General features: G+C 70.6%; 47 protein-coding genes, 2 tRNA genes and 1 pseudogene (1 of these 50 cut by a window edge). 23 read left to right on the forward strand and 27 right to left on the reverse strand.

Translation table 11 applies throughout. The features are described from left to right. On the forward strand, nucleotides 1-121 hold the 3' portion of the coding sequence (locus tag R9X44_RS33310; RefSeq protein ID WP_319818352.1) for an HAD family hydrolase. It extends 707 nt beyond the left edge of the window; only the last 121 of its 828 coding nucleotides appear in the window; its start codon lies off the left edge, out of view; the stop codon is at nucleotides 119-121. Nucleotides 122-159: 38 nt separating this feature from the next. On the opposite strand, the gene R9X44_RS33315 is transcribed toward R9X44_RS33310, so the two are convergent. Continuing rightward, nucleotides 160-654 (reverse strand): hypothetical protein, encoded by a 495-nt coding sequence (locus tag R9X44_RS33315; RefSeq protein ID WP_319818353.1) that lies wholly within the window; start codon nucleotides 652-654, stop codon nucleotides 160-162. A gap of 637 nt (nucleotides 655-1291) precedes the next feature. Here R9X44_RS33315 and R9X44_RS33320 point away from each other — a divergent pair. Further along, nucleotides 1292-2266 carry an HNH endonuclease gene (locus tag R9X44_RS33320; protein WP_319818354.1) on the forward strand — a complete coding sequence of 325 codons (975 nt, stop codon included), beginning with the start codon at nucleotides 1292-1294 and terminating at the stop codon, nucleotides 2264-2266. A gap of 524 nt (nucleotides 2267-2790) precedes the next feature. Next, a complete protein-coding gene (locus tag R9X44_RS33325; protein ID WP_319818355.1) occupies nucleotides 2791-3222 on the forward strand; it encodes a hypothetical protein in 432 nt (143 codons plus the stop codon). A 455-nt stretch (nucleotides 3223-3677) separates the two neighbouring features. On the opposite strand, the gene R9X44_RS33330 is transcribed toward R9X44_RS33325, so the two are convergent. After that, nucleotides 3678-3875, reverse strand: coding sequence for a hypothetical protein (locus R9X44_RS33330; protein ID WP_319818356.1), 198 nt, complete (start codon nucleotides 3873-3875; stop codon nucleotides 3678-3680). Nucleotides 3876-3997: 122 nt separating this feature from the next. On the opposite strand from R9X44_RS33330, the gene R9X44_RS33335 reads away from it, so the two are divergent. Continuing rightward, nucleotides 3998-4165 carry a hypothetical protein gene (locus R9X44_RS33335; protein WP_319818357.1) on the forward strand — a complete coding sequence of 56 codons (168 nt, stop codon included), beginning with the start codon at nucleotides 3998-4000 and terminating at the stop codon, nucleotides 4163-4165. A gap of 90 nt (nucleotides 4166-4255) precedes the next feature. Here R9X44_RS33335 and R9X44_RS33340 read toward each other — a convergent pair. After that, nucleotides 4256-4328, reverse strand: a tRNA-Asn gene (locus R9X44_RS33340). Nucleotides 4329-4464: 136 nt separating this feature from the next. On the opposite strand from R9X44_RS33340, the gene R9X44_RS33345 reads away from it, so the two are divergent. Genes R9X44_RS33345 through R9X44_RS33355 form a run of 3 tightly spaced genes read left to right on the forward strand, consistent with a single transcriptional unit; the run spans nucleotide 4465 to nucleotide 6945 of the window. Further along, the gene (locus tag R9X44_RS33345) at nucleotides 4465-4767 is read left to right on the forward strand and encodes a hypothetical protein (RefSeq protein ID WP_319818358.1); all 303 of its coding nucleotides are present in this window, start codon (nucleotides 4465-4467) and stop codon (nucleotides 4765-4767) included. 41 nt (nucleotides 4768-4808) lie between these two features. Then, nucleotides 4809-6122 (forward strand): MGH1-like glycoside hydrolase domain-containing protein, encoded by a 1314-nt coding sequence (locus R9X44_RS33350; RefSeq protein WP_319818359.1) that lies wholly within the window; start codon nucleotides 4809-4811, stop codon nucleotides 6120-6122. Nucleotides 6123-6150: 28 nt separating this feature from the next. Further along, a complete protein-coding gene (locus R9X44_RS33355) occupies nucleotides 6151-6945 on the forward strand; it encodes an S-adenosyl-l-methionine hydroxide adenosyltransferase family protein (protein ID WP_319818360.1) in 795 nt (264 codons plus the stop codon). A gap of 19 nt (nucleotides 6946-6964) precedes the next feature. Here R9X44_RS33355 and R9X44_RS33360 read toward each other — a convergent pair whose 3' ends face one another. The 5 genes from R9X44_RS33360 to R9X44_RS33380 all read right to left on the reverse strand — a co-directional run bounded on the left by R9X44_RS33360 (nucleotide 6965) and on the right by R9X44_RS33380 (nucleotide 11912). Beyond that, nucleotides 6965-8329 (reverse strand): wax ester/triacylglycerol synthase family O-acyltransferase, encoded by a 1365-nt coding sequence (locus tag R9X44_RS33360; RefSeq protein WP_319818361.1) that lies wholly within the window; start codon nucleotides 8327-8329, stop codon nucleotides 6965-6967. 71 nt (nucleotides 8330-8400) lie between these two features. Further along, a complete protein-coding gene (locus R9X44_RS33365; RefSeq protein ID WP_319818362.1) occupies nucleotides 8401-9942 on the reverse strand; it encodes an MFS transporter in 1542 nt (513 codons plus the stop codon). 3 nt (nucleotides 9943-9945) lie between these two features. Beyond that, nucleotides 9946-10605, reverse strand: a complete 660-nt coding sequence (locus R9X44_RS33370) for an LppX_LprAFG lipoprotein (RefSeq protein WP_319818363.1) — start codon at nucleotides 10603-10605, stop codon at nucleotides 9946-9948. A gap of 39 nt (nucleotides 10606-10644) precedes the next feature. Continuing rightward, nucleotides 10645-11181, reverse strand: a complete 537-nt coding sequence (locus tag R9X44_RS33375) for a DUF2283 domain-containing protein (RefSeq protein WP_319818364.1) — start codon at nucleotides 11179-11181, stop codon at nucleotides 10645-10647. Nucleotides 11182-11312: 131 nt separating this feature from the next. Next, complete coding sequence (locus tag R9X44_RS33380; protein WP_319818365.1) at nucleotides 11313-11912, reverse strand: helix-turn-helix domain-containing protein; 600 nt, start codon at nucleotides 11910-11912, stop codon at nucleotides 11313-11315. A 185-nt stretch (nucleotides 11913-12097) separates the two neighbouring features. Between R9X44_RS33380 and R9X44_RS33385 the strand changes: the two genes are divergently transcribed. Further along, entirely contained in the window at nucleotides 12098-13066 is a 969-nt protein-coding gene (locus R9X44_RS33385; RefSeq protein ID WP_319818366.1) for a chlorophyllase, read from the forward strand. Nucleotides 13067-13404: 338 nt separating this feature from the next. Beyond that, nucleotides 13405-14142 carry an SDR family oxidoreductase gene (locus R9X44_RS33395; protein ID WP_319818367.1) on the forward strand — a complete coding sequence of 246 codons (738 nt, stop codon included), beginning with the start codon at nucleotides 13405-13407 and terminating at the stop codon, nucleotides 14140-14142. Nucleotides 14143-14177: 35 nt separating this feature from the next. Here the strand turns inward: R9X44_RS33395 and R9X44_RS33400 are convergent. From R9X44_RS33400 to R9X44_RS33415, 4 genes are all read right to left on the reverse strand, one after another. Beyond that, nucleotides 14178-14251, reverse strand: a tRNA-Ile gene (locus R9X44_RS33400). A gap of 90 nt (nucleotides 14252-14341) precedes the next feature. Then, the gene (locus R9X44_RS33405) at nucleotides 14342-15316 is read right to left on the reverse strand and encodes a glycoside hydrolase family 26 protein (protein ID WP_319818368.1); all 975 of its coding nucleotides are present in this window, start codon (nucleotides 15314-15316) and stop codon (nucleotides 14342-14344) included. Then, nucleotides 15313-16836 carry a glycosyltransferase family 39 protein gene (locus R9X44_RS33410; protein ID WP_319818369.1) on the reverse strand — a complete coding sequence of 508 codons (1524 nt, stop codon included), beginning with the start codon at nucleotides 16834-16836 and terminating at the stop codon, nucleotides 15313-15315. Before R9X44_RS33410 ends, R9X44_RS33405 begins: the two co-directional genes overlap by 4 nt. Further along, the gene (locus R9X44_RS33415) at nucleotides 16836-18401 is read right to left on the reverse strand and encodes a glycosyltransferase family 2 protein (RefSeq protein WP_319818370.1); all 1566 of its coding nucleotides are present in this window, start codon (nucleotides 18399-18401) and stop codon (nucleotides 16836-16838) included. Before R9X44_RS33415 ends, R9X44_RS33410 begins: the two co-directional genes overlap by 1 nt. Nucleotides 18402-19413: 1012 nt before the next feature. On the opposite strand from R9X44_RS33415, the gene R9X44_RS33420 reads away from it, so the two are divergent. Next, nucleotides 19414-20751: a dipeptidase gene (locus tag R9X44_RS33420; protein ID WP_319818371.1), complete on the forward strand. Its 1338-nt coding sequence runs from the start codon at nucleotides 19414-19416 to the stop codon at nucleotides 20749-20751. 72 nt (nucleotides 20752-20823) lie between these two features. Here R9X44_RS33420 and R9X44_RS33425 read toward each other — a convergent pair whose 3' ends face one another. Next, nucleotides 20824-21015 (reverse strand): hypothetical protein, encoded by a 192-nt coding sequence (locus tag R9X44_RS33425; protein WP_319818372.1) that lies wholly within the window; start codon nucleotides 21013-21015, stop codon nucleotides 20824-20826. Between the two features lie 190 nt (nucleotides 21016-21205). Here R9X44_RS33425 and R9X44_RS33430 point away from each other — a divergent pair. The 3 genes and pseudogenes from R9X44_RS33430 to R9X44_RS33440 all read left to right on the forward strand — a co-directional run. Further along, nucleotides 21206-22627: pseudogene (locus tag R9X44_RS33430) on the forward strand (circularly permuted type 2 ATP-grasp protein); the annotation flags it as partial. Nucleotides 22628-22740: 113 nt separating this feature from the next. Next, nucleotides 22741-23688 carry an alpha-E domain-containing protein gene (locus R9X44_RS33435; RefSeq protein WP_319818374.1) on the forward strand — a complete coding sequence of 316 codons (948 nt, stop codon included), beginning with the start codon at nucleotides 22741-22743 and terminating at the stop codon, nucleotides 23686-23688. A 1-nt stretch (nucleotide 23689) separates the two neighbouring features. Further along, nucleotides 23690-24532: a transglutaminase family protein gene (locus tag R9X44_RS33440; protein ID WP_319818375.1), complete on the forward strand. Its 843-nt coding sequence runs from the start codon at nucleotides 23690-23692 to the stop codon at nucleotides 24530-24532. A gap of 97 nt (nucleotides 24533-24629) precedes the next feature. On the opposite strand, the gene R9X44_RS33445 is transcribed toward R9X44_RS33440, so the two are convergent. After that, complete coding sequence (locus R9X44_RS33445) at nucleotides 24630-25385, reverse strand: neutral zinc metallopeptidase (protein ID WP_319818376.1); 756 nt, start codon at nucleotides 25383-25385, stop codon at nucleotides 24630-24632. Nucleotides 25386-25537: 152 nt separating this feature from the next. Beyond that, a complete protein-coding gene (locus tag R9X44_RS33450) occupies nucleotides 25538-26701 on the reverse strand; it encodes an ROK family transcriptional regulator (RefSeq protein ID WP_319818377.1) in 1164 nt (387 codons plus the stop codon). A gap of 85 nt (nucleotides 26702-26786) precedes the next feature. Between R9X44_RS33450 and xylA the strand changes: the two genes are divergently transcribed. Both xylA and xylB read left to right on the forward strand, forming a co-directional pair. Next, complete coding sequence (gene xylA / locus R9X44_RS33455; protein WP_319818378.1) at nucleotides 26787-27932, forward strand: xylose isomerase; 1146 nt, start codon at nucleotides 26787-26789, stop codon at nucleotides 27930-27932. Then, nucleotides 27929-29305 (forward strand): xylulokinase, encoded by a 1377-nt coding sequence (gene xylB, locus R9X44_RS33460; RefSeq protein ID WP_319818379.1) that lies wholly within the window; start codon nucleotides 27929-27931, stop codon nucleotides 29303-29305. The genes xylA and xylB overlap by 4 nt, the downstream gene beginning before the upstream one ends. On the opposite strand, the gene R9X44_RS33465 is transcribed toward xylB, so the two are convergent. From R9X44_RS33465 to R9X44_RS33480, 4 genes are read right to left on the reverse strand one after another with little or no spacing between them, the layout of a single operon-like run. Further along, on the reverse strand, nucleotides 29281-30582 hold the full coding sequence (locus tag R9X44_RS33465) for an adenylosuccinate synthetase (RefSeq protein ID WP_319818380.1): 1302 nt from the start codon (nucleotides 30580-30582) through the stop codon (nucleotides 29281-29283). The genes xylB and R9X44_RS33465 overlap by 25 nt on opposite strands. A gap of 6 nt (nucleotides 30583-30588) precedes the next feature. Next, nucleotides 30589-31554 carry a hypothetical protein gene (locus R9X44_RS33470; RefSeq protein ID WP_319818381.1) on the reverse strand — a complete coding sequence of 322 codons (966 nt, stop codon included), beginning with the start codon at nucleotides 31552-31554 and terminating at the stop codon, nucleotides 30589-30591. 37 nt (nucleotides 31555-31591) lie between these two features. After that, nucleotides 31592-32734, reverse strand: coding sequence for a molecular chaperone DnaJ (locus R9X44_RS33475; protein WP_319818382.1), 1143 nt, complete (start codon nucleotides 32732-32734; stop codon nucleotides 31592-31594). Continuing rightward, complete coding sequence (locus R9X44_RS33480; protein ID WP_319818383.1) at nucleotides 32731-33513, reverse strand: NUDIX hydrolase; 783 nt, start codon at nucleotides 33511-33513, stop codon at nucleotides 32731-32733. Before R9X44_RS33480 ends, R9X44_RS33475 begins: the two co-directional genes overlap by 4 nt. A 114-nt stretch (nucleotides 33514-33627) precedes the next feature. Between R9X44_RS33480 and cutA the strand changes: the two genes are divergently transcribed. The 3 genes from cutA (at nucleotide 33628) to R9X44_RS33495 (ending at nucleotide 35347) form a co-directional block, all read left to right on the forward strand. Then, the gene (gene cutA / locus R9X44_RS33485; RefSeq protein WP_319818384.1) at nucleotides 33628-34011 is read left to right on the forward strand and encodes a divalent-cation tolerance protein CutA; all 384 of its coding nucleotides are present in this window, start codon (nucleotides 33628-33630) and stop codon (nucleotides 34009-34011) included. Next, nucleotides 34008-34397: a hypothetical protein gene (locus R9X44_RS33490; RefSeq protein ID WP_319818385.1), complete on the forward strand. Its 390-nt coding sequence runs from the start codon at nucleotides 34008-34010 to the stop codon at nucleotides 34395-34397. Before cutA ends, R9X44_RS33490 begins: the two co-directional genes overlap by 4 nt. Before the next feature lie 101 nt (nucleotides 34398-34498). Then, entirely contained in the window at nucleotides 34499-35347 is an 849-nt protein-coding gene (locus R9X44_RS33495; RefSeq protein ID WP_319818386.1) for an oxygenase MpaB family protein, read from the forward strand. Here the strand turns inward: R9X44_RS33495 and R9X44_RS33500 are convergent. After that, the gene (locus R9X44_RS33500; RefSeq protein ID WP_319818387.1) at nucleotides 35331-35615 is read right to left on the reverse strand and encodes a metal-sensitive transcriptional regulator; all 285 of its coding nucleotides are present in this window, start codon (nucleotides 35613-35615) and stop codon (nucleotides 35331-35333) included. The genes R9X44_RS33495 and R9X44_RS33500 overlap by 17 nt on opposite strands. A 179-nt stretch (nucleotides 35616-35794) precedes the next feature. Here R9X44_RS33500 and R9X44_RS33505 point away from each other — a divergent pair, with 179 nt between their 5' ends. Beyond that, nucleotides 35795-35995, forward strand: a complete 201-nt coding sequence (locus R9X44_RS33505; RefSeq protein ID WP_319818388.1) for a heavy-metal-associated domain-containing protein — start codon at nucleotides 35795-35797, stop codon at nucleotides 35993-35995. Here the strand turns inward: R9X44_RS33505 and R9X44_RS33510 are convergent. The 6 genes from R9X44_RS33510 to R9X44_RS33535 all read right to left on the reverse strand — a co-directional run bounded on the left by R9X44_RS33510 (nucleotide 35980) and on the right by R9X44_RS33535 (nucleotide 41806). After that, nucleotides 35980-36621 carry a histidine phosphatase family protein gene (locus R9X44_RS33510; protein ID WP_319818389.1) on the reverse strand — a complete coding sequence of 214 codons (642 nt, stop codon included), beginning with the start codon at nucleotides 36619-36621 and terminating at the stop codon, nucleotides 35980-35982. The two genes, R9X44_RS33505 and R9X44_RS33510, sit on opposite strands and share 16 nt — an antisense overlap. A 24-nt stretch (nucleotides 36622-36645) precedes the next feature. Continuing rightward, the gene (gene ald / locus R9X44_RS33515; protein WP_319818390.1) at nucleotides 36646-37788 is read right to left on the reverse strand and encodes an alanine dehydrogenase; all 1143 of its coding nucleotides are present in this window, start codon (nucleotides 37786-37788) and stop codon (nucleotides 36646-36648) included. A 131-nt stretch (nucleotides 37789-37919) separates the two neighbouring features. Continuing rightward, nucleotides 37920-38729, reverse strand: coding sequence for an SAM-dependent methyltransferase (locus tag R9X44_RS33520; RefSeq protein ID WP_319818391.1), 810 nt, complete (start codon nucleotides 38727-38729; stop codon nucleotides 37920-37922). Nucleotides 38730-38862: 133 nt separating this feature from the next. After that, nucleotides 38863-39993: a glycerate kinase gene (locus R9X44_RS33525; RefSeq protein WP_319818392.1), complete on the reverse strand. Its 1131-nt coding sequence runs from the start codon at nucleotides 39991-39993 to the stop codon at nucleotides 38863-38865. Nucleotides 39994-40074: 81 nt separating this feature from the next. Continuing rightward, the gene (locus tag R9X44_RS33530; protein ID WP_319818393.1) at nucleotides 40075-41469 is read right to left on the reverse strand and encodes an NCS2 family permease; all 1395 of its coding nucleotides are present in this window, start codon (nucleotides 41467-41469) and stop codon (nucleotides 40075-40077) included. 34 nt (nucleotides 41470-41503) lie between these two features. Then, nucleotides 41504-41806 (reverse strand): hydroxyisourate hydrolase, encoded by a 303-nt coding sequence (locus tag R9X44_RS33535; RefSeq protein WP_319818394.1) that lies wholly within the window; start codon nucleotides 41804-41806, stop codon nucleotides 41504-41506. 32 nt (nucleotides 41807-41838) lie between these two features. Here R9X44_RS33535 and R9X44_RS33540 point away from each other — a divergent pair, with 32 nt between their 5' ends. Together R9X44_RS33540 and R9X44_RS33545 are read left to right on the forward strand one after the other, a co-directional pair. Beyond that, on the forward strand, nucleotides 41839-43356 hold the full coding sequence (locus tag R9X44_RS33540) for a PucR family transcriptional regulator (protein WP_319818395.1): 1518 nt from the start codon (nucleotides 41839-41841) through the stop codon (nucleotides 43354-43356). A 187-nt stretch (nucleotides 43357-43543) separates the two neighbouring features. Next, complete coding sequence (locus R9X44_RS33545) at nucleotides 43544-44839, forward strand: helix-turn-helix domain-containing protein (protein ID WP_319818396.1); 1296 nt, start codon at nucleotides 43544-43546, stop codon at nucleotides 44837-44839. A gap of 209 nt (nucleotides 44840-45048) precedes the next feature. Here R9X44_RS33545 and R9X44_RS33550 read toward each other — a convergent pair whose 3' ends face one another. Further along, nucleotides 45049-45495 (reverse strand): GtrA family protein, encoded by a 447-nt coding sequence (locus R9X44_RS33550; RefSeq protein ID WP_319818397.1) that lies wholly within the window; start codon nucleotides 45493-45495, stop codon nucleotides 45049-45051. A gap of 235 nt (nucleotides 45496-45730) precedes the next feature. On the opposite strand from R9X44_RS33550, the gene R9X44_RS33555 reads away from it, so the two are divergent. Together R9X44_RS33555 and R9X44_RS33560 are read left to right on the forward strand one after the other, a co-directional pair. Next, nucleotides 45731-46900 carry a sensor histidine kinase gene (locus R9X44_RS33555; RefSeq protein WP_319818398.1) on the forward strand — a complete coding sequence of 390 codons (1170 nt, stop codon included), beginning with the start codon at nucleotides 45731-45733 and terminating at the stop codon, nucleotides 46898-46900. Continuing rightward, nucleotides 46897-47538, forward strand: coding sequence for a response regulator transcription factor (locus R9X44_RS33560; protein WP_319818399.1), 642 nt, complete (start codon nucleotides 46897-46899; stop codon nucleotides 47536-47538). The genes R9X44_RS33555 and R9X44_RS33560 overlap by 4 nt, the downstream gene beginning before the upstream one ends. Nucleotides 47539-47600 lie beyond the last annotated feature (62 nt).

The following is a 47600-nucleotide window of genomic DNA, read 5'->3' on the forward strand; positions in this document are numbered from 1 at the left end:
CACCGGCTCCACCGTCACCCGCTCCTCCGGCATCCGGGCCGGCGCCGAAATAACCTCCTGGCTCCTGTCCCGCACCCTCGACCCCACCACAATCCCCCCCACCGGCCCCTGGCGCCTCTGACCCCCACCGCAGGCGCACGGCGAGAGGTCATCTGGCGGTCAGAGCCCGATCTCGCGCCGCACGGCGAGCAGAAGCTGTTCCGCCTTGTTCTTCACGCCGGGATCGGACGCGTCGAGCCCGTCGTCGTAGACCAGCGACCAAAGCAGCCCATCCGGCGCAGGCGAAGGCTTCCCATGCGTCGCCTTCCTCCCCACGACCCGGACCCCACCGTCATCCCCGAACGCGAAGTACCGCGAAACGACCACGGTAGAAGTAACCCTCTCCTGCACGACCTCCGGCACCGACCCCGGCTCGGTCAGCCGCACATGATGCTCACCCTCATCCCCCCACACATGCAGCCACTCCCCATTCCAGGACGCCCGCAGCACCTTCTCCCACGGAACCCTCCGAAACCCCCCCTCCCCATCAGGCACGAACAACGCATACCGCGTCACCACCACCCGAGACCCCCCACGCGTACCCGCGACCGCGAGCACCCGCTCCCCCCGCTCAAGTCCGAGCTTCCCCCGCACCACCCGCTCCAGCCGCACCATCCCCCCAACTTACCCCACCCCACCTCCCCACCCCCGCCTTATCCACACCCCCAACCCCACCCCCCAAAAACAGCTCAGGTCCGCTTCCCAAAGGAAAGCGGACCCGAACAACAAGGAGGGCCAGGTGGCCCGGCTCCCGCGATTGGACTCGAACGGACACCACCGCCGCCTGACCACGTCACGGCGTCGGGACCCACCCGCTTGACGGTGCGAGAGGGCCCACAGGAGTGGGAAGTTGTCCAAGTCGGTTGGCACTTACTTCGGTACTCACCGAAGGACACGACTACTGCAAGCCCTGCATCGCGCCAGCTGGTGTTCTCCGCCCGGAGCGGGGTGGCTCTGAGAGCAAGGCAACGTGCGGCGGGGTCCCGCCGATACTCGGTTCGAACCGGGTGGCCTCTTCGGTGTGAATGATCGAACCGGCACACCAAGCTGAGGTGCCCGCCCACGTGGCGCAGGGAGTGTGTCCGCCGACGTCCGCGCAGAGTCGCGCCGGTCCTGCGCTGTCGTCAGGCAGATTGTCAGTCAGCCCGACCGTTTCTCATGCACGTGTCGCCTGCGAGCGAACGCCCTGCGGAGTGTCGTAGGCACGCCTTACGCTGCCGCCATGGGAGAAGGGATTCTCAGCGTTGAGTCTGTGCTGGAGACCATCGCGGAGTTCGACGAGCTTGGGCAGGCAGGCTTCCTCGCGCTCTACGGATACCCCGCCGCTCGCAGGTACCTGCTGATTCATGACGGCAAGGAACACGATTCCAAGGCCATCGCTGGAGTGGCGCACAATTACGAGTACGGCAATGCGCTCACCTGGCAGGAGTTCAGCGGGGGCAAGGACGGCGTCGCCCGCTGGCTGAGCGACCTCGGCTTCACGGTCAGGGCGGTGCCCAACCCCAACTTGTCGTGGGACGAACTCGTGCTCGTCTGCGACCTGGTCGTCAAGAACTCCTGGAAGGGCTTCGACGCCACCAACCCTCAGGTGGTCGAGCTGTCGAAGCTGCTCAACCTCGCCCCGATCCGCCCCGCGGAAGCCCGCGGCGAGACCTTCCGCAACCCCAACGGAGTCGCCCGCGAAACCTTCGAGCTCGCCACACACCACCCCGCCTACACCGGCAAGCCCACCAGCGGCGGCGCCCTCGACCTCAAAGTCATCGAGGCCCTCCTTGCCCGCCCCAACGAGATGGCCCAGTCCGCCGCCCTCCTGCGCCAGGGCCTCCTGTCCGGCGACCTCACCGGCGACGTGCCGGCCGACGACGATGACGAAGAGTTCAACGCCCCCGAAGGCCGCCTCCTCCTGCGCCGCCACCGGGCACGCGAGCGCAGCCCCAAACTCCGCCAGCGCAAGATAGACAGCGTCCTCAAGGCCGGCGGCACCCTCGCCTGCGAAGCATGCGGCTTCGACTTCGAAAAGACCTACGGCCCCCGCAGCGCCGACTACGTCGAATGCCACCACGTCATCCCCCTCCACCGAGCCGGCGAAGGCGCCACCAAGCTGAGCCACCTCGCCCTCATCTGCGCCAACTGCCACCGCATGATCCACTGCTCAGCGCCATGGTCTACACCCGAAGAGCTTTCTCAACTGATGAAGGATTCACACGTTAACCAGGATCATCGGTAATGCCTAAGCGAAGCACCCCGTTCCAGCACGCCGTCTTCAAGTACGTTGGGCACCTCCCGGAGAATCGCGGGCTACTGATCGAGCAATCCGAGATGGTAGTACCGACTTACTCGAAGACTCAGCGGGAAATCGACATCACTGTACGGTCAGAATCCCTCCTCACCTCAATCGAGGTCATCGAGCACGGCCGCAGGGCAACTGTTGAATGGGTCGAGCGTATGATCGGTAAGCATCGGGCACTTCCCACCGGGCACCTAATCTTGTATTCGGCCTCGGGCTTCGGACGGACTGCTTATGAACGAGCACAGGTTGATCGTGACTGGATAACACTAGTCGGCGCTCAAGATTCAACAGCAGAAGGCATGTCCCTGGGAGCCCTGGGGGCCGGAGTTGAGAGCCTGGTGATTCGCCTTACCCATTTCAGCGTCCAAAATGTGGCAGTATTCGCTAGGGACTCCAAAGGTCACCTCCGGGACTATAAAGCCCCCCGTTACTCTCCAGAAGACAAACGACCTCCGGGGAGCATGGACGTCTACTCGTCTATGCTGACGGTCCTTCGTAGCTCGGAGGCTGTCACAGCATTCGGATTGCGGAACTTGCAACAGGACACTGTGGGACATGTCACCGCTTCCTTGCAGGCGGACCAACTGCTCGCGCGCATGCCTTCTGGTAGCAAGCTGCCTCAGGTCAACTTCGGGCGGGGTCGGACGGCTGACGTCGTGCGCATCGACGCGGAAGGTGAAGCCCACACCAAAGTTTTCCACATTGACCTGACTTACAAGCAGCTCCCTAAAGGAGTCGTGGCATACGGCAGCCTATTGCGCGCCCAAAAACCCGTTGGGGCTGTTGCGATCCTCCTTGGAGAGGAAGAAAGTAGTTTCGATATCTCGGTGGACAGTAGCGTGGATGGTGCATTTGGGGAGCCGAACTTTGCCCTATCTATTGATAGTAGCTAAGGCATTGAGGTGAGTGTATATATCTCCCGAAACAGTTGCATGTTCTAGTTCTCAAATGGGGTGGTCGTGTCTTACCGCGAACGCGACAGGGGTGAGTTCTTGGAAAAGCTTCGAGAGTAAGCGGAAAATAAAGAAGGGGGTGTACATGTCGACCCTCGGCAGCCGATGAGCATATACTCGCTCGGATCGCAGAACTCAATGGGCTGGGTGTACGTCGATCCGCTCGTTGGGGATCAGTCGATGGTGAAGGGTCCGCTTATGCCGTCAATACGCCAGATCGCCTACGAACTTGAAGTAACGATAATTCGAGAACTTGGCTCAGAAATCTAGGAGCGCGGTAGTCTCGATGAGTGGCAACCGCCATCAGCACGACCAGCGGCTTCCTGTACCTTGGTATTGAGCAATGGGAATTGGCTTGACCCCGGGGCCTATGCGGGCTTTGTAAAGCAAGCCGTTTAGATGGTCGATCTCATGAGATTCCGCGCGAAGTCGGCGGCGCGCGCTTTGAGGGCCGCGACCTCCGACTCCAGAGCCTCGAACCGTTCGCTAACCGCCAAAGGCCCGATCAACGCAACGCCGTCATCGCCGAAGGCAACGCGCTGCAAGTGGTCATCGGAGAGTCGGAGTGTTCGGGAGAGCGCTGCCAGCGTCACCGTGTTCCTCTGCTGCGGATCGCCGCGCGATGGAGGTCCCACGTGCCTTCCGCCGCGAGGTCCTGAGCCTCAGCGGTCCTGTGCCCTCGGAGTGGACGGTCAGGGGGCGGCGCCACGGTTTCGTGTCGCTGCTGTCGGACAGCGGGATGCCCATCGAGAATGTCGCGCTGCTGGTCGGCCACAGCGGTACCCGGGTGACCGAAAAGGTCTACCGTCAGCAGATTCGGCCCGTCATCCAAGACGGCGCAACGGCGATGGACCAGATCTTCCCGAGACCGGATGAGAGTTAGTCCCTCAGTTTGTCCCTCGGGGACGGCTCAGGGCCGGTTCTTGGTGGGGAGAACCGGCCCTGAGCTGGGAAGGAGGGCCTGGTGGCCCGGCTCCCGCGATTGGACTCGAACCAATAACCTGCCGGTTAACAGCCGGCTGCTCTGCCGATTGAGCTACGCGGGATTGTGTGGTGGGGAGTGGGGTTCTCCCTGCCAGCGCGTCTAGGTTAGCGCATCTTCGGGGGTGGTCGCGCATCGGTGGGGAGAAGGGGGGTAGGGGGTGGGGGACGGCAGTGTCGAGGAGTGGGTGAGGGAGCAGGATGAAGCGGGTGATCTTCGCGGGCGGGGTTGCCGTGGGGTATGTGCTGGGGGCCCGGGCGGGCCGCGAGAGGTACGAGCAGATCAAGAAGGCGGCGCAGGACGTGTGGGGGCACCCGACGGTGCAGAACGCGGCCGCGTCGGTGAAGGTGCAGGCCGCCGAAGTGGGGGCCAAGGGCGCGCACCGGGCGGGGGAACTCGCCAAGGACGGGTGGGCCAGGACGGGTGAGGCGGCCACCACCGCGCGGCAGAAGGTGAACGAGCGGCTGCACCGGGAGAGCCGCGAGGAGATGATGACCCCCTAGAGGGCCTTTTCAGAACGCGAGCGCAGGTTCACGCTGGGGTGATGAGCCCGCGACTGACCGGTGACGAGACCGTCCTGTGGCAGGCGGCAGCCAGGGTGCTGGACGCCAACTGGACGGGGTCGGCCACCGTGCCGTCCCCGGGCCTGTACCCGCACCAGTGGAGCTGGGACTCCGCGTTCGTGTGCCTCGGCCTCGCCAGGCACCGCTACGAGCGCGCCGAGGCCGAGCTGGCGAGCGTCCTGCGCGGCCAGTGGTCCAACGGGATGGTGCCGCACATCGTGTTCAATGGGAAGGTCGCCAGGCACGCGTACTTCCCCGGCCCCGAGCTGTGGCGCAGCAGGGGCAGTCCCGCGGCCCCCAAGGACGTGGAGACGTCGGGGATCACCCTGCCGCCCATCCAGGCGCTCGCCGCGCTCCGGCTGCACGCGGCGTCCCCTGACGCCGAACGCAGCCGTGCGTTCCTGCGCGTGATCTTCCCCCGCCTCGCCGCCCAGCAGCGCTACCTGGCCACCGCGCGCGACCTCGGCGGGGCGGGGCTGGTGTCGATCTGCCATCCGTGGGAGTCGGGCATGGACAACAGCCCGGCCTGGGACCGTCCGCTGGCGGCCGTACGGCTGCCTCCCTTGCGGTACGCGCCGGGCGCGCGTCCTCTGTCCGCGCCCACGGGGGTCGATTACGACCGCTACGTGTGGCTCGTTACGGCGTTCCGTGACGCCGGATACGTAGACGGCCACCTGCGCGACGAGCATCCGTTCGCGGTGGAGGACCCTCTCGTCAACGGCATGTACCTCGCCTCCCTGCAGGCGCTGTCCGAACTCGCAGAGGTCGTCGGAGAGGACGCCCTTCCCTACCGGGAGGAGGCGGTGCGCGTCAGGGAAGCGCTGCTTGAGCGGCTGTGGGATCCCGACCAGAGGTGCTTCCGCGCCCTCGATGTGCGGACGGGCAAGGCGGTCCCGGCCGTCACCGTCGCCGCGTTCGGGCCGCTGCTCGACCCTGGCCTTCCGGCGCACGCGGTGCGCGGCCTCGCCGACCTGCTGCTTTCGTCAAGGTTCGCCGGTTCCGCCGGGTATCCGGTGCCGACCTGCGACATCCAGGCCGCGGCGTTCGACCGCGCGGCGTTCTGGCGCGGACCGGCATGGATCAGCACGAACTGGATCGTGTGGGCGGGGGTGCGCCAGCACGGGCTCGGCGCGGTCGCCGACCTCATCCACGGCTCGACGCTGCGGCTCGTACGCCAGTCCGGCTTCCGCGAGTTCTTCGACCCTTTCGACGGGACAGGCCGCGGCGGCCACGACTTCAGCTGGTCCGCCGCGCTCGTGCTGGACCTCCTCGCGGCGCGCAGGGAGGGCCGCTGACGCCGTGGAGACGGTAGCGTGGCCGTCCGTGGCTGAGTCGGTCTTCGTGAGTCTCACGACGGATTTCGGGGCCGCCTACACGGGCGTCATGGCCGGGGTCGTCGCCCGGATCGCGCCCGAGGCGCGGGTGCAGGTGCTGAGCGACGAGGTGACGCCCTACGCGGTGGTGGAGGGGGCGACGCTGCTCGCGCAGGCGCTGCCGTACCTGCCGGTGGGCGTGCACGTCGGCGTGGTCGATCCGGGGGTGGGCACCGACCGGCTCCCGGTCGGCGTCCTGACGGGCCGGGGAGACTTCCTCGTCGGCCCCGACAACGGGCTCCTCGCGCACGCGGCAGAGGCGCTGGGCGGCGTCGTCGACGCGCGGGTGCTGGCCGAGCCGAGGCTCCGCCTCAAGGAGACCTCGAGCACCTTCCACGGCCGCGACGTCTTCGCGCCCGCCGCCGCCCACCTTGCGCGCGGCGTGCCTTTGACGGAGTTCGGCCCGCCCGCCTCCCTGCTCCCCCTGCACACCCCGAAGCCCTACACCTCTGACGGCTTCCTCTCCGCGACGGTCCTGTACGCCGATGCGTTCGGCAGCCTTGTCCTCGGCGCGCGTCCGTCGGATCTGGTCGACGCCTTCGGCCTGCTGCCTTACGGAACAGTCCTCGACTTCGAAGGACACCCGACCCCTTGGGTGAAGACCTACGGGGACGTTCCCGTGGGTTCGCCTCTGCTGTTCCAGGACTCCTCAGGGTTCCTCGCCCTGGGCGTCAACCAGGGGTCGGCCGCCCGGGAGTTCGCGGTACAGGCCGGCGCGCACGTCAGCCTGCACGCGCGCGCGTAAGACCGCGCGTAAGACGCGGTCAGGGGAGGAGCTCGGCTACCGCCTCCTCGACGCCGTCGGCGAAGACCGCGGTGTCGGGCTGCCCGTCGAAGTCGGCGCATACGCCGAAGTGAAGGCTGCCCTGATAGCTGAAGATGGCCGTCGCGATCTGGATACCTCCCGTAAGCGGCACGTAGGGATACATCGCGCGTACGCGGCTGCCCAGGATGTACAGGGGGAACTGCGGTCCCGGGATGTTGGTGGTGACGGTCTGCACGATCGGGTTGAACAGCCGGATCGGGGTGCGCGCGCCGAGGACGAGCAGGGCGGGCGCGACCGCCGCGTCGGTCAGCTTGGTGATGCCGACGCCGACCTGCTCCTGCCGGGTGGACTTGAGGTCGTCCATCTGCGCCCGCAGGTACGCCAGCCGCGCGACGGGGTCGGGCTCGCCGACGGGCAGGTTCACGAAGACCGACGACACCCGGTTGGTCGGCACGCCGCGCTCGGCCTCGGTCCGCACCGACACCGGGACTGCCGAGCGCACGACGAGGTCGGGCGCGAGCGCGCCGCGTCCGGCGAGCTGGGCCCGGAAACCGCCGGTGACCGCCGCGAGGACGACGTCGTTGACGGTGCCGCCGTGCGCCTTCCGTACGGCCCTGACGTCGTCCAGGGAGGCGTCGGCCCAGTACCAGCGCCGGTGCGGCCCGATGGGCCCGTTGAGGACGCTGGCGGACGCCCTGGCGAACCGCGACAGCTGCCGCGCGAGCCCCCCGGCGTAGTCGACGAGCTGGGGAGCCCGCCGAAGGGTGCCGAGGAGGTCCCCGGGCAGATCACGGACGGCCCGCAGCGGCTGTAGCGCGTTGTCGATGACGGCGTCGGCCAGCAGGCCGAGGTCCGACGGGGAAGGGCGGGGCCGCCAGGAGTGCTCGGGGGCGGGGACCTCCGCGTCGGGCGTGAGGTCGAACAGTGAGGTGATGAGGTCCATGCCGGCGACGCCGTCGACCATGCAGTGGTGGACCTTGCCGATGAGGGCCCAGCCGCCGCCTTCGAGGCCCTCCACGAGGTACAGCTCCCACAGCGGCTTCTTGGGGTCGAGGCGCTGCGCGACGACCCGGCCCGCGAGGTTGCGCAGCTGGTCGGGCCCGCCGGGCGCGGGGACGGCGGTGTGCCTGACGTGGTAGAGGATCTGGAAGTGCGGGTCGTCGACCCAGACCGGCCTTCCGGCATGGAACGGGACGGGCCGGACGCGCTGCCGGTACCGCTCCACGCCGGGCAGCTTGGCCGCCACGAGCCGCACGAGGTCGCCGTAGGACGGCGGCGGGCCCTCCATGACGATGACGGCGGCGACGTGCAGGGGGGTGTTCTCGTCCTCGATCAGGTAGAAGCTGGCGTCAAGTCCGCTCATCCGCTGCATGGACTCGACGTAACCACCGTCGGGACGTTCCTGACAAAGTGTTGACTTACGGATACCCGGGGTTATGGCCGTCCGGAAGGCGCGGACGCCTGGTCAGAGGGACGGTCGGGCGCGTCAGCGGCCTTCTCGGGGATGACCGAAGCCCCCGGACTGGCCGAAACCGCGAGGGACAGCAGCGCGCCCGCGAAGCACAGGACCGCGGTGATGAGGAAGATCTCGCCGTACTCGGTGTGCAGAGCGCGCTGGACGCCCTCGGTGTACACCTCGAACTCGGCCTTGAAGTTCGGATTGTTGAACGGCATCGGCACCGCGAGGCCGGCGACAAGCTCCTGGAACCTGTGGAACCCGTAAGCCGACACCGCCGCGATGCCGAGCAGCATCCCCATCATGCGCGCGACCACGACGGCCGAGGACGCGACCCCGTGCTGACCCGAAGGCACAAGCCGCAGGACCGCCGACGACACGGGCGCGATGACGAGTCCAAGGCCGAGCCCCGTGACGGCGAGGTCCACGTCCATCCGAGGCAGCGGCCCGTAGGACGCGCCCGAGGGGTCGAACGGCCAACCGGAGATAAGGAGATAGCCGCACCCGGCCACCGCCATGCCGACGGCCAGGGGAATCCGTTCGCCGACCCGTCTTGCGATCGCGCCTCCGGCGACGGCCGCGAGCGCGAGGGCGATGAGGAAGCGCGACAGCAGGAACGCCCCCTCGGTGGTGCTCCGCCCGAGCAGCGTGGTGGCGACGAGCTGGACGTCCACAAGGGTCACCATCAAGGCCGCCCCCGAAAGGAGGCTCACGCCGAGCACCGCGAAGACGGGCGCCTTACGGACCCCCGTCAGGTCGAGGAGCTTGTTCGGCGTACGCGACTCCCATACGGCGAACACAACCAGCGCGACGGCTCCGCCCGCGATCATCGGCAGACCCCATGACGGCAGCGCGCTCGTCTCAGGCTCGGGGTTGTACGTCCCGATGACGAGCAGGCCAAGGCCGAGCGCGAGCAGGAGGCCGCCCACGACGTCGACCTTGCCGGGCCGCTCCGGCCGGGTGGACGGCACGGTGAAGTGCAGCGCGACCATCGCGGCGAGGGCGAGCGGCACGTTGACCCAGAAGAGCCCGCGCCAGCCCACGAGCGCCGCCAGGCCCGCCCCGTACAGCGGCCCGAGGACGCTGCCGAGCTCCTGGAGCGCCCCGACGACCCCGAGGACGACGGGCCTGCGCCGCTCGTCCCACAGGTCGCCCGCGAGCGCCATGGTGATCGGCAGGAGCGCGCCCCCGGCGACGCCCTGGAGCACGCGTCCCGCCACGAGCGGGCCGATCCCGTCGGCGGCGGCGGTGAGGGCCGAGCCCGCCGCGAAGACCAGCAGGCAGGCGTGCAGGACGGTCCTGCGGCCGAACCTGTCCGACAGCTGGCCGAGCAGCGGCATCGCCGCGACGTAGCCGAGCAGGAAGCCGGTGATGACGGGGATGAGACGTTCCGGACGGTTGACCGGAACGCCCAGGTCCTTGCCCATGTCGACGAGGACGGTGACGATCACATAGGCGTCGAGCGACGCGAGCAGGACGACCGCCCCGCCCGTGCCGAGCGCCAGACGACGGCCGGCCACTTCCTACGGGGCCTTGATCTCGGGGTTCGCGTTGTAGTCGCTCAGGGCGAGCGTCGCCGAGCCGCCGGGGAGCTCCATCCAGACCTTGGTGAGCCGGTGGGTGGACTCGTCGATCCAGACCGAGCCCTTGAGGTCGGCGGTCACCTTGACGCCCACCGCGGACACGGCGTCGGCCGGGAGCGTGGCGTTCACCTTGACCGAGCCGTCCTCGACGCCGTCGGTCGTGGCGTCCTTGGCCTGGCCGAGCAGGACGGGGATGCCGCGCTTCGGGTCGAGGATCGCCGACGGGTCGAGATAGCTGGTGATTGCCGACTTGTCCGTCTTCGCGTATCCGCCGGAGATGTTGTAGTACAGCTCCTCGCCGAGCAGGATGAACTTCACCTCGACGGTCACGCCGAGCTGCGTGGCCGTCACCGAGCCCCGCGCGTCGCCGCTGCGCAGCAGGTCGCCGTTCATCGCCTTGATCGGGATGTCCGGCGTGCCGTCGGTGGTGAGCGCGAACGCCACGCTCGACACCTCGGTCATCGCCGCGGCCGACTGCTTGAGCAGCTCCTGGGCGGGCGGCTGGTCCGCGCTGGCCTTGTCGGACTGCTCGTCTGAGCTGCAACCGGCCAGCAGGGCGACGGCGAAGACCGCCGCGAGGAGGGTGCGAAGTCTGGACATGGCGGTGAGCCTAGCCAGTGCCGCCCGATTCGGGGAGGGCTAGGGCTCGGCCGGGTGGGTGCGGTGGCGCATGCCCTCGGGGAGGCGGACCGCGGCGTCGAACAGCTCGATGCCGACGAGCTCGCCGGAGTGGGCGAAGTCGAGGATGGCCGCCAGTTCGCCGTCACGGCCGTCGAGCTCGAGCTGGTCCACCGCGTCGCCGTCGTGGTCGAAAACCCCGGAGAAGCCGATGTAGGCGCTGTTGGAGGCCGGCTCGTGCAGCACCCGCACCCGGTGGAACGGCGACGGGAACCCGAGATCCGGCCTTCCCCACAGCCTGAGCCGGTGGCTCATCTCCGAGCCCGTCAGCACCCCCCAGATGACGCCCTGGACGAGCTGGAGCGCCTGCACGGCGTCCTCCCCGGCGATCTGGTACTGCCCGTCCCAGTCGCCGAGCCCCTCGATGGCGTACGGGCACGCCCACTCGCCCTCGCCCTCGGGGTCGAGAAAGGGCTGCCCGATCGACACGACGACGTCGCCGACCCCCTGGCCGTCGACGTCGTGCAGCTGCAACACCCGCCTGGCGATCACGTTCACACCGACGACCTACCGCAATCCCCGCTCCCGCAACCCCCACATGCCCGCCCGCCGCCCGTCATCCTCCCCGTCAGCCCCGCTCCGCGACGTCGCGGGAGGAATCGCCGCCGTCCTCGTTCCTTCTCGCGCCGTCACGATGCCGCCGAGGGTCGGAGCCCCCGCAGAAGCAGGTCGATCAGCTTGCGCGGGTCGTAGCGGGGGTCGTGGTCGGGGGCGATGCAGAGGTTGCCGATGCCCCGCATCAGCTCATAGGGCTGGATGTCGGCCCGGATCTCGCCCGCGTCGGCGGCGGCGTTGAGCAGCTGCTCGGCGACGGGCAGGAGCCGGTCGAGAAAGTACGTGTGCAGGGTGGTCGAACCGCTGTCCGACTGGGGGATCGCGGCGAGGCCGTGTTTGGTGGTCAGGAAGTCGACGAAGAGGTCGATCCACTGGCGCAGCGCCGCCATCGGGGACTCGTTCTCGGCCAGGAGGCACGGGCCCGCCTCGGCGCACTCCTCGACCTGGTGGCGGAAGACGGCCACGACGAGATCCGCCCGCGCCGGGAAGTGGCGGTAGAGGGTCCCCATGCCCACGCCGGCTCTTGCCGCGATCTCACGGACTGGCGCGTCGACGCCGGACGTCGTGAACACCTCCGCGGCGGCGGCGAGCAGCTTCTTCTCGTTGCGCACCACGTCGGCCCGCTTGGCCGTGGTCGGCCTGTCTCCGGGTCGCTCCGCGCTGCCGGGCACCACGCCCCCTCTCCCAGGTCCGCCGATGCGGCGGCACGAGTCTCGTTTGCGATACGGAGCGTTGCTCCGTATCGTAAGTGGAGCAACGCTCCGCTTGGCTGAGTTTAGCCCAGCCCGAGCGTTCTCACCGCTTTGCCCGCCCTCAGCGCCGCTGACCGGCCACGCGGGCCATCGAAGGGAAACACGCCATGCCTGAGTGGACTTCCGTCGCCGACACCTACCTGCACCCGTCCGCCCCGCCCGTGATGTCGGTCAGCCCCATCACGCTGACCGTGCCCGGACGTCCCCTCGACCTCGAAATCCGGGTCTCCGCGCCGATGACCGGCACCGACCTGCCGGTCATCCTCCTGTCGCACGGCCACGGCGGCGCCTACGGCCTGTCCTCGCTCGACGGCTACCTCCCCCTCGCCAAGGTATGGGCGGCCCACGGCTTCGTCGTCATCCAGCCCAACCACCTCAGCGCCCCCAGGCTGAAGCACCTGGTCGGGGACAGGCCGGAAGCGCCGCTGTTCTGGCGTTCGCGCGCCGAGGACATGAGCCACATCCTCGACCGGCTCGACGAGATCGAGCGGGTCGTGCCGCAGCTCGTCGGGCGCGTCGACCGCACCAAGGTCGCGGTGGCCGGTCACTCCCTCGGCGGCTTCACCGCAGAACTCCTCCTCGGCGCGCGGATCACCGACCTCGACACGGACGAGGAGGTGAACCTCCTGGAGCCACGGATCACGCAGGGCGTGCTGATCGGCGCGACAGGCCGGGGCGGCGACGCCTTCGACGGGTTCGCGGCCCCCCAGGTGCCGATCTTCCGCACCATGGACCTCACCACGATGACCACGCCCGCGCTCGTCGTCGCCGGCGACAAGGACGACTCCCGGCACTGGACGACCATGGGGCCGGACTGGCACGCCGACCCGTACCACCTGGCCCCCGCGCCCAAGACCCTGCTCACCGTCTTCAACGGCGAGCACCTCTTCGGCGGGATCCAGGGCCACGACAGCGTCGAGACCTCCGACGAGAGCCCCGACCGCGTCGCCGCCGTCGCCGAGTTGACCGCCGCCTACCTGCGCACCGCGTTCGACCCCGACAACACCGCCTGGCAGACGGCCCAAGACACCCTCACCACAGGCCCCAACGCCCTCGGCCACATCAAATCCAAGTAACCGAAGACCGAGCGACCGCGCTCGCTCGGGTCTGCTCACTGAGGTGGCGCTCGACGTTGTCCGTCGGTTCTTTGAGACGAACGTCATCGGGCCGATCGCGCTGACCCAGGCGCTGCTGCCGCTGCTGCGCGAGGCACCCGCGGCGCGGATCGTCAACGTGGGGAGCTCCGGCAGCTCGCTCACGCTTCCAGGGTACGAAGACCGTGGAAGAGGGCGCACGGCACATCGTCCGGATGGTCCTCATCGGACCCGACGGCCCGACGGGCACGTTCTCCGGCGACGACGGCCCCGTCCCCTGGTAACAGCCCGAACATCAGCACCATTACGTAAGGATCTCCATGAATCACCCCATGATCGCCCTGGTCACCGGTGGCAACAAGGGAATCGGCCGCGAGATCGCGGCGCAGCTCGCCGCACTCGGCCACACCGTCCTGATCGGCGCGCGAAGCGTCGAGCGCGGTGAGGAGGCCGCCGCCGACCTGCGCGCGGCGGGCGGCGACGTCACCGCCGTGGCCCTCGACGTCACCGACCCCGCCTCGGCGTCCGCCGCCGCCGAGACCGTCCGGTCCCGCTTCGGCCGCCTCGACGCACTGATCAACAACGCAGGCATCAGCCACAAGCCCGGGGCCGACTTCGCCGGGCAGCTGCCCCGCTCGGCCGACGTCGAGCACGTCCGCTACGTGTTCGAGACGAACGTGTTCGGCGTCATCACCGTCAGCGGCGCGTTCCTGCCGCTGTTGCGCAAATCCGACAGCCCGCGGATCGTCAACGTCTCAAGCAGCGCAGGCTCACTCGCGGCGATCTCCGACTTCGCCAACGGCGACCCCATCGCGCTGGGCTACGTCGCCTCCAAGACCGCGCTGACCGCGGTGACCTTGATGTACGCGCGTGACCTCGCCGCCGAGAACATCCTCGTCAACGCGGTATGTCCGGGATTCGTCGCGACCGACCTCAACAACCACCGCGGCGTACGCACACCGGCCGAAGGAGCCGCCTCGGCCGTCCGCATGGCCACGATCCCGGCCGACGGACCCACCGGCACGTTCACCGACGACAACGGGCCCGTCGCCTGGTAACGGCGGCGCACACCGCCACGGCGGAGGGGGAAGGGTGGGGCGGGTGGGGCTCGAACCCACGACCGGCGGATTATGAGTCCGCTGCTCTGACCGGCTGAGCTACCGCCCCCTGCCGACCCTCAGAGTCTAGAGGCCCTCCGGCCCCCGAAGGGAGGCACTCCCCGACATTCGCGCTGCCCGCACGCCCCCGCCCGCGGCCTCATCCGGCCTTGCGCGGATCGAACCCGAAGATCGGGTCCGCCACCGCCTCCCGGAACGCCGTCAACGACGCGGTATCCGACTGCACCCGCCAGTCGTGCTCCTTGTTCAGGTTGAACCACACGACGCCGAGCAGGTCCTTACGCGACTTGATCGCCTGGTACAGCTCGGCGATATAGCGCGGTTTGTCGGCGCTCGGGGGCGAGGCGGTCTCGGGGAACAGGACTGGCCGCTTGGTGAACTTGCGCAACGCGGTGAGCGACGGCCCGAACAGCTGGTCGAAGCTGCGCGAGTCGTTGCTCCACTCGAAGTAGCCGATGGGGCCGACCCAGTCGACGTAGGCGTCTCCGGGCCAGTAAGGCTGGAACTTGTACTTGCCGCTGTTGCTCGGCACGTTGGGGCTCCACAGCCAGATGACGTTGGTCGTCCCCTCCTTCACGAACAGGTCGTGCAGGTGCCTGTGCGCGGCGAGGAAGTCCTCAGGCTCGTTCTTCTTGGTGCCCCACGGGTACCAGTTGCCGTTCATCTCGTGCGCGAAGCTGAGGACGAGCGGGATGTCGAGGTCGCGGACGGCCCGCGCGAACCTGACGACGCGGTCGTCCTCGCTGCCGTCGGCGATCGCGCCGAGGCCAGTCTCGAACGGCTCCCACACCAGCAGGCTGACGATGCCCTGGTCCCAAAGGCCCTTGACCTTCTCGACCGGGTAGTCCTCCTTGAAGTCGGTGTAGAGGGCCACCATGTTGGGCTTCTTGCCGGCGGCGTTGGCGAACTTCTTCAGCGCCTTGGCGTTGGTGCCCGCCCCCTCGTAGGTGACGCCGAGGAACTTGTTCTTGGGCCGCAGCAGGGGCCGGACGTCGTAGGGGGCGGTCTGGACCTCGACCTTGGCGTTCGGCGGCGTGGACATGGCGGTGCCGCACGCGCTGAGGGAACCGGCGAGCAGCAGCCCGAGTGCGGCGGCCGCGGCGGTCTTTCTCATCGGTATTTCACCCAGATCTCGTAGTCGCCGCTGTCGTCGTAGCTGTGGTCGAACCTCGCCCGCAGCCGGTACCGTCCGCCGTCGACCATCTCCTTCTCGACCGGCTCGTTGATCTCGGGCGCGGCCTCGGTGTCCAGCACGATCAGGTCGTACTCGCCCTTGCGCACCGCCTGGGCGTCGGCGAGTTCGCCGACGTCCGTCCACTGGGCGGGGTCGGTGGCGTCGCGGCCGAGCCCGTAGACGATCGTCTGCGGCTCGGGAGCGAGGTACTTGCCTTCGGCCTTGACCTCCGTGCGCAGGAACGCGATCAGGTTGTCGGTCTGCGGCCATGCCGTCATCGCCGACAGCGCCTGCCCATAGCCGAAGGTGAACAGGATGATCCACACGAGGATCGGGTACTGCGGGCTGGCGAAGTGCGCGCCGAGCATGCGGGACATGCCGAGGCCCGCCATCGGCGTCGCAAGGGCGAGGCCGATTCCGACGTGCCGGATGAGCGAGCCCTCGTCGGTGCCCACCACGCTCTGGTACAGCGTGAGGACGACGGCCGGGAGCGTCATGGAAAGGCTGATGAGCAGCCTCGCGCCCTTGCGCGGGCCGCGTACCTCGGCGCCGGGTATCTCGCTCATGGCGGCGGTGCGCCAGAAGCTGAAGCAGCCGAACAGGGCGGTCAGGACGTAGAGGCCGCCGTAGGCCGTGGCGTCGTAGAGGATCGTTCCCGCGCCGGCCTCTCCGGCGTCGGCCCCGCCGGACAGCGCGGTGCCGAGCGCGTCGCTGAGCCCGCCCGCGACGACGAGGAACCCTGACCCGATGAGGATGACCAGGAGCAGGCCCGCGGCTCTGGCGGCGGCGCGTCCCGCGCCGACACGCGGGATGACGACGGCGAAGGCGACGCCGACGACGGCGGGCAGGAAGATGCCCGAGCCGAATTTGACGGCGAAGGCGAGCACGCCGAACAGGCCCGCGAGCGCGACGCTGAGGACGGCGCTGCGGGAGAAGCGCACCGTCGCCCAGACGGCCGCCACGAGCAGGAGCAGCGAGAACGCGTCGTAGGTGGCGATGTTGCCCAGGAACGCGGTCGGCGCGGCCACGGCGAAGACGCCGGCGCCGAGCAGGGCGGGACGCACCCCGAACAGCTGCCGTGTGGTGGCGTACAACAGCGCGTTGGCGGCGAGCACCGCGAGGAGGCTGAGCGCGCGCGCTCCTTCCAGGCCGAAGCTCTGCTCGGCGAACGCGGCGAGGAACGGGTAGAGGAACGGGGCGCCGAGGACGACCGGGAGCCCGGAGGCGTCCGTGCCGTCGAGCCGGGCGGCCCCGTTGAGCAACAGCGTCGCCTCCTCGGGGGAGGCGGAGTTGCCCAGGCGCAGGGTGAGGACGGCCTGGAGGCCGAGCACGGCGAGCAGCGCCAACCGGGACAGGTTCTCCCGCCGCTTGCCCGGCCGCGCGGACCACGCCACCTTCGGCGTGACGGGCAGGACGTAGCGGCGCGGAGGGTCCTGCCGGGTGATTAGCGGACTGCCCATTACAGCGCGGCCACCTCTTCCTCCTCCTCGGGGGCCTGCGGCTGGACGATCGCGCGCAGCACGATCGCCAGGTGCAGCAGGCCGGTGCCGAGGACCATGATGAAGTTGATCGGGCCGAGTTCCACCGAGCGGAACAGCGCGAGGCCGACCCAGAGCACCGAGGTGCTGAGGCTCCAGCCGATGAGCGCGATCCACAGGCGGCGGATCTTGCTCTTCTTCGCGCCGCCGCCGGTCGGCTTCCAGCCCATCTTGCGGCCGCGCAGGATGTCGGTGATCGCGAAGAAGTGCGCCCAGCCGTAGAGGATCTGGACGGCCCACGCCTCGATCCGGTAGGGGCAGCGGTGCCAGGCGGGCAGGATGATCGTCTGCCGGATCAGGCTCGGGATGAACCAGACGAGGTGCGTGGCCATGAAGAGCTCGGGGCCGACGATGAGCATCGTCAGCGGCAGCAGCGGGCCGACGATCGTGAACAGCGCGGTGTGCACGTAGTAGAAGAAGCCCGAGAAGTAGGACATGCGCGTGGAGAAGCGCATCTTGTGTCCCCAGAACTTCTTGCTGCTGAGCAGGCTCATCGAGCCCATGCACCAGCGGTACTGCTGGTTGAAGAAGCCGCCGAGGTTGTCGGGGCACACGCCGGCCGACAGCGCCATCGGCACGTACTTCAGGGTCCAGCCGAGGTTGCGCAGGTCGAAGCCGGTGTGCACGTCCTCGGAGTGCTCGATGAGCGTCGTGCCGCCGTTCTCGGCGAGGGCCGCGCGGCGGTAGACGGCGCAGGTGCCGACGCAGATCGAGGCGTCGACCGACTGCCGTGACACCTGCGCGGACCGGTAGAAGAACTCCTGGACGGCCCCCGCGCCGCGCTCGATCCAGTTCTGCTCGTCGAGGACGCGGAAGTACTGCGGCGTCTGGACGATCGCGATCTTGGGGTCGTCCTCCATGTACGGGAGGATGTGGTCGAGCATGTCCGACCGGGGGACGAAGTCGGCGTCCAGGATGAGGATGAAGTCGCCGTCGGACCTGTGGAACCCGAACTGCATGTTCCCGGCCTTCTTGAACCAGCCGCGGTTGGGCCGGACGGCGTACCGGAAGCCGAAGTCGGCGGCCATCGCCTCGTAGTCGGGGTTGGCCGAGTCGTCCATGACGAACGGGACGACCTTGCCCGGGTAGTGCATGGCGAGTTCGCGCACGTGGGTCCACGTGTTGTGCAGGACCTCGATGGGCTCGCCGCACACCGGGAGGAACACGTCGACGCTCGGGTACTGCTCGGGCTTCCAGTTGCGCACGAGCCTCGTGTGCTTGACCCGGTCGAACGGCTTGGAGAACCAGTCGATGCGCACGCCGACGAGGAAGTAGATGAGCGTGAACACCATGAACGGGATGAACGCCCACGCCCAGTCGATGGTCTGGGCGAACTTCACCTCGCTGACGAGGATGCAGGCCATGCTGATGCCCGACGTGATCGTCAGGATCCACAGGTGCCGCGCGGCGTAGGACTCGCGTTCGTCGTCGGTCGGCGGCTGGGGCAGCAGCTTGGAGTCCGACACCGGCGGCGGGGCCTGGCGCACGACGCGGCGCGCCCTCGACTTGCGCGCGGACGGTGGGACGGGCTTGCGCGGGGGCTGGGGCCTGGGTGGGGGCGGGGCCGTCGGGAGGGGGGCCGGGCCGGTGTGGACGGGGGCGGCGAAGCGTTGGGTGGCGGCCTGGGGGGCCGGCTGGGCGAAGTGCTGGGTGGGGGGCTGGTGGGTGGGCGCCTGGTGGGGGAGTTGCTGGGTGCGGGCCTGGGGTGGGGTCTGGGCCGGGGGGCGGGGGAGGGGGGAGGTGCCGGTGTGGCGGGGCTGGGGTTGCTGCGGTGGGGCGGTGGGGCGGCGGGGGGCGCCCAGGGGGGGTGCGGGGGGCACGCCCGGCTGGCCCGGGGGACGGGCGGGGCGTGGGTGGGGTACCTGGCCGGTGGCCTTGTCGCCCGGGGGTGTGCGCTGGGGGAGGGCGTCCGGCCAATCGACGAGGGTCTGATCTGGTGCACCGCTGTAGTCGCGGTCATACCAATCGTTCAAGGCGGGGTACTCCGTAGGCGCAGGTCAGGCGGGGTCACGCTGGGAATCATCGAATTTTAAGCCGCCCAAGAGTGTGAGATGTCAACTTTTCGCCTACTGCGCCGCGAATGGTACTTGCATTAGTGGATATTTAGTGATTGATCCACTCCGCAGGGGAGTCTGCACAGGTGGGAGCCGCTGTGTCCGGCTCCGGGGTGGGTGCGTAGCACCCTGTGACGGCGCGGCGGAGGGGAGTTCTCCACGTGGAGACCTGGAGGTGGCGGGGCTGTTCTCGACAGGTCGTTGTGCGGACAACTTCGTGACGTGTTTCACTCCGCGCCGAGCTCACGGCGGCCTGGGGGCCCGGTGGGGGCGGTCCCCGAACCATCGCTGGACCAGGGGTTGCATGCCGTGACCGATTCTTAATGAAAGAAACGTGTCGGGCGTCCCGGAGGTTCCCCGGCGAGGGATGTGACGGGTTGTGATCGCCCGGGTCGGCGTGGGGCATGCTCGGGGGAGTGACGGACGGAAGCAACGGGAGGGGAATGTGGGCGCGGAGTTGAGTGCGCGGGTCCGGGGGCTGATGGGCAGGGCGAGGGACGACCTCGCGGAGCTCGTGGCGTTCCGCTCGGTCTATGACCCCGGGCAGTACCCCGAGCAGGAGTGCGTGGCGGCGGCGCGGTGGGTGGTCGACGCGTGCGCGGACGTGGGGCTGACGGAAGCCGGGCTGCACGAGATGCCCGATGGTTCGGTGACGGTGGTGGCCCGTAAGGCGGCTCCCGAAGGCAAGCCGACGGTATTGCTCTACTGCCACTACGACGTGCAGCCGCCCGGAGACGAGACCGCGTGGCTGACCGACCCGTGGCACCTCACCGACCAGCCGGACGGACGCTGGTACGGGCGCGGCGCGGCCGACTGCAAGGGCAACCTCGTCATGCACCTGACGGCCCTGCGCGCGCTGGGCCCCGACCTGCCTGTCGGGGTCGTACTGGTCGCCGAGGGGTCGGAGGAACAAGGCGGCGCGGGGCTCGAGGACTTCGTCCCCGAGCATCCCGACCTGACCAGGGCCGACGTGATCCTCGTCGCGGACTGCGGGAACGTCGCGGTCGGGGAGCCGACGTTCACCCGGACGCTGCGCGGCACGGTCAACGTCGTCGTGGCGGTGGACACGTTGCGCGGGCCCGTCCACTCCGGCTCCTACGGCGGCCCGGCCCCGGACGCGCTCGTCGCGCTCATCCGAATCCTCGACTCGCTGCACGACGACGAGGGCAACGTGACGGTCCAGGGCCTGGAGTCCGGCCAGACGTGGGACGGCGTCGGCTACCCCGAGGGCCGCTTCCGCGCCGACGCGGGCGTGCTCGACGGCGTCGCGCTCACCGGCGGAGGGAGCGTCGCCGACCACGTGTGGGCGCGGCCCGCGCTGACGGTGCTCGGCGTGGACTGCCCGCCCGTAGCGGGGTCGGCGGCGGCCGTGCAGGCGCACGCGCGTGCGCGGCTGAACCTTCGGGTCCCTCCCGGCACCGACGGCCAGGACGCGCTACGGCTGCTCACCGAGCACGTGAAGGCGGCGGCCCCCTGGCAGGTGAAGGTGACGGTCGAGCCGGAGGCCGTAGGAGAGGCGTTCAGCGCGCACACGGGCGGCCCGGCGTACAACCTGATGAGCGGGGCGTTCAAGGAGGTGTTCGGGAAGGAGCCGGTGAGCCAGGGACAGGGCGGGTCGATCCCCCTGTGCACGGTCTTCCAGCGCACGTACCCGGACGCGGAGATCATGCTGTTCGGCGTCGAGGAGCCCGCGTGCCTCATCCACGCGCCGAACGAGAGCGTCGACCCCGCGGAGATCGAGCGGTTCGCCCACGCCGAGGCGCTGTTCCTCAGCTCCCTGTAGCGGGCCCGACGGCCGCAAAACGCGAATCCCCCGCGCGCCCGGAAGGGCGGCGGGGGACGGGTCACGCAAGGATCAGATCTGGGTACGCCGAGGATTGGCGGTGTTGGTCGGCCAGTTCGCGAGAGCCGCGGCCACCTCGTCGGCGGCGGTGTTCTCGGTGGTCTCCTCGGGCACGGAGGCGGGCTGATCGGTCACGGTGTTCCTCAACTCGGCTTGTTCGACGGACGGCTCGCCGGTCGAAGCGGGGACCGGTTCAGTCGTCATGGAAGACCGTCTTTCAACGGGGCAGCGATCTTACCACTCCAGGATATCCGGACATTCCGTACGGTCATCATGCCTAAGCGTGGGTGAAACCGGCCATATTCCCAAGTAACCGGGCGAAACAGAGCAAGTTGACACGAGTAGGGATCAAGCTTCACTCGCCTGAAACAGACGCGACTTACCGTACCGAGGCATGGCGGACATCTTCGATGACTATCAGCCCGCGGCGGCCTGGGACGAGATGTTCGAACGTGCCGGAGTGCCCCGGGCGGCCTACGGGCCGGTCCTTGCGGCGCTGCAACCTCTGGACCCGGCCGAGCTGCGCTTCCGGGCCGACCAGCTGGCACGCGTCTTCACCGACCGCGGCGTCACCTTCGACTACGCGGGGGAGGAACGGCCCTTCCCCCTCGACCTGATCCCCAGGGTGATCGACGCGCTGGAGTGGCCCACCCTGGAACGCGGCGTCCGGCAACGGGTTCTCGCCCTCGAGGCGTTCCTCGCCGACGTCTACGGCCCCGGAGAGATCTTCAAGGACGGCCTCGTGCCGTGGCGGCTGATCTGCTCGTCCGCGCACTTCCACCGCGAGGTGAGCGGGCTCACGCCGCCCAACGGGGTACGCGCCCACATCTCGGGCATCGACCTCATCCGCGACGAGGACGGCCGCTTCCGCGTCCTCGAAGACAACGTCCGTACTCCGTCCGGCGTGAGCTACGTCATGGAGAACCGGCTGGCGATGACCCGTACGTTCCCTGGCCTGTTCGCCGAGCACCACGTCCACCCTGTGGACGAGTACCCGGCGAGACTCTTGGCCGCCCTGCGCGCCGCGGCCCCCCGCGACGTGGCGGACCCCGTGGTGGCCGTCCTCACACCCGGCGTAGGCAACGCCGCGTACTTCGAACACACCCTCCTGGCCCGTCTGATGGGCGTGGAACTCGTGGAAGGCCGCGATCTCATCTGCGCGGGCAACCGGGTCTACATACAGACGACGCAGGGACGCCGTCCCGTACACGTCATCTACCGCCGGATAGACGACGAGTACCTCGACCCCCTGCACTTCAACGCCGGAAGCGTCATCGGCTGCCCGGGCATCGTCAACGCCGCGCGGGCCGGGAACGTCACCATCGCCAACGCGGTCGGCAACGGCGTCGCCGACGACAAGCTGATCTACACCTACGTGCCCGACATGATCCGGTACTACCTCGGTGAGGAGCCCGTCCTGGCCAACGTCGAGTCCTACCGCCTCGACGACCCCGACAAGATCGCCTGGGTCCTCGACCGGCTCGACCAGCTCGTACTCAAGCCGGTCGACGGCGCGGGCGGCAAGGGCATCGTCATCGGCCCGCACGCCGACGCCGCGACCCTCGACGCGCTGCGCGCGAGCGTCACCGCCGACCCGCGCGGCTGGCTCGCCCAGCGGCCCGTGTCGCTGTCCACGGTCCCGACGCTCACCGAGCGGGGTCCCGGGCCGCGTCACGTCGACCTGAGGCCGTTCGCGGTCAACGACGGCGAGGACGTGTGGGTGCTGCCGGGCGGCCTCACCCGGGTGGCGCTGCCCGAAGGGCAGCTCGTCGTCAACTCCTCGCAGGGCGGCGGCTCCAAGGACACCTGGGTGCTCGCCGCCGACCGTGGCTCGGCCCAGGCCCCGGAGGAACCGCCGATCCCCCTGCCCCGCGCCTTCGCCGACGTCACCGTCCCGCAGGGCGGGCCCGCGGAAGGAGCACAGCAGCAGTGAGCACAGGACTGCTCAGCCGCATCGCCGAGACCCTTTTCTGGATCGGCCGCTACGTCGAGCGCGCCGACGACACCGCGCGCATCCTCGACGTCCACCTGCACCGGATGCTCGAGGAGCCGTCGGCCGACGTGGACGCCGGATGCCGCGCCCTGCTGGCGATCCTCGGCGTGCCGCCCGGCGACGACGCGCGCATCGACATCGGCACGGTCCTCGCCAGGCTCGCCTATGACGACGCCACGCCCTCGTCCATCACCGGTGCGCTCCAGGCCGCCCGCACAGGGGGCCGCAGCGTACGCGAGGTCATCTCCACCGAGATGTGGGAGTGCCTGAACGTCGCGTGGCACGAGCTCGAAGGACGCCGTCGCGCCGCCGAAAGGCTCGGCCCGCATGCGTTCCTGCGTTACGTCAGGGAAAGGGCCGCGCTGTTCTCCGGCCTCGCTGACGCGACGATGAGCCGCGACGAAGGCTGGCACTTCCTTGTGCTCGGCCGGAGCCTGGAAAGAATCGACATGACGGCACGGCTGCTTTCGCTGCGCATGCCGTCGGCCTCCTACGCGCCGGACTGGTCGATGCTCCTTAGGGCCAGCGGGGCGGACGAGTCCTATATCCGCACCCACGGCGGCACAGGCGAGCCGCGTCTTGTGGCGTCGTTCCTGATGCTGGACAGGCTGTTCCCCCGGTCGGTCCTGCACGCGCTCACCCTCGCCGAGGATTGCCTTGCCGTTCTCGACCCCGATCCAGCGCGCGCTGGGTTCACCGACGCCGCACGCCGTCCGATCGGGCAGCTGCGCACCCGCCTTGAGTACACGGACACCGCGCTTCTCCTCGAGCAGCTGCCGGAGCTGCTTACGGCGCTGCAGAACACCTGCGTGCGGGCCACCGAGGCGGTCGCCGACAAGTACTTCCAGTACGCGCTGCCCGTCGCGTGGGAACAGGAGGGCTGACATGGGCTGGCGACTCCAGATCACGCACACCACGCGCGTCTCCTACGACGGCGACGCGCGCGCGTCCTACAACGAGGTGCGGATGGCGCCCTTGACGCTTCCCGGCCAGACCGTCCTTGGCAACCGGCTCACGATCGAGCCGCACGTGCCCGTCTGGTCCTACTGGGACTACTGGGGAAGCGAGGTGTCTTCCTTCGACCTCCAGGCCGCGCACCACTCCCTCGTGCTCGTGGCGCGCAGCACCGTCGAGACGAGCGAGCCGCCTCCCTTGCCGGACTCGCCGAGTTGGAGCGAGCTCGCCGCCTGCGTGGAGAGCCTTCGGCTTGAGGAGTACCTCGCGCAGACGCCGCGCACCGAGCTGTCGCCGGAGCTGGCAGGGCAGGTCCGCGCGCTGGTGCGGGGGGCCGAGCCGCACGAGGCGGCGATGCTGGTGTCCGGCTGGGTCCGCGACCGCGTCGCCTACGTGCCCGGCGTCACCGGCGTGCACACCGGCGCGCAGGAGGCGTGGGAGGACGGCAGGGGCGTCTGCCAGGACTTCGCGCACCTGACCGTCGCGATGCTCAGGGAGCTCGGACTGCCGGCGCGGTATGTCTCCGGCTACTTGCACCCCGACCCGTCGGCGGCTCCCGGCGACACCCTGGAGGGCCAGAGCCACGCCTGGGTCGAGTACTGGGCGGGCGACTGGGTGGCGCACGACCCCACGAACGGCGTGCCCGTCGGGGAGTGCCACGTGACGGTCGCCCGGGGCCGCGACTACGCCGACGTCCCGCCGCTCAAGGGCATCTACCACGGCGCGCCGAGCAGCACCATGGACGTCCGCGTGCAGGTCACCAGGTTGAGCTGAACTGAACCGAGCTGAACTGAACCGAGCTGAACCGGGCTGTGCGGGGTGTCCGGCCCCTGACCCGTCTTCGGGTCGGGGGCCGGTGCCCCGCCATCGGTCAGCTCGCGTTCAGGCAGCCGACGACGCCGCCGATGCGGCCCTTGCCGAACGCGCTGACCCGCTCGATCGAGTCGCCGTGGCTGCTCGGGTCGGCCCACGGGCTCTCGTCGCCCAGGGTGGTCAGGCCCGCGCTGATCTCCGCGGTGTCGCCCGGCTCCCACTGGAGCGTGCCGTCCTGGGTCGAGCCGTACAGGACCGCGCCCGCGAGGCAGTCGGCCTGGAGCTCGCCGGCCACCGACACGAGGCTGTCGTTGAGCCGGTTCTGGATGGCGTGCGCCCACTCGTGCGCGACGACGAGGTAGATCCAGGCGTCGCCCTCGGCGTAGCCGTCGCGCATGAGGTTGAAGTCCCAGGCGACGTAATCCTCATTGATGCAGTAGTAGGCGTTCATCGCCGCGGCGAGCTCGCCGGAGCAGGTGAAGCGGTTGGGGTCGTCGCCGGAGTAGGAGCCGCGCACCGTCGGCGGCGTGTACGTGCCGGTGAAGAACTCGTTCCAGTGCGTCTTCCAGTAGGTGTCGATGACGGTGACCGCGTCATTGATCTCCTGGGTGACCTCGGCGTCGGAGAACGAGCTGTTGCCGGTCGGGACACCGGGTTGTTCGACGGCCGGGCCGTCGCCGTTCTGGGGGGCGTCGGGGCGGACCGAGGTCTCGGACGTGGGCTGGACGTTCAGGGGTTCCCCGAGTTGGAACGTACAGGCCGACGTCGCGAGCACGGCGACGAGGGAGAGGGGGAGGAGGCGCTTGAGCAGCATTTCTGTATCGCTCCGTGCGGGTCAGGGCGGGGGATCAACCGCTTACTGTGACTCCGCGAAAGCGACACCGGTTCAGTGCGCGGGGCACCTTCCCACAACCGTTGTCTTCCCGACATAAGACTGCGTTCCCGGCACAAGACAGCGTTCGCGCGTCATGCCGTGCTCCTGGCGTAGGCGGCGGGTTCGGCGATCACCCGTTGCAGCACCTGTCCCGCCGCGCCGAGGACCGCGGCGTCCGGGCCCGTCGTGGAGGCCGTCAGGGCGGGCAGCTCCGGGCGCAGCGAGGCGAGCCGTTCGGCGAGCACCTCCTCGACGGCCGGGGCGAGCCACGGGAACAGCGGCGCGTACACGCCGCCGAGCACGATCGTCCCGGGGTCCAGAAGGTTGACGGCCGAGGACAACGCGACGCCCAGGGCGCGCCCGGCGCGTCGGCAGGCGTCGAGCGCAGACGGGTCCCCGGAGGCGAGCGCGTCTTGTGACGGCAAGGCGTCCCTGCCCGCGTGGACCTCAAGGCACCCGGTCGCCCCGCATCGGCAAGGCGGCCCGTCGGAGGCGACGGACACATGGCCGAGCTCCCCGGCCACCCCCGTAACACCCCGGAAGAGCGCGCCCCCGCTGACGAGCCCGGCCCCGACGCCCGTCTCTCCCGACACGTACAGGAAGTCCGAGGGCGCGCCGCCGTACTCCAGCTCCCCGAGCGCCGCCATGTTCGCCTCGTTCTCGACGGTGACGGGCCGCCCGAACAGCGCGGCGACGTCCACGTCGCGCCAGCCGAGGTTGGGCGCGTTGTGGACGCGTCCCTTGCCCACCGGCCCCGGGACCGCCAGTACCGTGCCCGCTACAAGCAGCCCGGACGCCGCCGCGCAGGCGTCGTCGCCGAGCGCGCGCAAGGCGGCGAGGACGTCTTCGGGCCGTTCCGCGCGGTTGTCCCGGTGGATCACCTTGCGGACGCGTACGCGGCGCGTGAGGTCGACGACGCAGGCGGCCAGATAGGCGACGTTGACCTCGAGACCCAGGGCGGCCACCCGGTCGCCGCTCAGGCTGACCTCGACCCCTGGCCGTCCGCGCTCCCCGCCGGGCACGGCCGGGGCCTCGCTCACCAGGCCGGCGTCGAGCAGGTCGGCGACGAGGCGGGAGACCGTCGTCTTGGTGAGCCCGGTCAGCTCGGCGAGCGCCGCCCTGGTGAGCGGGCCGCCGCGGGCCACCTCGCCCAGGACCAGGCCGAGGTTCTGCGCGCGCATCGCGCCGTGCCGCACCGGCGCCTGCGTCGGGTTCGCGTGCATGGACTTGACGATGTCACCTCCATCGGGTCTCATTAAGTACATATTATGGACTAAATCCCCACGGGAGTCCCACCCGCCCCGGCGGCGTCCCGCCGCGACAGATCTTGAGGAGCCGCTCGTGTCCGCCTACACCCCGAGGCCAGAAGACAAGTTCACGTTCGGTCTGTGGACCGTGGGCTGGGAGGCCCGCGACCCCTTCGGCGACGCCACCCGCGCGCCCCTCGACCCCGTCGAGTCCGTCCACCGGCTCGCCGAACTCGGCGCCTACGGCGTCACCTTCCACGACGACGACCTCCTCGCGGTCGAGAAGGACCGCGCGAAGGCGATCGAGCGGTTCAAGGGCGCGCTTGCCGAGACGGGCCTCAAGGTGCCCATGGCCACCACGAACCTGTTCACCCACCCCGTCTTCAAGGACGGCGCGTTCACCAGCAACGACCGCGACATCCGCCGCTACGCGCTGCGCAAGGTCATCCGCAACGTCGACCTCGCCGCCGAGCTCGGCGCGACCACCTACGTCGCCTGGGGCGGCCGTGAGGGCGCGGAGTCCGACGGGGCCAAGGACGTCCGCGTCGCGCTCGACAGGTTCAAGGAGTCCTTCGACATCCTCACGTCCTACGTGATCGACAAGGGCTACGACATCCGCTTCGCGATCGAGCCGAAGCCGAACGAGCCGCGCGGCGACATCCTGCTGCCGACCATCGGCCACGCCCTGGCGTTCATCAACTCCCTGGAGCACCCCGAGCTCGTCGGCCTGAACCCCGAGGTCGGCCACGAGCAGATGGCGGGCCTGAACTTCGTCCACGGCATCGCGCAGGCGCTGTGGCACGGCAAGCTCTTCCACATCGACCTGAACGGCCAGCACGGGCCCAAGTACGACCAGGACCTCATCTTCGGCCACGGCGACGTGAAGAGCGCGTTCTTCCTCGTCGACCTGCTGGAGAACGGCGGCTACGAGGGCCCCCGTCACTTCGACTACAAGCCGCTGCGCACCGACATGGACGTGTGGCCGTCGGCCGCGGCGAACATGCGCACCTACCTGATCCTCAAGGAGAAGGCCGCCGCCTACCGGGCCGACCCCGAGGTGGCCGAGGCGCTGGCCGCCAGCCACGTGCCCGAGCTGGCCGTCCCGGCGCTCGGCGCGGGCGAGTCCCTGGCCGACCTGCTCGCCGAGGACTTCGACCCCGAGGCCGCCGCCCAGCGCGACCGCGCCTACACCCGCCTCAACCAGCTGGCCGTCGAGCACATCCTCGGGGTCCGCGGATGACCGCACCCCGGCTCGTCGCGGGCGTCGACTCCTCCACGCAGAGCTGCAAGGTCGTCGTCCGCGACGCCTCCACCGGCGCCCTCGTCCGCGAGGGCGCCGCCCCCCACCCGGCGGGGACGTCCGTCGCGCCCTCGGCGTGGTGGAGCGCGCTGGAGACCGCCGTCGAGCGCGCGGGCGGCCTTGACGACGTCGCCGCGCTCGCCGTCGGCGCGCAGCAGCACGGCATGGTCTGCCTTGACGTGGCGGGCGAGGTCGTGCGCGACGCGCTGCTGTGGAACGACACGCGCTCCGCGCCCGACGCCGCCGACCTGATCGCGGAGAAGGGCGGCGCGGAGAAGGGCGCGGCCTTCTGGGCCGAGGCCGTCGGCAGCGTGCCCGTCGCGTCGTTCACCGTGGGCAAGCTGCGCTGGCTGGCCCGTAGCGAGCCGGAGAACGCCGCGCGCACCGAGGCGGTCTGCCTGCCGCACGACTGGCTCACCTGGCGGATGACCGGCGCGCTCGTCACCGACCGCGGCGACGCCTCGGGCACCGGCTACTTCTCACCGGCGACCGGCGAGTACCGCACCGACCTGCTGCGCGACGCGTTCGGGACGGTCCCGCGCCTGCCCGAGGTGCTCGCGCCGCGCGCCAAGGCGGGCGAGTGGAACGGGATCGCGGTCGCGCCGGGCACCGGCGACAACATGGCGGCGATGCTCGGCGTCGGCGGCCGGCCCGGCGACGTCGTCGTCTCGATCGGCACGTCGGGGACCGCGTTCGCGGTCGCCGCCGAGCCGAGCGCCGACGTCACCGGCAAGGTCGCGGGGTTCGCCGACGCCACGGGCCGCTACCTGCCCCTCGTCGCGACCCTCAACGCCGCGAGGATTCTTGACGCGGCCGCGACCATGCTCAGGGTCCCGCTGTCCGAACTGGGCGACCTGGCCCTTTCCGCGCCTGCGGGGGCCGACGGGCTCGTCCTCGTCCCCTACCTGGAGGGCGAACGCACCCCCAACCTTCCGGACGCGACAGGCACCCTGCACGGGCTCCGGCTGGACAACTCCACGGCAGCCCACCTCGCGCGGGCCGCCGTCGAGGGGCTGCTGTGCCATCTGGCCGACGCCGTCGCCGCGCTCGGCCTGGAACCGGAACGCGTCCTTCTCATCGGGGGCGGGGCGCGTTCCGAGGCGGTCCGCAGGCTCGCGCCCGCGATCTTCGGCCGTCCGGTGCTCGTGCCGGAACCCGCCGAGTACGTGGCGATCGGCGCGGCGCGCCAGGCGGCCTGGCTGCTCGACGGCGGCGACGAGCCGCCGGAGTGGTCGGCGGCCGGGACCGTCGAGTACACCGCCGACCCCACGCCCGACGTGCTCGCCCGCTACCGCGCGGTGGCGGGCCGCTGACCGGGGACCGGGCGTCCCGGAGGGATGGACGCCCGGCCCCGCGCGGGGGCCGGTGGCCGCAGCGCGGACCCGTGGGGTGTCTTGTCGGCCGAGGTCGGGCCGTAGGACGCCAGGGCCAGGGGGAGGCGTAGGGCGGCGGCGACGTCCTCGGCGGAGGAGACCGTGCCGGTGTAGACGGGCCGGGCGGTCATGAGGGACGCGGTGAGGGACTCCTGTGCGGTGAGGTCGGCGTGTACGGGGAGTTCGGTGAAGTCCTCATACGCGGTGCACAGGCGGACGTCAGGGGCGTCGGCGTGGGTGACGGCCAGGGCGTCCGCGCCGTCGCAGGCGCGTAGCGCGTAGCGGAGGGCGACGGCGTCGAAGTGGCCCCTACGGAACGCGCCCTGCCAGGTCTTGGCAGTGTTGTGCGGTTCGGGGACGGCGAGCGCGGCGTCTTCGGTGACGAAGGGGCCCGGGCCGTGACGTGTGGCGTACTTGCGGACGACGGCGAGGCGTAGGGCTTCGGCTCCGTCAAGGAGGTCCAACGCGTTGGCGAAGGTGGTCGTGGACCACGTCGTGTAAGGGTGGAAGCCGTGGAGCTCGTCGAGCAGGACGCCCTGCGCGCCCTCGAACACCACGGGACCCTCGGCGAGGAGAAGGCGCAGGTAGGAATCCCCGACGATCTCGACCGCCGAAGCGAACGCGCGGTAGGCGGCGACGCAGTCCTCGACGGAAGGCACCTCGGCGGAGGGGAACTCGTCAAGGACCCGCGTACGCAGTGCCGTAAGCGAACTCCGCAGACGCGCAGGTGAAAGGCAGTCGGCCACGCGGGGCGCGTCGGGGTGTTCCAGCGCGTACCTAGCGGTCTCGCCCACGCCCATCCCGCACGACCCGTGCCTCGCCTCGCCCCTGGCCAGTTCCCTCGCCCGGTTGGCGGCGCGGTGGTACGGGGTCGTCAGGAGGGCGTCGCCCTCGACGGTGAGCCTTGCGAGCGCGTCCGTGACGCCCAGGGCACGCAGGTGGTCGGCCTCGGCGGCGAGCGCCAGAGGGTCGACCATCATGAAGCGCGACAGGTGGGTGCGCACGCCCGGGGTGAAGGTCCCCGACCCGAACTGGGCGAAGGTGTGGTGGCGTCCCCCGGGCGTCACCACGTTGTGGGCGGCCTGCGCGCCGCCGTTGAAGCGGACCACGGCGTGGACCGGCCGCGCGCCCTCGCGCGCGCACAGCCAGTCCACGACGGTGCCCTTGCCCGCGTCGCCGAACCCGAGGTCCACGACGACGGTGTGCGTGGTGCCCACCGCGCGCTACAGCCGGGTGGTGCCGCGCGGCACGTCGTCCGACAGGTCGAGCGGGGCGCTGGCCTTGGCGACGACGCCGCGGTCGAGCGGCGCGAGCGCCCGCGACACCGCCGCGCCCGCGGTCGAGCCGACCTCGGCGAGGTGGTCGAGCCCCTCGTGCAGGTCGATGGCGTCCTCGGCGAGGCCGACGGTCAACGCGACTGTCTCGCAGACGGCGTCCAGATCGTCCAGGAACAGCACGTTCTGGCCGAGCAGGCCGCGCCAGAACTCGGCGAGCTTCGGGTCGTCGCCGTGGAACGTCCCGGCCGGGATGATGAAGTACACGTCCCACCGCTCGGACAGCTCACGGACGATGTCCGCGACGGGGATGTCGGCCTCGATGTCGTCGCCGATGATCTTCTTGACCTCGGCCTTCTTCACCTTCGCGTAAGCCAGCTCGTCGCCCATGAGGAACAGGTAGCCGCGCTTGCGGCGCTTGTCCCAGCAGTCAGTGGCGGTGTGCCGTGCCATGAAGTACAGGGCGAGCTCGTACGACTCGGTCATCTGGCCGCCGCCTCCGCCCTCGAGGAGGATGCGGCCGAGGTCGTCGTCCATCCGGTTGTCGGACTCGAACTGGCCGACCTGGAGCGGCGCGCGGTCGCAGGTGGCGTCGCCGATCGCGCCGAAGAGGATCTGCGGGTCGGTGGCGTAGCCCTTGCGCTGGAGCAGGCCGAGCAGGCTCGGCAGCTTGGTCTGCAGCGCGCGCGGGACGGTGCGCATCGAGCCCGTCACGTCGAACAGGACGGCGACGGCCAGCGACTCGGGGTGGTCCGCGCCGTCGCGGCTTTCCCGGAAGGCGACGCCGAGGGGGTTGAGCGCGTCGTGGACGTGCCGCGCGCCGGAGTCGCTGTGCGCGAAGGCGCTCGCGCCGGTGGCGCGCCGGTAGCTCGCGGCGGCCGAGTAGACGTCGGTGGACCAGGTTCCGCTTCCCATGGTGAGGGGTCCTTTCGTGTGGAAGCCGTAAGGGGGTCTAGAGGGTGAAGGGCCGGAAGACACGCGGCCCGTACAGGCGGTCAAGGAGCTCGTCGAACTCCTTCAGCAGCGCCCACGCGTCGGCGGGGCGGCGCTGGGGCGCGGCCTGCGCGCAACCGCGTGCGAACGCGCGCATCGGCGCGGGCATGAGCGGGCCGACCAGGGCGGTCATACAGCGGGTCGCCATGAAGATGTCGGTCGCCGCCGTAACGGCGGGGGAGGGGTCGACGGCTTCCGGGGGGTAGTAGGTCGCGTAGGCGTCCACGACAAGGGGGAGCCGTCCGGGCGGGTCGATGACCGACTGCCCCCACCCGACGAGGACGAGCCCGTGCTCCGCCGGATGGATCATGACGTGGGTCGGCAGCACCGCCCCGTGGACGACCCCGGCCCGGTGCGCGACCCCCAGGGCGACGAGGAGCCTTCGCCACATCCAAGCCGCGTCGCGCGGATCGAGCCCTCCCGGACGTGCCTTGGCGACCTCCGCGAGGGTGTGGAACCCCTCGTTCCTTGACGTGATCGTGCCGCGCCTCCCGTCATGCCGGACGCTCTCGACGAGCCGCGGCACATAGGGCAGGAACCGCGGGTCGCCCCGCTCGGCGATCCGCCGCAGCGCCGCGCTCTCCCGGTCCATCAGGTCGGAGTCGCCGGGATCGCGCGGCAGCTTGAGCAGCCCCGCCGCCCCCGAGTCCTCGGTGACCTCGAACAGATCCGCGACGTCCCCGCGCGCCACCCGCGCCCCGACCCGATACGCCCCCCGCCGCGTCGTGAGCACCGTCCCACCCGTATACGCCCGCCACTTAGCCGTCAGCCGCGCGAACGCCCCGGCGTCCCCGCCCTCGTCCGCCGCACGGCACCCGCACTCCGGGCCCCGACCGTCGCCCGGCCGCTCGCGTTCCGACGCGTCGGCTGAGCCCTGCGCGTCAAAGGGGCGCCCGTGCTCCGGGCCTGAGGGGCGGGCGTCGCCCGGTCGGCCGCATCGGCAGCGCTCCGCCGACGAGGGGCGGAGTTCGCCCGGGTGCGTGGTGTCGGGGTGGAGGAGGCGGGCGAGGGCGTGGTAGCGGCGGCGGGCCTCGCGGGGGTCGGGGCCGAAGATCTCGGCGGCGGGGAGGTCGAGCAGGGCGAGGGCTTCGGCCGTGGTCATCTGATGTCCTCCTCCGTGGCGGGGCGCAGGAGCGCGGGGTGGAGCAGGCGGGCGTCCCCCGCGCGGTAGAGGCGGGCGCGCGGGCCGCCCTTGCGGCCGCCGGACGCCGTCGTGTCGCCGGTGCCCTCCACGAATCCGGGCACCGACAGCACCTTGCGGTGGAAGTTGCCCGCGTGCAGCGCCTCGTCCCAGACACACTCGTAGACGGCGCGCAGTTCGGGGATCGTGAACGTCTCCGGTAGGAACGCGGTGGCGAGCGGCGTGTATTCGAGCTTGCCGCGCGCGCGCTCAAGGCCGTCGGACAGGATGCGCGCGTGGTCGAACGCGAGCCGCCGGGTGACCCCGGGCGGCTGTGCCCCCGAAGCGCTCAGCCGAAGGGACGCGACGGGCGTCCACGCGGCGTCGGACGCGTCGCTGCCCGCGCGCGGATCGGGCATCTCGGGCCCGAAGGCGAGGTAGGCCACCGAGACGACGGGCATGCGCGGGTCGCGTCCCGGGTCGCCGTAGGTGGCGAGCTGTTCCAGATGCACCCTTCCCGGCGACCGGAGCCCGGTCTCCTCGGCGAGTTCCCTTGCCGCCGCCTGGTCGAGGTTCTCCTCGCCGACCTTGACGAACCCGCCCGGCAGCGCCCAGCGCCCCTTGAAGGGCGCCTCCCCGCGCTCCACGAGCAGGACGTGCAAGGCCCCGTCCCGGATGGTCAGCGCCACCACGTCGACCGTGACGGCCACGGCCGGGTAGCGCGAGGGGTCGTAGTCGGCGAGGAACGCTTCGTCGGTCATTCCGGGCTCCGCAAGGTTGTTCTCGGTATGAGTCATTCTCGATATGAGTACAACATAACCCGCCCCGCGCCCCCTGTCCAGTTGTTACGATCAAGACAGCGGGAGGAGCCCTCGATGGCGCAGGCGTATGTGCAGGTGACCACCACGACGGACGAGCGCGCGGAGGCCGGTGAACTGGCCACGGCGGCCGTCGCCGAGCGGTTCGCGGCGTGCGCCCAGGTGGTCGGCCCGATCTCCAGCACCTACTGGTGGGAAGGCGAGATCGAAACCGCGCAGGAGTACATGGTGGTCTTCAAGACCACGGCCGACAGGTTCGAGCAGCTGGCGGGCCTGATCGCGGAACGGCACTCCTACGAGACGCCGGAGATCATCGCGACCGCGATCGCGGCGGGCAGCGCCGACTACCTGACCTGGGTGGCCGACCAGACCGCCGACGACGAGGACGACGACGAGGACGTCCTGGAGGCAGTGGACGACGATCTGGAGATCGTGGAGTGACCGGGTCGCTGGCACGCGCCCTGGGCATGGCCGAGCACGCACGGGTGCTGCTGGTCGGCGCGCCCCCCGCGTTCGACCTCGGCGAGCTGCCCGGCGACGTGCTCGTCACCTCGGCGCTGCCCGACACCCCCAACCCGGGGGCGGGCGAGGAGTCCTGGGACGTCGTGCTGGCCTTCTGCGACGACCGTCCGGCCCTGGAGGCCGCCCTTCCCGACCTCGTCAGGTCGGTCGCGCCGTCGGGGTCGGTGTGGATCGCCTGGCCCGAGGGCGGGCTCGATCCCGACGCCGTCAGGGTCGAGGCGCGCGGCCACGCCCTCATCGACGGCGGCGAGTCCGTGGAGGTCGTCCCCGGGCACACCGCCGCGCGTTTCCGGCCGGAACCCTGAGGATTCTTTGCCCGCCCGGAGGTTTGGGAGTCCGTTTAGCGCGGCCCGTGTACGGTGACATATCGGGTGATATGACCTGGCTCACGGTGTGAGGAGTGATCGTGGCGGCTGACGGGTTCACTAAGGCCGATCACGGCATGTTCGGCCCCGGCTCGGTGACGTGGCGGGTGATGGCCGAGCCCGTGCTGATCGTCGGCGGGTTCCGGGCGCTGCTGCTCCAGGCGCTGCACCCGCACTCGATGTGGGGGACCGCCCAGAACTCCGACCTGATGGACAAGGACGCGGCCTGGGCGCGGCTCGGCAGGACCGTCGAGTTCGTCAGGGTGCGCACCTGGGCCCCGACCGACGAGGTCGAGCGCGTCGGCCGCCGGATCAGGAACCTGCACTCGCGGCTCAGCGGCGTCGACCCGCGCACCGGCGAGGTCTTCCCGGTGGACGACCCGGAGAACCTGCTGTGGGTCCACATGGGCGAGGTCGACTCCTACCTCGACGTCGCCCAGCGCGCCGGAGTGCCGCTCACCAGGGCCGACCGCGACCGCTTCGTGGACGAGCAGCGCCGCTCCGCCGCCGTCGTCGGCCTGAACCCCGCCGACGTGCCCGCCTCGGTCGCCGAGATGGCCGACTACTACGCGGCGATGCGGCCGAAGCTGTTCGCCTGTGAGGAGGCCAAGGACGGCATGCGCAGGCTGTTCAACCCGCCGGTGCCGCCGCCGTTCCTGCCGCTGAAGCTCGCCGCGCCCGGCATCGCCACCCTCGTGATCTCCACGCTGCCGCGCTGGGCCCGCCGCATGTACGGGCTGCCCGGGCTGCCGACGACCGACCTCGCGACGACGCTCACGCTCAAGGGCCTGTACCGCACGACCCGTCTCGTGCCCCCCGGCCTGCGCTACAGCCCCGACGCCAAGCGCGCTTACGCGCTCACCAGGGATTCGCTCAACCCCGCCGCATGAGCCTGCCCACCGCGGCCATCAGCTCGGTGGACATCTCCTCGGACTTGCCCTCGTGCGCGCCCTCGGCGACGCAGTGCCGCACGTGCCCGTCGAGCAGGCCGAGCGCCACCTTGTCCAGGGCCGCCTGGATCGCGCTGATCTGGGTGAGGACGTCGATGCAGTAGCGGTCGTCGGCGACCATGCGCTCGATCCCGCGCACCTGGCCCTCGATCCGCCGCAGCCGCGCCTGGAGGTCGTCCTTGGTGGCGGTGTAGCCGCGCGTGGTCATGGGCGGTCCTTCTTCACTGGGCGGGGCGGTGGGTCGGGGCGGTGATCGAGGGCGGGCGGGGGTGCCGCGGGGTGCCTTCAGCCTACCCAACCCCTCCGGGGTAAGCTCTGGCCGGAAAGTTCACATACCCCTACCCGGTAGGCGTCCGCGTCAACCGGGCGGCATGGAGGATGATCGGCATGACCCAGCGCACCTACACCGTCAAGGGCATGACCTGCGGCCACTGCACGGCCTCGGTGACCGAGGAGCTCGGCGAGGTCGCGGGCGTCGCCGCGGTGTCGGTCGACCTCGCGGGCGGCCTGGTGACGGTCTCCGGCGACGGCTTCACCGACGACGCGGTGCGCGCCGCCGTCGAGGAGGCGGGTTACGCCGTCGTCTGATCGGCGGCGTGCGGCGCGGCGTAGGAGGCCGTCGAAGGGCCGCCGAAAGGGGGCACGTTCCAGGAGGAGATGACCTCCCTGCCGTGTTCGAGCCCGAGGGTGCTCGCGGTGCCGGTGTCGAGCGCGAACAGCCGTCCGTCGCGCGCGGGGAGGCCGAGCCAGCGCGCGGTGAGAATGCGCAGGACGTGCCCGTGCGCGACGAGCGCGACGTCGCCGTCGGCGAGGTGCGGGCGCGCCCTGGCGATCACCAGGTCGCAGCGCGCGCCGACCTCCTCGACGCTCTCGCCGGGGGTCGCGCCGGGCACGACCCCGTCCTTCCAGATCCACCAGCCGGGGATGTCCTCGCCGATCTCGGGCGTCGTGCGGCCCTCGTAGCCGCCGTAGTCCCACTCCCACAGGTCGGGGTCGGTCTCGGGGGAGGGCACCCCGGCGAGTTCGGCGGTGCGCCGCGCGCGCACGGCGGGCGAGACCAGCGCGTACCTGATGTCCCGTCCCGCGACCCACGGGGCGAGGCTCCTGGCCTGGCCCTCGCCCCGCGCGGTCAGCGGGATGTCGGTGCGTCCGGTGTGCCTGCGCGTGCGGCTCCACTCGGTCTCGCCGTGCCGCAGAATGACCAGTTCGCCCATACCGATCATGCTACGCGGGTCTGCTCAGGCCAGCGCGTCGGCCACCGGCGTGAACGGGAGGCCGTGTGCCTGGGCGACCATCTCGTAGGTGACGGCTCCGGCGTGGGTGTTGAGGCCGAGGGCGAGGGCGGGGTCCTCGCGCAGGGCGCGCCGCCAGCCCTTGTCGGCGAGCGCGAGCGTGTAGGGGAGCGTGACGTTCGTGAGCGCCCGCGTCGAGGTGTTGGGGACGGCCCCGGGCATGTTGGCGACGCAGTAGAACACCGACCCGTGGACGTTGTAGGTCGGGTCGGCGTGGGTGGTCGGCCGCGAGTCCTCGAAGCAGCCGCCCTGGTCGATGGCGATGTCCACGAGCACCGAGCCCGGCGTCATCCTGGCGACGAGCTCGTTGGAGATCAGGGTCGGGGCCTTGGCACCCGGGATCAGGACGGCCCCGATGACGAGGTCGGCCTTGAGCGCCTGCCTCTCGATCTCGTAAGACGACGACATCAGCGTCGTCACGCGGCCCTGGTACACCTCGTCGATAGCGCGGAGCCTGTCGACGTTGACGTCCATGACCGTCACGTCGGCGCCCATCCCGACGGCGATCTGGACGGCGTTCAGCCCGGACACGCCGCCGCCGATGACGACGACCTTGGCGGGGGAGACGCCGGGGACGCCGCCGGGCAGCACCCCGCGCCCGCCCGCGGGACGCATCAGGCACTGCGCGCCGACCTGCGGGGCGAGCCGTCCGGCGACCTCGGACATGGGCGCGAGCAGCGGCAGCGACCCATTGGCGAGCTGGACGGTCTCATACGCGATCGCCGTAACGCCCGCCGAAAGCAGCGCGTCGGTACAGGCGCGCGAGGCGGCGAGGTGAAGGTAGGTGAACAGGACCTGGCCCGAGCGCATCCGCCCGTACTCGGCCTCGACGGGCTCCTTGACCTTCAGGACGAGGTCGGCGGCCCACGCCTCGTCGGCGGAGTCCACGATCTTGGCCCCGGCGTGCAGGTACTCCTCGTCGGTGATCGAGGAGCCGACGCCCGCGCCGGTCTCGACGTGCACCTCGTGCCCGTGCCGCACGAGTTCGTGCACGCCCGCGGGCGTGAGCGCCACCCGGTACTCGTGGTTCTTGATCTCGCGGGGCACGCCGATAACGCCGCCGCCGTCGCCCGTCCTGGTGCCAGACACAATGTCCTCCCCGGTGGCACACGGCACTGTGCCGTCGCCCACCACCTCCAGGGTGCGGCCGGAGCGCCCGGGGAGGACATGTGCACTGTGTCGGTCAGCGGCCCCTCTTCATGACAGGGTGTCAGCCCAGGTCAGCCCTTGCGGGCGATTCCGCCGTACATGAGCTTCTGGCCGACGGTGAGGGACGCCTCGTCCACCGGTCCGTCGGGCCGCCACAGCGGGTTCGGCACGACGCCGGGCTCGGCGAGCTCGAAGCCGCCGAACCACGCGGTGATCTCCTCCTCGGTGCGGAAGCGTCCGGTGCCGAGCATCGCGAGGAACTGCTTCTCGGCCTCGCGGGCCTCGGCGCTGGACGCGCAGAAGCTCGTGATGAACAGGTGGCTGCCGGAGGGGACCGCCGCCATGTAGGCGTCGACGATGCCCTGCGGGTCCTCGTCGTCGTGCAGGTGGTGCAGGATGCCGACCAGCATGATCCCCACCGGCTGGGTGAAGTCGATCAGGTCGGTGATCTCGGGGGAGGCCAGGACCGCGGCCGGGTCGCGCAGGTCGCCGCTGACGACCGAGGTGCCCGGGCTCGAGGCGAGGATCGCCCTGCCGTGCACCTCGACCATGGGGTCGTTGTCGACGTAGACGACCCGCACCTCGGGGTCGACCTCCTGGGCGACCTGGTGGGTGTTCTGGACCGTCGGCAGGCCGGAGCCGAGGTCGATGAACTGCCTGACCCCCTGGGAGATCATGTAGTGCACACCGCGCCTGAGCACCTCGCGGTTGTAGGTGGCGACGTCGTAGATCTCCGGGACGATCTTGACGAGCTCGTCCACGAAGGCACGGTCGACGGCGAAGTTGTCCTTGCCGTTCAGGACGACGTCATAGGCGCGGGCGATGCTGGGGACCGTGATGTCGATGCCCTTTGCCGCCCACTCCTGCTGCGATTCCGTCATGGGAACCTTCCGGTGTGCCGTTGGTGAGGGGACTTACAGCGTACCGAAGATCTTTTACCTGAAACCGGTGAATTCCGGGGACAAACCACTGGATATCGCAGCATTTCCGGCGCTGTCGCGGCCTTCGGACGGGTCAGCGCAGCCACTCGTCGGCGATCGCGACGGTCAGTTCCTCGAGGAGCGGCCCGGCGGCCCGCATGCAGCGCTCGGGGTCGCTCTCGATGTCGGCGAGCGCGTAGGCGGCGCTGATGCGCGCGCGGCGCAGCTGCTCGCCGGTCAGGCTGCGCCGTCCGGCCACCGCGACGACGGGCACGCCGGCCCGCCCCGCCGCCCGCGCGACGCCGACCGGGGCCTTGCCGCGCAGCGTCTGCGGGTCGAGGCTGCCCTCGCCGGTGATCACCAGCCGCGCCCCCGCCAGCGCCTCGGTGAAGCCGAGCAGGTCGAGCAGGTAGGCGATGCCGGGCTCGACGCGCGCGCCGAGAAAGGCCATCGCGGCGAACCCGACGCCGCCCGCCGCGCCCGCGCCCGGCTTGCCGCGCGACGGCCTGCGCGTCGCGGCCTCGGCGAGGTCGGCCCAGCGGCGCAACCCGGCTTCGAGCACCTGGACGCCCTCACGCGTCGCGCCCTTCTGCGGCCCGTACACGGCCGCCGCTCCCTGCTTGCCCAGGAGCGGGTTGTCCACGTCGGAGGCGACGACGACCTCGGCGCCGCCCAGGTCGTCGAGGCCGCGCAGGTCGAGGGCGTGCAGGCCGCGCAGGGCGGCACCGCCCGAAGGCAGCGGGACGCCCTTGGCGTCGAGCAGCCGGCCGCCCAGCGCGCTGATCATGCCCGCGCCTCCGTCGGTGCAGGCGCTGCCGCCGAGTCCGAGCACGACCTTGCGCGCGCCGCCGCGCACGGCGGCGAGGATCAGCTCGCCCGTCCCGGCACTGGTGGCGGTCATCGGCTGCGGCCTGCCGTCCGGCAGCAGGTCGAGCCCGGAGGCTTGGGCGAGCTCGACCACCGCGACGTCGCCCCGCACGGCGTAGCCCGCCTCGACGGGCCTGCCGGTCGGCCCGGTCACCTCGGCCTTGTGGAGCGTGAAGCCCGCCGTCACCGCGGCCTCCACGGTGCCCTCGCCGCCGTCGGCGACGGGCAGCGCGGTGACGGGGACGCCAGGCCGGTGCCTGGCGAGCCCGGCGGCCAGGTGCCGGGCGACCTGCGAGGCGGTGAGTGAGCCTTTGAACTTGTCCGGGGCGATGAGGACGTGCCCGGTGGGTGAAGCCACCTCGTCGTGCCTTCCTGGCGATCTACTGAAAGGGGATCGGTCCATTCAAGCCGACGCAAGTGTCGCCAGGGCCAGAGTGTCCTACCCGATACCGAAGAGCCGCTGGAGGGGATCGAGGAAGAAGTAGACGACGAACACCGCGGAGATCACCCACAGCGGCCACGCCACCCGGCGGCCCAGCGCGGTGCGCGCGACGGTGAAGGCGATGACGCCGAGCCCGATGCCGTTGGTGATCGAGTAGGTGAACGGCATCGCCACGATCGTCACGAACGACGGGATCACCATCTCGGGGTCACGCCAGTCGATCTTGCCGACCTGGCTCATCATCAGCGCGCCGACCACGATGAGCGCGGGCGCGGCGGCCTGCGCGGGCACCAGCGACGCCAGCGGCGTCACGAACAGCGCGAGGGTGAACAGCAGGCCGGTGACGATGTTGGCGAGGCCCGTCCGCGCGCCCTCGCCGATGCCCGCCGCGGACTCGGCGAACACCGTGTTGGCCGACGAGCTGGTGACGCCGCCGAGCGCGGCGGTGACGCCGTCGACGGTGAGGATGCGGCCGAGGCCCGGCACCCTGCCGTCGTCGGTGACCGCCCCGGCCTCCTCGCTCAGGCCGACGATCGTGCCCATGGCGTCGAAGAAGCCGGACAGCACGAGGGTGAACAGGACGACGAGCGCGGTGATGAACCCGGCGCGGCCGAAGCCGCCGAACAGGTCGACCTGCCCGAACAGCCCGAAGTCGGGCAGCCCGAAGATGCCGCCCTCGGGCAGCTTCGGCACGACCAGGCCCCACGTCTCGTCCTTGACCTCGGCGAACGCCGTGATGATCAGGGTGAGGACGGTGCCCGCGACGATCGCGATGAGGATCGCGCCCGGCGTCCTGCGGACGTACAGGGCGACCATGAGCACGAGTGTGAAGCCGAAGATGAGGATCGGCCAGCCGGTCAGCCTGCCGCCCGTGCCGAGCGAGAGGACCGTTCCACCGCCGCCGCCGACGAAGCCCGCGTCGACCATGCCGATGAGGGCGATGAACGCGCCGATGCCCGCGGTGATGGCGTACTTGAGCGCCAACGGGATCGCGTTCATGATCATCTCGCGGACGCCGGTCACCGCGAGCAGGACGATGATGATGCCTTCGAGGACCACAAGGCCCATCGCCTGGCTCCACAGCATCTGCGGGGCGGCCTGGTAGGCGACGACCGCGTTGATGCCGAGGCCCGCCGCGACGGCCATCGGCGCGTTGCCCACGAGGCCCATGAGCAGGGTGCCGATGGCCGCCGACAGCGCCGTCATCGCGGTGAGCTGCGGCACCGACAGCTGCGCGCCGGTGACGTCGGCCGCGCCGCCGAGGATGATCGGGTTCAGCAGCAGGATGTACGCCATCGCGACGAACGTCGTGACCCCGCCGCGCAGCTCGCGCGGCACTGTGGAGCCCCGCAGTGATACCTGAAAGAAACTGTCGATTCCGGCCGCCGCCATGAAAATCCTCCTACGCTGAAACTTGCACGCGGGATTATTCCGCGACGACCGTCGCCGTGTACGCGTGGGGTGCCAGATGCACGTGAAGGCTCCTTCCCGCCGACGGATCGAAGATCACCTGAACCTCGGGAAAGGCGCTCTGGAAGTACTGGCCGACGCCGAGCCGCGCCCGGAAGGGGCCGGGTCCGGACGCTTCGAAGACGATCCGCCCGGACGCGTCCGTAACGTCTTCGCCCGCGGGGCTCCAGGTAGTGCCGTCGTAGGAGTCGAGACGGGCCGGGATCTCGCGCGCCGGACGGCCCCGTACGGTGTCGACCACCGTGATCGTGATGCTCATCCCCTCATCCTCCCGCCCACTAGCCTGGGCCCGTGCGATTGAGGGACCTGTTGGAGATGGGCGAGCTCGGCCTCGTGCTGCTTTCCGGCGAGCACGCGCTCGACCGGCCGATCCGCTGGGTGTACCTCACCGAGCTCGTGGAGACCGGGCGTTACCTGTCCGGCAACGAGCTCGTGCTCACCGGGCTGATCGGGCCTGGACTGCGCGAGCGGCCCGAGGACCTTGTGGACGACCTCGTCGACGCCGGGGCCACCGCCCTGGGCGTCGGCCTTTCGGTGCACGAGGAGGTGCCGGCGAGCGTCCGCGAGGCGTGCGCGCGGCGCGGGCTGCCCCTCCTCGAGGTCTCCCGCGACCTGTCCTTCGGCGCGATCAGCGAGAAGGTCACCAGACGGCTCACCACCGAGCGCGCGGCGGGCCTGGCGACCGTCCTTGGCAGGCATCGGCGGCTGATCGCCTCGGTGGCCGAGGGGTCGGGGCTGGAATCGGTCTTCAAGGTCACCCAGGCCGAGCTGGGGCGTGCCTGCTGGGTGCTTTCGCCGACCGGGCGGGTGGTGGTCGGGCCGGGGCAGGACCCGCCTGATGCCCGTCGTCTGGCGGCCGAGTATCTGACGGCTGCGCGGCTTCCCCAGGTCGTCACGGGAGGGCCGGAGGGGCCAAGGACCCTGCTGCCGATCAACAGCCGTGCCGCGCACCGCGTCGCGGGGTGGTTCCTGGCGTGCGAGGGGGAGCTGGCCGATCTTTCGGAGGAGGCGCGGGAGTCCGCCCATGAGCTGGCCGCCCTCGCCGCGTTGGAGCGCGCGCGGCTCGAGGAGGGGCAGAAGGTCGAGCGGCGGTTGCTCGGGGAGCTTCTCGACCCGGCGCTGACCGAGCCCGCCGAGATCGCCGCGCGGATGCGCACCTGCGGGCTCGACCCCGCGCGGCCGTTCGTCGCGGTCGCCTGCGCGCTGGGCGATGCCGCCGAGGGCGTCGAGGTGCTGCGTGAGCTGATGCCCGAGGCGACGGCCGTCACCGCGGTCGACGGGGAGGCCGTCACCGTCGTGCGGGCCGAGGACGGCGTTCAGGGGCTGGTGGAGCGGCTGCGGGAGGCCGCGGCACTGCTGGAGGCCGGGCTGGCCCGTGAGCGGCTCACCGTGGGCGTGAGCGGCCCGGCTACGGGTCCGTCGATGCTGCGCGGGGCCGTGGAGGAGGCGCGGCACACCAGACGGCTCGCCGCCGCGCGACGCGCGGGGCGCGCCCACGTCGTCACCAGCGACGAGATCCACTCGCACGCGCTGCTGCTGGCCACCGTGCCCGACGGGGTGCGCCGCTCGTTCCGGGAACGGCTGCTGCGTCCGCTGCAGGACTACGACAGCGAGCACAACTCCGACCTCGTCGCCACCCTCGCGGCCTTCCTCGACCACTCGGGCTCGTGGAACAAGTGCGCCGCCGCCCTGCACCTGCACGTCAACACCCTGCGCTACCGCATCAGACGGGTCGAGGAGCTGACCGGACGCGACCTGTCCACCCTCGAGGACAGGGTGGACTTTTTCCTGGCACTTCGTGCGATGTAAGGACGGAGTCGCGCCGAATCAGCAACAATGCACGCGCGGGCCGACCCCGGAAGGCGTGGCGTGGGCGGACGCGGGTGCGACAAGGAGTCCGAAGGCTCCCGAGATCGCCAGGACGGCGGAGATCGCCCGAACGGCGATCACTGTGCGCTTACGGTTCATGACTGGAAGCTAAGAGGAGCGGACGGCAGTGAGTCAAGAGACTCTGGGAGACCGGATCAGGAATCTCCGGATCAAGCTCGGCGTCAGCCAGGCGCAACTCGCCTTCCCTGAGCTGTCCGACAGCTACATCTCGCTGATCGAGAGCGACAAGCGGGTACCCGCGCCCAGCGTCATCGAACTGCTCGCCCGCAAGCTCAACTGCTCGGCGACCTACCTCGTCAGCGGCGTCAGCGAGGACATCGTGGACGAGCTGCGCGTCACGCTCGAATACGCCGAGATCGCCCTGCAGAACGGGGCCGCCGCCGAGGCCCGCGACCGCTTCGCCGAAGTCCTCGCCCACTCCGACGCGCTCGCCCTGCCCGACATGCTCAAGCAGGCCCGCTGGGGCCACGCCCTGGCCCTTGAGGCGGGCGGCGCTCTTGAGGAGGCGATCGAGGCGCTGCGGGAGATCGCTTCCGGCGCGTCCCTTGAGTACGACCGCGATCACTGGACCCGCGCGCACGTGGCGCTCAGCCGCTGCCTGCGCGAGCGCGGGGACACCAGCGCGGGCGTCCAGGTGGCCGAGGAGGCGTTGCGGCGGCTGGCGATCGCCGGGGGCGAGTTCACCGACGCCGCCGTCCACCTCGGCGCGACCCTGCTGGGGTGCTGCATCGAGCGGGGTGATCTGGTGCGGGCCGGGCAGTTGGCCGACGACCTGATCTCCCGGGCGGAGCGGATCGGCACCGTCCAGGCCCGGATCGCGGCGTACTGGGAGGCGGCTTACGTCGCGGAGATGCGCGGGGAGTACGAGCGCGGCGTGGCCCAGGCCGAGCGGGCGCTGAGCCTTCTGGGGGAGGACGAGGACGCGCGTAATCTGTCGCGTCTCAAGCTCGCGTACGCGTCGCTGCTCTTGCGGGCGCGTCCGTCGGAGGCCCAGCGCGCGCACGAGGTCCTCGTGCAGGCCCGCGCGGGGATCGAGGGCAGCGCGGCGGGCGAGGTCGACACCGCGTGGTGCCTGACGGAACTGGCCCGCGCCGAGACGATGCTCGGCCGCCCGGCCGAGGCCGTCGAGCTCGCCGGACAGGCCCTCGCCCTGCTCGGCGAGGAGCCCCGCCGCTCCTCAGCCTGGGCGCTGACCGTGCTCGGCGAGGCCCACGTCCGCCTCGGCCGCCGCGCCGAGGCCCTTGCCTTCCTCACCAAGGCCGCCACCTGCCTCGAGGAGATGGAGTCCACCCGCGACGCCGCCCAAGCCTGGTTCGACCTCGCCGAACTCCTCGGCGAAACCGGCGAAGAATCCCAACGCCGCGACGCCTACCGCCGAGCCCTCACCTGCGTGGGCTTGTAGCCCCTAAGACGCAAAAGCCCGGCCCTCTAAAGGGACCGGGCGCTTGAAAACCTCAGGTTGTCTCGATCGCCTGGCGGCGATCGAGACAACCAAGGGAGCCCGATCCGTATCGGCGCAAGGGCATCCGAGCCGCGCAGCCCGGTAGGACCGACCCCCGAGACGCAAAAGCCCGGCCCCTAGGGGACCGGGCTTCGTGCGTCAGGGTTTTCTTAGGCAGCTAGGACGACCGCGTCGCGGTCGTCGGGGTTTCCCAGGCGGGTGCGGGAGAAGACGACGAGGCGCAGGACCAGGTAGCGGACGGTTCCGGCGACGGCCGAGGCGAACAGGTAGACGCCCTGGTCGAGCAGGACGCTGGGGTTCGGGTGGACGGCGCGCAGGGCGACCATCGCGAACGACGTCGCGGCGAAGGCGCCGAAGGCCGTCAGGGCGGATTCGGCGTGCATGCGCAGACCGCGCCTGCCGCTGCGGAAGGTGTAGAGGCGGTGCAGCTCCGTGGACAGCAGCGTGCCCAAGATCGTGATCACCGCGTTGACGGCGACGAGCTGCAAGGGCACGTCGCTGATCAGGCCGAACAGGGAGAGCAGCACGCTGGACAGCACGGTGACGCCGCCGCCCATCGCCACGAAGAGCACGAAGGAGCGGACCGGTCCCGGCATCGCCGGCCCGGTCGGACCTAGGTGGGGCCGATCGGCCCCGGGGGGTTTCCCTACGCTCATGACTCCACGCTATCGACAGTCGCTGACACTTTTAACGTCCCGCTCACCATAGCCTTGAACCGGTACCTGAGATACAACCGTTTCTTGTCTCTTTCGTCACTCCCGCGTGAGAACGAAATCCGTATGGCACCTGAGGGTGAGACGACCCTGAGCCGACTGCTGGCACCATGAGGGGGTGAGACCGCTCCGCCCTCTGTTCACCGCCCTGACCTGGCGTAGGTGGACTTTCCTGCTGCTCGGCGGGCTGCTCTGCGCGCCCGCCGCGGTCGTCGTCGGCTTCGTCGGGGGCACGGTCCAGACCTTCGCGCGATCTCCTTTGCTCGCGGCCGCGCTGACCTTCGGGGTCAGCCTCCTGCTGATCAGCGGGCTCGGGCTCCTGCCCGTCGTGCGGCGGCTTGAGGGGGCCGTGGCGGCCGAACTGCTCGGCGCGCCCGCCGTCGTCGGGGACTGCGCCCGCTGGCCCGCGCGGCTGCGGGCCGCCGTCTGGTTCGTCGCGCACCTGTTCTTCGGGGCGCTCGCCTGCGTCGCGACGGTGTTCGCGCCGCCCGTCTTCATCTACGGCATGATCCGTCCGATCCTCGAGGGGGTGGCGTGGTGGCCGTCGCTCATCGGCGTCGTCCTGGTTCCGGCCTTCCTGTACGGGATCGTGTTCTCCGGGCGGATTGCCGCGAAGGTCGCGGAATGGGCGCTGGGGCCGTCGGCGCAGGAGCGGGTGGAGGCCGCCGAGCGCAGGGCGTCGGTGCAGGTCGAGCGCACCCGGCTGGCCCGTGAGCTGCACGACTCGGTCGGCCACGCGCTCAGCATCGTCACCGTGCAGTCGGCGGCGGCCGAACGCGTGCTCGACCGCGACCCCGACTTCGCCAGGCAGGCGCTCAAGGCGATCGGCGACTCCGCGCGGACCGCGCTGGAAGATCTCGATCATGTCCTGGGCCTGCTGCGCGAGGAGGAGAGCGCCCGCGCGCCCCAGCGCACCCTGCGCGACCTCGACGACCTGCTCGCCAAGACCGGGCTCGACATCGCCGTCGAGTGTGAGGGGGACCTGGACAGGCTGCCTTCGGCCGTCTCCCGGGAGGCGTACCGGATCGTCCAGGAGGGCCTCACCAACGTCGCCAAGCACGCCGGGCGGGTCCCGGTGGAGCTGCGGCTCGCCGCCCGGCCCGGCGTCCTCGACCTCGAACTGTGCAACCCGATGGGCGCGCGCACCCACGGCCGCGATACCGGCGGCCGGGGCCTTGCCGGGCTGAGCGAGCGCGTCGGGGTGCTCGCCGGACGGTTCAGCGCGGGCGCGCTCGACGGCCGCTGGCGGCTGTCCGCCTCGATTCCACTGCCTAAGGGGACCTCATGACCTCCGTGCTCATCGTCGACGACGAGCGGCTGATCCGCGCGGGCCTGGCGGCCATCGTGGGGGCCGAACCCGACCTGACCGTCGTCGGCGAGGCGGGCGACGGGGCCGAGGCGCGCCGCGAGACCGCCCGCCTGTCGCCGGACGTGGTCCTCATGGACGTCCGCATGCCCGGCACCGACGGCCTCGAGGCGACCCGCAGCATCCTCGCCGAACACCCCGACCCGCCCAAGATCCTCGTCCTCACCACCTTCGAGAACGACGACTACGTCTACGACGCCCTCCGCGTGGGCGCGAGCGGATTCCTCCTGAAACGCTCCCGCCCCGAAGACATCCTCCAAGCCATCCGACTCGTCGTCCAAGGGGACATGCTCCTCTTCCCCGCCGCCATCCGCGCCCTGGCCGCCCCCCGCTCCACGCCCACCCGCACCCGCTGGCACACCGACCTCACCGACCGCGAAGCCGAAGTCCTCCGCCTCATGTCCACCGGCCTCTCCAACGCCGAAATCGCCGAAACCCTCTTCCTCAGCCTCCAGACCATCAAAACCCACGTGGGCAACCTCCTCGCCAAACTCGGCGCCCGAGACCGCACCCAAGCAGTGATCCTCGCCTACGAGACAGGCTTCATCCGCCCCGCCTAACCCCCCAACCCCCCACCCCAACCCCCCACCCCAACCCCCCACCCCAACCCCCCACCCCAACC

It is taken from the genome of Actinocorallia sp. A-T 12471, from assembly GCF_033875155.1.
GTDB lineage: Bacteria > Actinomycetota > Actinomycetes > Streptosporangiales > Streptosporangiaceae > Actinocorallia.

Bases quoted from the DNA above. Each gene is read 5' to 3' on its own strand.
- R9X44_RS33550 (WP_319818397.1), bottom strand. From the start codon at position 45,495: ATGCCGGGACCGGTCCGCTCCTTCGTGCTCTTCGTGGCGATGGGCGGC.
- R9X44_RS33315 (WP_319818353.1), bottom strand. From the start codon at position 654: ATGGTGCGGCTGGAGCGGGTGGTGCGGGGGAAGCTCGGACTTGAGCGG.
- R9X44_RS33325 (WP_319818355.1), top strand. From the start codon at position 2,791: ATGGACGTCTACTCGTCTATGCTGACGGTCCTTCGTAGCTCGGAGGCT.
- R9X44_RS33385 (WP_319818366.1), top strand. From the start codon at position 12,098: ATGCCTGAGTGGACTTCCGTCGCCGACACCTACCTGCACCCGTCCGCC.
- R9X44_RS33475 (WP_319818382.1), bottom strand. From the start codon at position 32,734: ATGACCACGGCCGAAGCCCTCGCCCTGCTCGACCTCCCCGCCGCCGAG.
- R9X44_RS33520 (WP_319818391.1), bottom strand. From the start codon at position 38,729: ATGACGGAATCGCAGCAGGAGTGGGCGGCAAAGGGCATCGACATCACG.
- R9X44_RS33530 (WP_319818393.1), bottom strand. From the start codon at position 41,469: ATGGCGGCGGCCGGAATCGACAGTTTCTTTCAGGTATCACTGCGGGGC.
- R9X44_RS33350 (WP_319818359.1), top strand. From the start codon at position 4,809: ATGAGCCCGCGACTGACCGGTGACGAGACCGTCCTGTGGCAGGCGGCA.
- R9X44_RS33405 (WP_319818368.1), bottom strand. From the start codon at position 15,316: ATGAGAAAGACCGCCGCGGCCGCCGCACTCGGGCTGCTGCTCGCCGGT.
- cutA (WP_319818384.1), top strand. From the start codon at position 33,628: ATGGCGCAGGCGTATGTGCAGGTGACCACCACGACGGACGAGCGCGCG.
- R9X44_RS33450 (WP_319818377.1), bottom strand. From the start codon at position 26,701: ATGAGACCCGATGGAGGTGACATCGTCAAGTCCATGCACGCGAACCCG.
- R9X44_RS33425 (WP_319818372.1), bottom strand. From the start codon at position 21,015: ATGACGACTGAACCGGTCCCCGCTTCGACCGGCGAGCCGTCCGTCGAA.
- R9X44_RS33560 (WP_319818399.1), top strand. From the start codon at position 46,897: ATGACCTCCGTGCTCATCGTCGACGACGAGCGGCTGATCCGCGCGGGC.
- R9X44_RS33510 (WP_319818389.1), bottom strand. From the start codon at position 36,621: ATGGGCGAACTGGTCATTCTGCGGCACGGCGAGACCGAGTGGAGCCGC.
- R9X44_RS33480 (WP_319818383.1), bottom strand. From the start codon at position 33,513: ATGACCGACGAAGCGTTCCTCGCCGACTACGACCCCTCGCGCTACCCG.
- R9X44_RS33360 (WP_319818361.1), bottom strand. From the start codon at position 8,329: ATGAGCGGACTTGACGCCAGCTTCTACCTGATCGAGGACGAGAACACC.
- R9X44_RS33445 (WP_319818376.1), bottom strand. From the start codon at position 25,385: ATGCTGCTCAAGCGCCTCCTCCCCCTCTCCCTCGTCGCCGTGCTCGCG.
- R9X44_RS33345 (WP_319818358.1), top strand. From the start codon at position 4,465: ATGAAGCGGGTGATCTTCGCGGGCGGGGTTGCCGTGGGGTATGTGCTG.
- R9X44_RS33500 (WP_319818387.1), bottom strand. From the start codon at position 35,615: ATGACCACGCGCGGCTACACCGCCACCAAGGACGACCTCCAGGCGCGG.
- R9X44_RS33505 (WP_319818388.1), top strand. From the start codon at position 35,795: ATGACCCAGCGCACCTACACCGTCAAGGGCATGACCTGCGGCCACTGC.
- xylB (WP_319818379.1), top strand. From the start codon at position 27,929: ATGACCGCACCCCGGCTCGTCGCGGGCGTCGACTCCTCCACGCAGAGC.
- R9X44_RS33535 (WP_319818394.1), bottom strand. From the start codon at position 41,806: ATGAGCATCACGATCACGGTGGTCGACACCGTACGGGGCCGTCCGGCG.
- R9X44_RS33395 (WP_319818367.1), top strand. From the start codon at position 13,405: ATGAATCACCCCATGATCGCCCTGGTCACCGGTGGCAACAAGGGAATC.
- R9X44_RS33410 (WP_319818369.1), bottom strand. From the start codon at position 16,836: ATGGGCAGTCCGCTAATCACCCGGCAGGACCCTCCGCGCCGCTACGTC.
- R9X44_RS33370 (WP_319818363.1), bottom strand. From the start codon at position 10,605: ATGTCCAGACTTCGCACCCTCCTCGCGGCGGTCTTCGCCGTCGCCCTG.
- R9X44_RS33470 (WP_319818381.1), bottom strand. From the start codon at position 31,554: ATGGGAAGCGGAACCTGGTCCACCGACGTCTACTCGGCCGCCGCGAGC.
- R9X44_RS33440 (WP_319818375.1), top strand. From the start codon at position 23,690: ATGGGCTGGCGACTCCAGATCACGCACACCACGCGCGTCTCCTACGAC.